We start from the raw sequence: 53835 nt of genomic DNA on the forward strand, positions 1-53835 counted from the left end.
CGCATCTGGTTTGGGACCAGAGGGTCGGGGGTTCGAATCCCTCTTCACCGACCACCTTAAGAAGCCCTAGTCGAAAGACTAGGGCTTTTTTACATCTGAAACTTAGATAACTTGAACAGAGTGGGGTTCGTCTGATGTTCAAAGAATGTCTCTTCACTGATCACTTAAGAAGCCTCAACTAGCCGTCCGCGTCAGAAATGACGGGGCTTCTTACATCTATCTCCCCTTCTTATATAAGACAGATTCCTAACGATCTGCTTGATAATGGTGCTGCTACAGAGTTGCTTTCTTTATCAAATGTACAGTTCTATATCTAATTTCATATAAATGGAGTGCTCAATAATTCGACATATTAATGGGTTTGGTCTAAAGACTTTTATGAAAAGTGAAACCTGACCCTAAATTTGCTCACTAAGGCCTGAATTTGACAGCTTTGTACGCATTTGGTCGTTCAAAAACTCCTCTGATTTATTAGGCCTTTCGTTTGTCTGTTTTGTATTTACCAAAATAATACAGATGGTTAAATGTATGGCTAATTAACGTTTATCTGGTTGTTTTATTTGTTCAAATTAACAAAATTAGCGTTTGTTTCTATAGTGTTAATTGTTTTTTGGAATAATTATTTGTTTTTAGTGGCTGGTAGTGAGATCTGCTTTGAAGCACGGCTTTAACTCTACAAGTAAGTAGTGGTAAGGAGTTTGTGAGTATTTCTTGCCGATAATATAATGTTGATTTTTCTTACTATATGCTCTTTTGGTGAATAGTTATGTGGCACTTTTGCTTGCTAAGCGTTTAATGTCGACTTTTTATCCTATTTTTGTTGCTTTTCTGTGAATTATTTGCCAAATTGTCAACCGTATAAAATATCAGAACAATATTCTGGTAAGAATGGATTCAATTTTGCAGACAGGGCAGAAAGCTGCCAAAGCAGTAGAGGTCTGGTAATGTCACTTTTAGAAGTAAAAAATCTTCGTATCGAATACCCATCTCGTCATGGAGTTCACGCCGCAGTTAAATCACTTTCGTTCAACATTGAACGTGGTGAGATTGTTGGTGTTGTAGGCGAGTCTGGTGCAGGTAAATCAACAGTAGGTAATGCTGTGATCGATTTGCTGAGCCCTCCTGGCCGCATTGCTAGCGGCGAGGTATTTCTGGATGGCGAAAAAGTCTCTGGTTTATCTCCTGAACAGATGCGTTCTGTTCGCGGCTCAAAGATTGGTTTTATCTTCCAAGACCCAATGACTTCTCTTAACCCTCTATTCACAGTAGAACAGCAGTTAAAAGAGACGATTCATGCCAACATGAAGGTTTCGGATCAAGAAGCCTACCAGCGCTCATTAGACTTGATGAACCAAGTGGGTATCCCACAACCAGAAAACCGTTTAAAGCAGTACCCTCACCAATTCTCTGGCGGTATGCGTCAGCGTGTGGTTATCGCGATCGCATTGGCAGGTGAACCTGACCTAATCATCGCAGATGAACCAACAACAGCACTGGATGTTTCTATCCAAGACCAGATCTTGGGTTTGATTCGCGACCTATGTATTAAGAAGAACGTAGGTTGCATGTTGGTCACGCACGACATGGGCGTGGTATCTAACGTTACCGACCGCGTAGCCGTTATGTATCGTGGTGACTTAGTTGAGTTTGGCCCAACAGCGAAAGTTCTGGGTACTCCTGAGCACCCATATACACACAGTCTTATCTCTGCGGTTCCTCGTTCGGATCGCAAACTCGATCGTTTCCCTCTTGTTAGCTACATCGAAGAAGCACAAGAGATGGAACCATTGGATGTGAAGAACCACTGGTTAGGTCAAAGCCAAGATCACCGTGATTACACTGGCCCTCTGTTGAACGTTGAGAACGTAAACTTACGCTTTACTACCAAAGATTCTTTCTTTGAGAGCCGTCGTGAGTACGTTCAAGCATCAAACAACGTGAGCTTTGAAGTGCATGAAGGTGAGACGTTTGGTTTAGTAGGTGAATCAGGTTCAGGTAAATCAACGATTGCTCGTGTGATTGCTGGCTTGTACGCACCAAACTCAGGCAAGGTAACGTTTGAAGGCGTTGATCTTACTGGTCTGAAATCTGAAAAAGAACGTCGCCCTATGCGTCGTCAAATGCAGATGGTTTTCCAAAACCCTTACACATCAATGAACCCTCGAATGAAGATATTCGACATCATTGCTGAACCTATCCGATTCCATAAGCTTACTCGCAACGAAAATGAAACTCGTCAGATCGTGAACGACCTGCTAGAGCACGTGGGTTTAGGCAAAATGGCTGGGGTGAAGTACCCACACGAATTCTCAGGTGGTCAACGTCAGCGTATTTCTATCGCTCGCGCCTTGGCAACTCGCCCTCGTCTTTTGATTTGTGATGAACCAACATCGGCACTGGACGTGTCGGTACAGGCTCAGATTCTTAACCTACTAAAAGACTTACAAGACGAGCTAAACCTAACCATGCTGTTCATCAGTCACGATCTACCGGTTATTCGCCAAATGTGTGACCGTGTTGGTGTGATGCAGATGGGGACATTATTGGAGGTTGCGCCAACGGAGCAGCTGTTCCAATCACCTCAGCATGAATACAGCAAACAACTGATTTCTTTAATGCCTGAATTTACAGGCTTAAGAGAAGAAAAAGCAGTGGCACAAGCCGCGGTATAAAAATCAGCAGGCTGGAGTTTAGCTTGCTAACAACAATAAACAGACGCAAATACAACAACTAGGGATCTGGATTCCCGCATGAAGGAGTTATGCAATGAAAACCATGAAAAGCAAATTAGCAGTAGCTTTAATGGCAGCTGGCCTAAGCTTTAGTGCAGCAGCAGCAGATATTACCGTTGGCTACGCAGCTGACCCAGTATCACTTGACCCGCACGAGCAGCTGTCTGGTGGCACACTGCAAATGTCTCACATGGTGTTTGACCCTCTAGTACGTTTCACTCAAGAGATGGATTTTGAAGGCCGCCTAGCATCTAGCTGGGAGCGTGTTGATGAAACGACTTTCCGCTTCAACCTACGTAAAGGTGTGAAATTCCACTCTGGTAACGAACTGACTGCTGATGATGTTGTGTGGACTTTTGAACGTCTACAAGCTTCTCCAGACTTTAAGTCTATCTTCACGCCATACGAAAAAATGGTAAAAGTGGATGACTACACAGTTGAGCTAGTATCAAAAGCGGCTTACCCACTAGTACTACAAACAGCAACTTACATCTTCCCAATGGACAGCAAGTTCTACTCTGGCCAAACAGCGGAAGGTAAAGACAAGTCTGAGCTAGTTAAGCACGGTAACTCGTTTGCTTCGACTAACGTTTCAGGTACTGGTCCATTTATCGTAACGCAGCGTGAGCAAGGCGTTAAAGTAACGTTCGAGCGTTTCAACGATTACTGGGACACAGAAACTGAAGGCAACGTAGACAAGCTAACACTTGTGCCAATCAAAGAAGACGCGACACGTGTTGCAGCACTTCTTTCTGGCGACGTTGATATGATTCACCCAGTAGCACCAAACGATCACAAGCGTGTTAAAAACGCTAAGAACATCGATCTAGTGACGCTACCTGGTACTCGTATCATCACGTTCCAAATGAACCAAAACAGCAACGAAGCACTTAAAGATGTTCGCGTTCGTCAGGCGATTGTTCACGCAATCAACAACGAAGGTATCGTTAAGAAGATCATGAAAGGCTTCGCAACAGCAGCTGGTCAGCAAAGCCCAACAGGCTACGCGGGTCACAACGAAGACCTAGTTCCTCGTTACGATCTGAAAAAAGCGAAAGAGCTGATGAAAGAAGCGGGCTACGAAGATGGCTTTACGCTAACTATGATGGCTCCAAACAACCGTTACGTGAACGATGCGAAAGTAGCGCAAGCGTCTGCGGCAATGCTGTCTAAGATTGGTATCAAAGTTGATCTTAAAACTATGCCTAAAGCACAGTACTGGCCTGAGTTTGACCTATGTTCAGCAGACATGATGATGATCGGCTGGCACTCAGATACAGAAGATTCAGCTAACTTCAACGAGTTCCTAACTATGACTCGTAACGAAGAGACTGGCCGTGGTCAATACAACTGTTCTGGCTACTCAAACCCAGAAATGGATGCGATCGTAGAAGCTTCTAACACTGAAACTGACCCAGTTAAGCGTGCTGAAATGCTGAAAGGCGTTGAAGCAACACTTTACAACGACGCAGCATTCGTACCGCTACACTGGCAAAGTGAAGCGTGGGGCGCGAAGTCTAACGTAGGTGCAGCAGACGTAGTAAACCCAATGGTTATGCCTTACTTCGGCGACCTAGTTGTAAAATAATCTAGCTTGCTAGAATCGAGAGCCTGAAGCTTTTCAGGCTCTCAAATTATTAAGATATAGATTTAAGTTTCGGTATTTGGTCTTCCTTCAGTCTGGCTAAATACCTTTTTTAAGACTGAATTTTGTTATCTAGTCGCGGATTTCGACTAGATAGTCATGGATAGATAAGGGGCAAGGAATGGTTACGTTTCTGGTCAAGCGCCTGTTTCAGGCACTGATAGTGATGTTTGTGATCAGTTTGGTGGCGTTTGCCATTCAGGATAACCTGGGCGACCCGTTGCGTGAGTTAGTCGGTCAATCTGTTTCAGAATCGGAGCGTCAAGCGCTGCGTGATGAACTCGGCTTAAATGATCCCTTCATTACAAAATACACTCGCTTTGTGGGCGCAGCTCTACAAGGTGATCTTGGTACTTCATATTTCTTTAAACGCCCAGCTGTGGACGTAATCTTAGATAAACTAGTCGCAACGCTTGAGCTTGTGTTCGGCGCTTCTCTGATCATTGTTTGTCTGTCGATTCCACTTGGCGTTTATTCTGCAATACACCCAAAAAGCTTCTTCACTAAACTGGTGATGGCGGGCAGTAGTATCGGCATTTCTGTGCCTGTTTTCTTAACCGCAATCATGTTGATGTATGTATTCTCTATTGAGTTAGGTTGGCTGCCGTCGTTTGGACGTGGTGAGACCGCAAACTGGTTTGGCTGGGAGTCTGGTTTCTTAACGATAGATGGCCTTGCACACTTAGTGCTGCCGAGTATTGCTCTAGCATCTATCATGCTGCCTCTGTTCATTCGTCTAGTACGCTCTGAAATGCTAGAGGTTCTTAGCTCTGAATATATCAAGTTTGGTAAAGCAAAAGGCCTAGCGCTGAACAAGATTTACTACCAACACGCTTTGAAAAACACAATGCTGCCAGTACTAACGGTAGGCGGTGTTCAAATCGGTACTATGGTGGCTTACACCATTCTTACTGAAACTGTATTCCAGTGGCCGGGTACCGGCTTCCTATTCCTTGAAGCGATTAACCGAGTGGATACACCACTGATTACCGCATACGTTATCTTCGTTGGCCTGATCTTCGTAGTAACTAACACCATTGTTGACCTGCTATACGGCATCATTAACCCAACAGTGAACATCACAGGGAAAGGAGCATAATCATGGAACAAACAACAACAGCTCCATCTCGTTGGGAGCGATTCAAGCAGTCAGACATTCTGTACTACTTCTTACGTGACAAAGTGGCAATGGTGAGCTTCGCTATCTTTGCAGCTTTCCTTGTTATGGCATTAGCGGCACCTATTCTAGCGCCAACAGACCCGTATGACGTGACGTCTATCGACATCATGGATTCTGAGTTGCCACCATCTTGGATGGAAGACGGCGAAGAACGCTTCCTACTGGGTACTGATGAGCAGGGTCGTGACATCTTATCTACGATGCTTTACGGCTCGCGTCTGTCATTGACGATCGGTTTCCTAGCGGTAGGTCTTCAGCTGACTCTCGGTATCATCATTGGCTTGTCTGCAGGTTACTTCGGTGGTCGTATTGATAGCTTCCTGATGCGTTTTGCCGATGTTCAGCTTTCGTTCTCAACCATGATGGTTGCGATCATTGTCTCGGCCATCTTTAAGGCGAGTTTCGGTAGTGACTTCTACGCGCAATATGCGGTTGTTATGCTGGTGGTGATCATCGGTATTGCTGAATGGCCGCAGTATGCTCGTACGATTCGTGCATCGGTATTGGCAGAGAAGAAGAAAGAGTACGTAGAAGCGGCACGTGTGATGGGCTTTAGAGCGCCTCGCATCATGTTCCGCCATATTCTGCCTAACTGTTTATCACCGATTTTGGTTATCTCTACGGTACAGGTGGCAAATGCCATCATGTCAGAAGCGGCACTTTCTTTCCTAGGTTTAGGTCTTCCGGTAGACCAACCATCACTCGGTGCCCTGATCAGTACTGGTTTTAACTACATTTTCTCAGGAGCATGGTGGATCACAGCATTCCCAGGTGTGCTTTTGGTAACATTGGTTCTCGTTATTAACCTATTAGGCGACTGGTTACGTGACGTGTTTAACCCGAAAATTTATAAAGGGTGATAGCCCGGTTTGATTTTTAGTAAAAAAAGTCACTAAATTAAGAGCCGTAAGCAATTACGGCTCTTTTTTTGCTTAATGGATCTGGAACTTAGTATTATTGACAGTGTCAATAATAGTTAAAATGGAATTCATGTTTTATCGACATAGATTCGGTAATAATTAGCCCGCAAGGGTTTAAGTGGTGGTTATGAAATTGACAATGAATGCTGTATGTCGTGCTGTGACGAGAAATTATCGTATGGGACTTATCGCTGCATCTCTTTTGGTATCGAGCCAAGTGAATGCAGAGTCGGTTCTATGTGATGCAACTCAGGCAAGCACCAACCAATTACCACAGCTAGAGCAATCATGTCCGATCGGTAAGGGCGTGTGGGGCAGTAAAGCACCAAAACGTCATTCAGATAACGAACTGTTTTGGGTTCAATGTGGCCTGCTGAACAAGCCTTTGTCACTGAGCCGAGCAAAGCCTCTGTATGAGAAGATCTCGACCAACGTTTGGATGAAGCCGGAAGGCGGAGACTACCGTTGCTTAATCGGACCTTATTCTACCTTCTCTGATGCGAGAAAAGACCTAGCTCAGGTGCGTAAGGTTTCTGGTTACGGTGAAGCCTTTATTCGTATGGTCGATAAGTCGAAAACCTCATCACAGCCTATTGTGGCAAAACCAGCAGAGCCAAAAATGGTTAAGCCTAAGGCTCCTGCAAAAGTAGAATCTAAGCCTGCACCGAAACCTGTGGCTGCTAAGCAAGCGGCGGCGGTAACGAGTACTGCTGCTATTCAGACATTACCAAGCGGCAACGTGAGCTCAGACGATGATCTAGAGATCGAGATTCGCGTGAAAGCAGACATTGCGGGTAGCCAATATGCTATTCCTTACCTTCTAGATCATCAACAACAGTTCTACATGGAGCAAGGTAAGCCTTGGAGTCGCCTAGATTACGCCAGTGCTGAGTTAGTGTGTAAGCAGCTCAACATGAAGCTGATGACTGAAAAGCAATGGCAGAGCATCTTAGGTTCGAAGGTAATGGAGAAACAGAACTGGCCAATGCACCTACCTTACTGGGGCGCAGATAAGAAAGGTCTGTTTACCAACGGTAACGTGAATCAACTAAAAGGGTCTTCACTTCTCAATGTGATGTGTGTGAAATAACTCCGACATGCAGCAATACCAAATAAGCCTCAGCCATCGCTGGGGCTTTGTTGTTTATACGCCTCTCTTTTTCAACATCGGTTCGACTTTTAGACACTCGTTCTTCAAGACGAATTTGATTAAAAATCGTTAAAAATTGTTCAAATAGCGCGGCTGATGCGTAGAAAACCATAACTCAAGCAATAAGGTGATTGAGATTATGAGTTTAAAAAAACGATTAGAAGACGTGGCTCCACGCTTTGAAGCCGGAGGGAAGTACGAAAAGCTCTACCCAGTGTATGAAGCTTTCGCGACAATATTCTATACACCCGGAAACGTAAACCGCGGTATAACCCATGTTCGTGACAGCATTGACCTAAAGCGCATCATGATTCTGGTATGGCTGGCGACTTTCCCGGCAATGTTCTGGGGGATGTATAACGTCGGACACCAAAGCGTCCTCGCATTAACCTCCAGCTATCAACTTAACGAACTTGCCTCGGTTATTGAAAGCAGCTGGCGTCTGTCGTGGGCATTTGGTGATGCGCAGTCATTGGTGGCAAGTGGCTGGGAAAGTCAGATGTTGCTTGGTGCACTCTATTTCCTACCCGTTTATGCCACGGTGTTTGTGGTAGGTGGCTTCTGGGAGGTTTTATTTGCCGTTGTACGAAAACATGAGGTGAATGAAGGTTTCTTTGTTAGCTCGGTACTATTCGCACTCATTCTTCCGCCAACCATCCCGCTTTGGCAAGCCGCTTTAGGTATCACCTTTGGTATCGTTGTCGCCAAAGAGCTGTTCGGTGGTACAGGACGAAACTTCTTGAACCCAGCCCTTGCAGGCCGCGCGTTTCTCTATTTCGCCTATCCAGCCAACATGTCGGGTGGGCTTGTGTGGGTTGCCGCTGACGGCTATTCAGGCGCGACACCGCTGAGTCAATGGTATGAAGGCGGCAGCACGTCACTCATCAATAACATGACTGGCGAGGCGATCACCTGGATGGATGCCTTTATCGGTAATATTCCAGGTTCGATGGGTGAGGTGTCGTCACTGCTGATCATGCTGACGGGGTTGATTTTGATTGTGATGAAGATAGCGTCTTGGCGCATTGTCGCCGGTGTGATTGTCGGCCTTGTCGTGACGTCGAGTTTACTGAACTGGATAGGGTCGGATACTAACTCGATGTTTTCGATGCCGTTTTACTGGCACTTTGTGTTGGGTGGTGTTGCCTTTGGTACCTTCTTCATGGCAACAGACCCTGTATCTGCCGCGTTTACCAATCAGAGTAAATGGGCCTATGGGATTTTGATCGGCGTGATGACGGTCGGTATTCGAGTGCTTAATCCAGCCTACCCAGAGGGCATTATGCTGGCTATCTTGTTCGCCAACCTGTTCGCTCCGCTATTCGACGTTGTAGTGAAAGAGCAGAACATTAAACGAAGACTTAAACGGACATCGCGCTAATCTAGGTGATTAAAAGTGAAAGTGACTCCCATAAGAAAGGCTTGCATTGATGCAAGCCTTTCAATTTTTATCGCGATTGATTTGAGGTTGATTTAACTCCACTTCAAATCAATCTCGAAAGGCTGTGTGCTACCACAGTGTTCACCACACATTTCGTCATAAGCACTGTTATGGATGAGGGTAGCCGAGGCTACGCCTTGATCACTGAAGTGGTCGCGTGCTTGATTAACACTCAAAAACTTCATTGGGTGCTGATGGTCGTCCTTAATTAACTGCTTTTGCTCGCCAACGATTTGGTAAGCCAAGTAAATCCCGCCTTCAAATGATTCAATTAATAGATTCATAACAAACTCCATTGCTGTTCTAGATAGGTGGATATTTGTGTTACGTCGAATCGAGAACCAGGGTTCAAAGCGGACATAAAAAAAGCAGGCACAAGGCCTGCTTCTAAAGAGTGCTCAACTAAGACGTTGATTATCTCATGGTAACAAACTCTTCGCTGCCCGTTGGGTGAATCGCCACAACAGAGTCGAAGTCTGCTTTGGTTGCGCCCATCTTCATTGCAACGCCGAAGCCTTGAATCATTTCATCAACCGTGAAGCCGATGCCGTGTAGGCCAACGACAGTCTCTTCTTCGCCAGCACATACTAGCTTCATCTTACAAGGTTGACGGTGCTTGGTTACTGCTGTGTACATCGCAGTGAAGCCCGATGTGTAAACCTTGATGTTGTCTTTGCCGTACTTCTCTTCAGCTTCTTGGGTCGTAAGACCGATCGTGCCGATAGGTGGGTGGCTGAATACAACAGTAGGCACTAGCTTGTAGTCCATTTTTGCGTTGGTTTGACCGTTGAATAGACGTTCAGAAAGCTGACGACCTGCTTTAACAGCAACAGGAGTTAGCTCGATACCGCCTTCCATGATGTCGCCAACACAGTAGATGCCAGGAACATTAGTCGCTTGGAACTCGTCTACCTTGATGTAGCCACGATCGTTCGTCTCAACGCCAGTTGATGCTAGGTTGATAGCGTCAGTTGCTGGATGGCGACCGATAGCCCAGATTAGGTGGTCAACGTTTTGAGTGTTGCCGTTCTCTAGGTGTAGAGTCAGTGTGCCATCCGCTTCTTTCACAACTTCTTTAGGCACTGAGTGCGTGTGAAGTGTTGGACCTTCTGCTTCCATTACTTCTACTAGCGTTTCGATGATCATTGGATCGAAGCTACGTAGTGGAGATTCTTTACGACAGAACAAGTGTGTTTCTGTGCCTAGTGCGCTTAGTACACCTGCGATCTCAACTGCGATGTAGCCAGCACCGATAACCGCAACGCGTTTTGGTTGCTCCATTAGGTCGAAGAAGCCATTTGAGTCGATGCCGTATTCTGCACCTGGGATGTTTGGAATTGTTGGACGACCACCTACCGCGATCAGGATGTGATCAGCGGTGTAGTGTTCACCGTTAACTTCAACGGTCTTTACGTCAACACCTTCCCCTGAAACAAAGCGCGCAAAGCCTTTGATTACGTTTACTTTGTTGTTACCTAGTACGCGGTCGTAAGATTGGTGGATACGACCAATGTACGCTTGGCGGTTTTCAATCAGCTTGCTCCAGTTAAAGCTTTTTACTTCAACGTCGAAGCCGTAATCTTCAGAGTATAGGTTGATCGCTTCAGCAACTTGAGCGCCGTGCCACATTACCTTTTTAGGAACACAACCAACGTTTACACAAGTACCACCAAGGTCTTGAGCTTCGATAAGTGCAACCTTTGCACCGTGCATTGCTGCGCGGTTTGCTGATGCGATGCCGCCTGAACCGCCGCCGATACAGATGTAATCAAAATGAGTCGCCATTACTTTCTCCATTTATTGAAGGCTGTGGGTACAGTGAGCGCACTGAACACCTACGTCCTATAGATTCTTAAATTGTATAATTATTATATTGAGGGCAGATCGGTTGAACTCAATCTCCCTGTTTAAAATTTATTCGTGTACGTCACAATCTGCTTAATATTTGTCAGAGCATGACGTTAAGTTCGAGATTACTCGGGTACGATCCACTCTACTTTGAAGTGACCGGTCGCCGGCGCAATTGCTTCCTTCAAGAATGGAAGAATCTCTTTCATTTGGCTTTCTAGCTTCCAAGGCGGGTTGATCACAATCATGCCTGATGCTGTCATGCCGCGCTCGTTGGTGTCTGGTGATACGCCAAGTTCGATTTGTAGAATCTTGTTGATGCCTAAGCCTTCGAGACCTTCGATCATATCTTCGATATCGCAGCGATTTACTACCGGGTACCAAATTGCGTAGATACCGGTTGCCCAGCGCTTGTGGCTTTGAGCGATTGCAGTCACGACATCACGGTACTCTTTTGCCAGCTCGTAAGGCGGGTCGATCAGTACTAAACCACGACGTTCTTTTGGTGGCAGGCTGCCCTTTAAGCGCTTAAAACCATCTTCTTTGTAGATAGATACCTGACGATCACGGTGGAACTCTTGCTCAAGCAGCGGGTGATCGGCTGGGTGAAGCTCAGTCAGTACCATGCGGTCTTGGTCACGCAGGTGTGCACGTGCAACACGTGGAGAGCCCGGGTAGTAACGCAGTTTCTCGCCATTATTGAGAATGGAAATAGACTCAAGGTAGCTTTGAATGTCTTCAGGAAGGTCTGTTTGCTCCCACACACGAGCAATACCTTGCTTGTATTCACCGGTTTTTTCAGACCATTCATGCGTTAAGTCGTAACGACCTACACCAGAGTGAGTGTCATGATAAACAAAAGGCTTATCCTTCTGTTTCAAAGAATTAAGAATAAGGCTCTGTACGATATGCTTTACTACGTCGGCATGGTTACCTGCGTGGAAGCTGTGGCGATAACTTAACAAATTAAACTCTCGTAACACTCTCGATTTAGAGTGTGGTTAGTGTAGGTGGGGTTAATCAGACCATTATAACCCTCAATGGACCATAAATTCTCGAACAATTCAGGGACAGTCGTTCGCAATATGTGGTTAGTTATTGGTTCTACTATTGAAATTTGCCTTATTGGGCACTATTTAATAACTATTCGCAGGTGATTTTTTTAGGGCGAACCTGAGCCTGATGACTGTAAGACGACCTCATTACAAAAAAGACGAAAGTCTCTAAAGCCAAAGGAATGTTTATATGTCTAATCCGCTATTAACCTTCACGGACTTACCTCCGTTTTCACAGATCAAGCCAGAGCACGTAAAGCCTGCAGTTGAGCAAGTGATTGAAGCGTGTCGCAACAAGATAGAACAAGTACTTGAAGGTAATACTTCACCAAGCTGGGACAACCTAGTTGCTCCAATTGAAGAAGTGGATGATCGTTTAGGTCGCATTTGGTCACCTGTAAGCCATATGAACTCTGTCGTGAACAGTGACGAACTGCGTGAAGCGTATGAGAGCTGCTTACCTGTGCTATCTGAATACGGCACTTGGGTTGGCCAACACAAAGGCTTGTTCGAAGCGTATAAAGCGATCAAGGCGAGTGAAGCATTCTCTGCACTGAACCGAGCTCAACAAAAAACTATTACCGACGCACTGCGCGACTTTGAATTGTCGGGCATTGGCTTACCTGCAGATGAACAGCATCGTTACGGCGAGATCAGCAAGCGCCAGTCTGAGTTAGGCTCTCAATTCTCAAATAACGTGCTTGATGCAACCATGGGTTGGAGCAAGCAGATCACAGACGTAGCTGAGCTGGCAGGTATGCCTGAATCAGCACTGGCGGCAGCTCAAGCGGCGGCTGAGTCTAAAGAGCAAGAAGGCTACCTACTGACTTTAGATATCCCATCATACCTACCTGTGATGACCTACTGTGATAACCAAGAACTGCGTAAAGAGCTTTATGAAGCGTACGTAACGCGCGCTTCAGATCGCGGTCCAAACGCAGGTAAGTGGGACAACACTGAGATCATCACCGAGCAGCTTAAACTGCGTCACGAGATCGCTCGCATGTTGGGTTTCAGCACTTACAGCGAGAAATCACTGTCGACCAAGATGGCTGAGACGCCAGATCAGGTTCTTGGCTTCCTGAACGACCTAGCAGTAAAAGCAAAACCACAAGGTGAGCGTGAAGTTGAAGAGCTACGCCAGTTTGCTGAGAAAGAATTTGGTGTCTCTGAGCTAAACCTGTGGGACATCGCTTACTACAGTGAGAAACAAAAACAGAAACTGTTCGAGATCTCTGATGAAGAGCTTCGTCCTTACTTCCCAGAATCTAATGTGGTTTCAGGTCTGTTTGAGGTACTGAACCGCGTGTTTGGTATGTCGGTAACAGAGCGTCAAGGCGTAGACACTTGGCATGAGTCAGTGCGTTTCTTTGATATCTTTGATGCGACTGGAACACTGCGTGGTAGCTTCTACCTAGATCTATACGCACGTGAACACAAACGTGGTGGCGCTTGGATGGATGACTGTCGTGGTCGTCGCATTACCGAATCCGGCGAGCTACAGACCCCGGTTGCTTACCTAACGTGTAACTTCAATAAGCCAGTTGGTGATAAGCCAGCACTGTTTACTCACGATGAAGTGGTGACCTTGTTCCACGAATTCGGTCACGGTATCCACCACATGCTGACGCAAGTAGAAGCGGGCGCAGTTGCGGGTATCAATGGCGTGCCTTGGGATGCGGTTGAATTACCAAGTCAGTTCCTAGAAAACTGGTGTTGGGAAGAAGAAGCGCTGTCGTTCATCTCTGGTCACTTCGAAACGGGTGAAGCGCTACCAAAAGAGATGCTAGAGAAGATGCTAGCGGCGAAGAACTTCCAATCTGCGATGTTTATCCTGCGTCAGCTAGAGCTTGGTTTGTTCGATTTCACGCTACACACAGAATACGACCCTGAAGTGGGTGCTCGCGTACTAGAAACGCTAGCGGATGTTAAGTCTAAGGTGTCGGTACTGCCAAGCCTAGATTGGAACCGTTTCTCACACAGCTTTGGTCACATCTTTGCTGGTGGTTACAGCGCGGGCTACTACAGCTACCTGTGGGCAGAAGTGCTATCGGCAGATGCGTTCTCAGCATTTGAAGAAGAGGGTATCTTCAACACTGAAACGGGTAATCGCTTCCTGAACAACATCCTTGAAATGGGTGGCAGTGAAGAGCCAATGGAGCTGTTCAAACGCTTCCGTGGTCGTGAGCCACAAATCGACGCAATGCTGCGCCACGCGGGAATCAACGCATAATCACGGTAACTATCTAGTTTATTGCGAAAAGAGCCTCTAGTTAGAGGCTCTTTTTTTGTCTGTGCGTTATGCCAAGCAAGGCGAATCAATGTTATGGATTCACATTGCGGTTGATAGGGTTCTGCAATGAAATCAGTGTCTCTGTCGACTGAACTTCATCGATCGCTTGCAGCTTATCGATCAATACAAACTGCAGCTCTTCTATCGACTTACACATCAGCTTTACAAAGATATTGTAAGCACCAGTGGTGTAGTACGCCTCAACCACTTCGTCTAAGGCATTCAGCTTAGCGATCGCCGAGTGGTAATCTTTGGCAGCATTAAGGTTGATGCCAATAAAGCAACACACGTCGTAACCCAGTTTTTTGGTGTTTACCACAACTTCCGTTCGCTCGATAATGTCTGCCGATCTCATCTTTTCGATGCGAACGTGAATCGTCGCAGGGCTGACATCGAACTGCTTTGCCATTTCAGCGTAAGGAGTTCGTGCATCTTCCATCAAGGTTTTGAGAATGGCACGGTCTAGATCATCTAGACGAGCTGTGGTTGTGGACATGCATAATCCTTAGGTTGAATGAAAAACATACCGGCTTGAGTACACATCATAGCCAAGGGTGATAATATTAGCAGTAACTATAGGGTTAGGGTGAATTCAGTGCGATTTTCGTTATTTTTTATTGTGATGTGTTGGAGTGTTTTTGCTTCAGCTCAGGCAAAAGATGTGTTGGTTATTCACTCTTATCATCAAGGCTTTTTCTGGACAGATGATTTCCATAAAGGACTATCTGATGAGCTCGATCGCGATGGGTTATCTTACCGGGTTGTTTATCTCGATACCAAGCGAACTCAAAACGCTGAATACTTAGAGCGAATTTATCAGCTATACCGCACTAAGCTGTCGCATGAAGAGTTTGCCGCTGTAGTCGTCAGTGATAATAACGCCCTCAATCTGATGAAACGCTTAGCGCCCGAACTCAATGGCACGCCCGTTATTTTTGGCGGCATCAACAATTTTTCTCCGCAAATGATTGAAGGCTTGCACGCAACCGGTATCACTGAAGATATTGATATGGCGAGCAATATTGAGCTGATCAATCGACTTCAATCGACGGTTAAAAAAGTTTACGTGGTTACCGATCACTCGGTAACGGGTGAAGCTATTCGCGCTCAAGTGGATTTATTTCTACAAAAACGCCCTGAGTTTTCTGGGATGGTGGAGCAATATACGCCTGATTCTTATCAAGAACTGATGACGTTCGCGCAACGCGCTGATCTAACTAAAAGCTTGTTGTTCTGGGCCTACTACCGCGACATCAATGGTCGGGTCAGCAGCAAAGAAGACTGGCGTCAGCTCAACAAAAAAACTCAGATGCCATTGTATGTTGTGCATGATTTAGGACTTGGGTTTGGTGCGATTGGTGGCGTGATCCACAGTGGAGAAACGCAAGGTCGAGACACGGGGCGCGTGCTGTTGAGCGTGCTGAACAATCCTAAGGCTCCATTGCCATTGGTGGTTGCTGGCGCGCCAGAAATCAAACTCGATTACCAACAGATCTCACGTTGGGATTTGGGTGCAGAGAATGAAGCCTCAGTAACCTTCCTCAATAAGCCGAAGTCATTCTTAATGCGCTATCGCGATGAAATTCGCACCATCGGTTTAATGTTCTTGAGCATGTCGTGTGTTATCGCGGTGTTGGTGTATTACCTTAACCGTCTGAAGAAGAGCGAACGTGCAAGTCGCCAAAGCCAACGACTGTTGGAGTCGATATTTGATCAGAGCCTGCAATTTATGGGCATCATTGATAAGGGTGGCGTGCTGCTGTCGAGTAACAGCAAGTTACATGAGCTGCTTTATAATCAAGGCTATAAACTGGGAACGCCGCTGCAACAACACCAACATTGGGAAAGTTCTGCGCGAGAAGTGCTAGCCGAATATTTCATCGCAAAAAGTGAGCACCCAGCCTTACGATTTGAAGCCGAGGTGTGGTGTCGAGATCGCGGTGCGATGGTGTTGGATATTTCATTGAAGCCGATGCCGGGCAGTGAAGACGAAGACATTCAGTTTCTCTTTGAGGCGCGCGACGTGACCTCACGTAAGCTTGCTGAGAATAAGCTGTTCCAACGTGAAGCAAACTTGAAGCTGTATTACGACAAACAGCCGGTGATGATGATTACGCTCGATGGCAATAATCGCATTCAACAAGTGAACCAGTTTGCCGAAGAGCTTTTGGGATACCCTCTCGATCAGTTGTTGGGCCATCGCCCTAGAGAATTCTATGTTGATGAGAACGCGATGATTCCTCGTCATATCTTGCTGCAACCTCAGCATAAGATTCGTGGTGTGTGGCGTCGTGATATCGAATATCGCCATGCCGACGGCAGCAAGAGCTGGATTCGTGAAAATATCCGCCCGTTGGTGGAGTCTGATCAGCTGTTGATTGTGGGTGAAGACATCACCGAAACGCACGAGCTTTCTGAAAAGCTAGAGTATCAGGCTCGCTATGACCTACTGACTGACACCTTTAACCGCAACCACTTTGAGCAAGAGCTGCAAAAGGCGCTGAAAGAGGTTGAGAGCCACATGCGAACTCACGCAATGTTGTTCCTAGATTTGGATCAGCTGAAAGTGCTGAACGATACCGCAGGACATGAAGCGGGTGATGCTGCGATCTTGTTTAGCGCCAAACTGCTAGAAGACGTACTGCCTTACAATGCGGTGTTAGCGCGAATGGGTGGTGATGAGTTTGCTGTGCTGATGAAAGACTGTACTGAACGAGATGCGGTGAATGTGTGTCGCAGTATTATCTCGATGATGAGTGAGAATCCATTCTTGTGGGATGATATTCGACTCAACCTGACGTGCTCTATCGGTATTCGATTGATCGACCATACAGCAGCTTCACCACAGATGGTGCACGCTCAGGCGGATGCAGCTTGTCATGCCGCTAAAGAAGAAGGTCGCAATCGCTATCATCTTTACCATCAAGATGATGAAGACCTGCGTCGTCGCCATCTTGAGATGGAGTGCGTTAACCTAGTGCATGAGGCCTTGGCTAACGATCGCTTAGAGTTGTTTGCGCAGCGAATTCTTGGCCTAGATGAAGACAGCGATAAAATGCACTTTGAAATCTTGGTCCGCATCAAGAACATCCAAGGGGAATACATCTCCCCGGGGATCTTCATGCCAGCCTCAGAGCGTTATAACATCGCGCATTTGATTGACCGCCAAGTCGTCAGTCAAACCTTGGGTTGGTTGGAGCAACGCCCTGAGGTTATTGAGGAACTGGGGATGTGTTCAATCAATCTTTCCGGTCACTCGATGGGTAACCGTGAGTTTGTCGAATTTTTGATAGATAGCCTGAGCGATTCATCGATACCGTGTCATAAGATTTGTTTAGAGATCACCGAAACAGCGGCCATGAGTAACATGAAGCAGGCGATCAAGTTCTTCACTCGAATCAAAGAGCTTGGCTGCATGATTGCATTGGATGATTTTGGCTCAGGGCTATCGTCATTTGGCTATCTGAAAAAGCTGCCTGTCGATATTGTGAAGATCGATGGCTTGTTTGTACGTGATATTGATGTGAATGAGATGGACCATGTGATGGTTCGCTCGATCAATGATCTTGCCAAGCAGATGGGCAAGCACACCGTGGCTGAGTTCGTTGAAAATACCCAGATTATCGACAAGCTTATCGAACTGGGTGTGAACTACGCGCAGGGCTACATCATAGGGCGACCTAAGCCACTCGCAGAGCTTGTTGAAGAGTTAAGACAAGAGCGAGAGACAGAGCCATTGGTTTAGGTAAGCCGACTTTAGCTGGGAATACTTTTCACCGCTAATATGTATTGTTGAGGCAATCAGGTAAACTGGTTGCCTCTTTTGTTTTGAATACTACTGTCTGTTGGAGACGACCTTGCAACTACAACTGATTTGCGAAGATGCTACCCAAATCGATCATTTGAATGACTTAGCGACCCGCTGGAACTTATCTCATGATGAAAGCAGTGATTTTGCTTTGGTACTGACTAGTGAGCGACTTGAGCTACGTAAAGTCGATGAGCCTAAGCTTGGCGCTATCTTTGTTGATTTAGTGGGAGGCGCTGTTGGTCACCGACGTAAGTTTGGCGGTGGTAAAGGTCAGGCGATTGCCAAAGCAGCTGGTTTAAACAAAGGCGCAACGCCAACTATTCTTGATGGTACTGCAGGCTTAGGGCGCGATGCGTTTGTGTTGGCTTCTCTAGGTTGTAAGGTGCAAATGGTCGAGCGTCATCCAGTTGTGGCTGCACTGCTTGATGATGGCTTGCAGCGAGCGCAACAAGACCCAGACATCGGTGGTTGGGTAAGTGAGCGTATGAAGCTGATTCACGCATCCAGTCACGATGCGTTGGATAAGCTCAGCAACGATCCTGACTTCGAACAGCCAGACGTGGTGTACCTCGACCCAATGTACCCACACCCAGAGAACAAAAAGAAATCGGCTTTGGTTAAAAAAGAGATGCGCGTATTCCAATCTTTGGTGGGTGCCGATCTGGATGCTGATGGTCTATTTGAGCCGGCGATGAAATTGGCATCGAAGCGAGTTGTGGTTAAAAGACCGGATTACGCTGCTTGGTTAGACGAACAAAAACCGAGCATGGCGATTGAAACCAAAAAGAACCGTTTTGACGTCTATGTGAAAGCATCAATGACTTAATTGAAGCATCAATAACTTAGATACACGCTAAGAAAATTTCCCGTCATAAATACGATAAATTGCCATTTAACACTTGCGATAGTCGCGTTACGGATGTATATCTAACTAAGAATCATTATTATTCTTAGCTGGAGTTGAAGCATGGCTAAACGCTTTTGTAAGTTAAACCGTCGAGATATTACCGAACACTTGGGCGAGATCCACAGCTTAGTGACTGAACCTAAGTTCGTGTGTCGTTCTTGCGCGCGTTCTTCGGCGGATCAAGCGAATCTATGCAAACCCACCGCAATTCCACCTCTTGGTTGTCAAAACAAACCCGTTGAAGAGAAAGTCGCATGCGGCCTGCTAGCGGAAACATTACCTGCACCAGAACTGTCGCTTGCGGAAATCAACGAGGCAATTGAACCGAGCGTACAAATGTTCGATCCAGCCGCCGCTGATATGGCCCCTGAGCTTGCCAAAAAAGAAGCCGCACAGAAAAAAGCCAAGCTGAAAAAACTGATGGCGAAGGCGAGCGGTGATGAGAAAGCTGAACTCAAACAAGCGAAGAAAGCGGCTAAGAAACAAGAGAAGTACAATAAGAAACTGGCGAAGATGATTAAGAAGCAGCAAAAGCTGTTTAAGAAAAGTCAGAAGCTGGAAAGTGAATTGGAACGAATCAACCTACAACTTGATGATGTTGCCTTCACTGAAACCAAGACTCAGGTAGTGAGCCACAATCAAATCCACTGAAGTTGATTTGAATGGTTTATTGCTACAGCGATGATTTAAAAAGAGCGACCTTAGGTCGCTCTTTTGCTTTTTGGGGTTATCCGAGCTGACTCATGTAGCTTGTTCAAATCAGCTAAGCGTTGCTTGCGGATCTTGCTACGCGCTTCTTCACCCACGTCTCATTGACGAATAAAGAGAATAAGATAACGGCGCCACCAATAGACAAGCGAACCAAATCGACATCTCTGTTCCAAATCAGGATATTCACCACCAGACCAGCAGGAACCAAGGCATTGTTCATCACTGCCAGCGCGCCAGCATTCACCATGCACGCGCCTTTATTCCACATAAAGTAACCCAGCCCCGACGCAATCAAGCCAAGGTAGATCAGGATTCCCCATTGAAGTGTGGTGGTGGGCAGTTTCTCTGGGTTGCCTAGTAGCATGAAAGCCACTGACGCGACACATAGCGCCCCTAAGTAGAAGTAACCAAATACGGTTCGCTGAGGCAACTCGGTCGATTCCTTCTCCATCACCACCTTGTAGCCCACCTGACCAATAGCAAAGCACAGGTTCGCGCCTTGCACGACGAGGAAGCCGACTAAAAAGTTTTCGTTAATACCTGCGAACTTAATGAATACCGCGCCCAATACCGCAATTGCCGCTGTCACTAGGTACCACGGAGAGAATTGCCCTTTGAGAAAGTCATAAATAAGCGTGACGTAAATTGGGGTAAAGACAGTAAACAAAAGGACTTCAGGAACGGATAGCAGTAAGAAAGACTGATAGTAGAAGCAGTACATCAGGCCAAGCTGGATACCACCAATTGCCATCAATTTAGCGATCAGCTTACGCGATACGCCGCGAAACTTTAGGAAAGGAAGAAATACGACGCCAGCAAGGGCAACACGCATTAAAACAGAGAACCAAGAATCAACCTGACCCGCAAGGTAAACGCCGATCAGGCTAAAGGAGAAGGCCCATAGGAGGGTAACACCAGCTAAATAGCTCATAGTAAAACTTCGTTAATAAGATATGAGCTGTATGTTACCTAACCTTAAATCATTAGTCTTCTGAATCTCTTAGAGGCACGACCAGCATATCAACCGGAGAGGCGTTGATCAGTTGGCGTGTTGAAGAGAGCAGCTTGCTCCAAAAGTCTTGATGGTGACCGCAAACCACGAGATCAACATTGAACTCGTTGATGGTGTCACACAGCTCATGACTCAAATCACCACTGCCTACTAGGGTATGGGTGATCGGGTATTGGGCGTGCTCCGCAAAATTTTGCAGCTGAATACGAGACGCTTCCATCGCGTTGTGCTGGGTTTCGGCCATGTTGATATCAATCAGGCCGGTATACAGCTCTGCGTAGTTAATATCGATATGGATAAAAGAGACTTTGGCTTCCAATGGCTTAGCCAATGCTACCGCTTTATCCACAATTAATTTGCTGTCTTCTGATAAATCTACCGCGACCAAAATATGTTTGTAACTCATATCGCTACCTCCTTTATTCATTGTCTGATTTAAGATTAGCACTATGCGATGGCTTTTTTTGCTGAAGTGATCTCATATCCACTGTCTTGCGTAATGACAGCTCGAAATATTGGTTAACTAATGGCCTGCGAGATATTCATTAAATAGTGATATAGTAGAGAAAATTGAGGATGTAATTAGGAGTCTTAAATGCTGTCAAAAACTATGGTTGAGCAACTGAATGATCAAATTAACCTAGAATTTTTCTCATCCAATCTATACTTACAAATGAGTGCTTGGTGTGAAGACAAAGGATTTGAAGGTGCAGCAGAGTTTCTGCGTGTTCATGCAGTAGAAGAAATGGAACATATGCAGCGTCTTTTCACTTACGTAAGCGAAACAGGTGCAATGCCAATTCTGGGTGCGATTGAAGCACCGAAACACGAATTCGAAAGCCTTGGTGCAGTGTTCCGTGAAACTTATGAACATGAGCAGATGATTACTGAAAAGATCAACAAACTGGCTCACGTTGCTTTCAGCACACAAGACTACTCAACCTTTAACTTCCTGCAATGGTACGTTGCAGAGCAACACGAAGAAGAGAAGTTGTTTAAAGGTGTATTGGATAAGCTAGAGCTTGTTGGTGAAGACGGTAAAGCACTGTTCTTTATTGATAAAGACCTAGCGCAATTGGCAAAAGATGGTTCATCTTCAATTATGGAAGCTCCTGCCGTTTAGGTAGTACGAGAAAGACACTGATTATCTTTTTCTTTTGAGTTTTCTTATGAAGATGTAGGGAGGAAAGGATGATCAGCGGCGACACTATTCTATTTGCACTAATGGTTGTGACTTGCGTGAACTGGGCGCGTTATTTTACTGCGCTAAGAACGCTCATTTATATTATGCGAGAAGCGCATCCTCTACTTTATCAACAAGTAGACGGAGGCGGTTTTTTCACAACCCATGGCAATATGACCAAACAGGTTCGCCTGTTCAGTTACATCAAAAGCAAAGAGTATCACCATCATCATGACGAAGTTTTTACTTCGAAGTGCGATCGCGTAAGACAGTTATTCATACTCTCTTCCGCTCTGCTAGGTGTAACCTTGCTGTCTTCTTTCATCGTCTGAGTTTTTAGTACGTGTGAAGTAGAGCTTAGGTTCTGGTGTGAAGCTTCGGTTGTTGGTTCGCTAAGTTAAGTAGTGGTTTTGCTGCTGTCTGCTAATTGTACAATTGAACATCAATTGCAAAGTTTAAAATTGCCGCTAAAATAGCGAGCAATTAGTAAGGATGTGCTGTTTATGCACATCCTTTTTTATTGATGGCATTTCGAGAACAGGGTGTACTCGGGCTGCAAAAGTGAAGAAAAGCAGAACCACATGAGTGAAAAATTTGATGTAATCGTAATTGGTGCGGGCGCCGCAGGCTTAATGTGTGCTGCGGAAGCGGGTAAACGCGGCCGACGAGTGCTGGTGGTTGATCATGCAAAGAAACCAGGCAGAAAAATTTTAATCTCAGGTGGCGGTCGTTGTAACTTCACTAACTATGATGTTTCAGCCAACAACTTCCTGTGTAACAACCCTCATTTCGTGAAGTCAGCTTTATCTCAATACACCAACTGGGATTTTATCTCGATGGTGAGCAAGTACGGTATTGAGTTCGAAGAGCGAGACCACGGCCAATTGTTCTGTGTAAATGACCACACTGCAAAAGACATCGTGAGCATGCTGCTTGACGAGTGTAAGCAGGCGAAAGTTGAACAACGCTACCGTTGTGATGTTCACTCCATCGAAAAAACAGACGCTGGCTTTAAGATGCACCTTAATACCGACGAAGTTGAGTGTGACTCACTGGTTGTGGCGACGGGCGGTTTATCGATGCCGAAACTAGGTGCGACGCCATTTGGCTATAAGATTGCCGAGCAGTTTGGCTTGTCTGTGATGCCGACTACAGCCGGTTTGGTGCCATTTACTCTGCATAAAGAAGACAAAGAAGCCTTTGCTGAGCTTTCAGGAATCGCTATTCCTGCCGAGATCACCGCGCAAGATGGAACCTTGTTCAAAGAAGCGTTGCTGTTTACTCACCGCGGCCTATCGGGTCCTTCAGTTCTGCAAATTTCTTCGTTCTGGAAAGCGGGTCAGTCGGTTTCGATTAATCTAGTACCTGAAGTCGATGTAGCTGAGCTGCTGGCTAACTCTCGCGAGAAGCACCCAAATCAGAGCCTGAAAAACACCTTGGCGAAAGCACTGCCGAAGCGTTTTGTGGAAGTGTTGATTGATCGTAAAGAGCTGGAAGACAAGCCGCTTAAGCAGTTCAACGAAAAGCAGCTGAATGACATTGTAGAGCATCTAGAGAACTGGAAAATTGCACCAAACGGCACGGAAGGTTACCGAACAGCGGAAGTGACTCTAGGTGGCGTGGACACCAATCACCTATCTTCAAAAACCATGGAATGTAAGAGCGTGTCTGGCCTCTATTTCATTGGTGAAGTGATGGACGTAACCGGTTGGTTAGGCGGCTATAATTTCCAATGGTGTTGGAGTTCTGGCTTTGCAGCAGGTCAGTGGGTTTAAGCTTTTAGCTTACTCACTAGATTTTAAATTATATAAAAATGGCGAGTCATACGACTCGCCATTTTTGTATCTAATATTTTGTTCTAGCTCTAGACTCGACTTTATCGATAGCTTTTCGTGCTCAATCGAATCTTTTAGCTCTTATTTACGCAGCTTTTTTTTTGAAAACTTGATCTGTTGAATCACCAAGCCAGCAATGATCAGTACCAAACCAAACAGTGTTGCAGGGTGAATCTCTTCGCCAATGATGGTTGAAAGTAGCATCAGTGAGATAAACGGTGACGCAAAAATCAGGTTGCTGATACGCGCCGTATTGTTGGTTAGCTTGAGTGCTGATAGCCACAACACAAAGGTAATGCCCATCTCGAACAGACCAACGTAAGTCACCGCCATCCAACCCTTCGCTGTGATTTGGCTAAAGCTTTCACCTTCGTAAAGGGTTAAACCGATCGCAAATGGTAATGCCACTAAGAAACCAAGCAGCACGCCAACCACTGGGTCAGCCTTGTTTTTGGTGTTGAGAATCCAATATCCCGCCCAAAGCAGAGTAGAAAGCAGCGCTAGCGCCACACCGAGTGGGCTGTCGAACTGCATTCCTAACACGTCGCCTTTGGTGGCAATAACTACCACACCCGCATAGCTGAAGGTACACGCAATCCAATCTTGCTTACGAATCTTTTGCCCCAGAAAAACCGCCGCCATTAAGGTTAGCGTGATAGCCCAGCTGTAGTTGATGGCTTGAGCTTGAGAAGCGGGCAGCAGGTCGTAGGCTTTGAATAGAATCAGGTAATAGGCCAATGGGTTAACCAAGCCGAGCAGCAGGTAATACCAAGGGTTTGAAAGGAACGTTGTACTCAGCTGAGAAAGCTTGCCTTGAAAAGCGCAGACTGCGATCAGTGCAATCGACGACACAATGCTAGCGATGGTCAGCATTTGAATAGGTGAAAACTCAGCAAGGGTCAGCTTAAAAGCGGTAGCGACCGTTGACCACAGCAGTACTGCGGAAAGGCCAAAGCCCAAGGCACGACGTTCGTTCATGGCAACTCATTCTAATTTGATGGGACAGAATACGGAGCGCCTAGTCTATCTGTCGAATTTTAATACGGCAAACTGGACATTTATCCAGTATCAAAATACCATTTAATGAGTTATTTCCAATTAGGCTAAATCATTATCATGCAATGGATTATCGAACATCAGGCAACGCTTATTGCTGCAATTTCTGGCGCGCTCGTCAGCGGCGGTGTCGTGGGTTGGTGGATTAAACAGAAGCTCTCTTTTCAGCAGCGATTGCTCGAGCAGCAGCTAGAGTCCGATCGTTTGTTGCATGAATCTCAGCAAGCTCAGCTCAAAGCATCACTCGCAGAGGCGCAACAAGAGCTCGATGAGTTAGATGATGACCGAGACAAAGCGGCATTCGAGCTCAAGCAGGCGCACGGTAAGGTGATGGCTGCAATGGAAAAACTGCGCTACTTTGAGGCGGTAAAGCAAGAGCGCCAGCAGTACGCTGATGAGATCAATGTGCTTAAAGATCATAAGTCTGAATTAGAAGCCGAGCTGCGCGAGCAAGAAGCAAGGCATGACCAAGAAAACCTCGCCAATAGCGAAAAGCTGCAGTTGCTAGAGCAAGCTGAATCACGACTTAAGCAGCAGTTTGAATTGTTAGCGAACCAACTGTTTGAAACCAAAACCGCCAAGGTCGATCAGCAGAATAAGCAGAGCCTAGAAGGTTTGTTGTCTCCACTAAGAGAGCAGTTGGAAGGCTTTAAGAAACAAGTGAACGACAGCTTCAGCCAAGAAGCCAAAGAGCGTCATACTTTGGTGCATGAGCTTAAAAACCTGCAGCGTCTTAATGAGAGTATGACGCGTGAAGCGGTGAACCTGACTCAAGCGCTAAAGGGTGACAACAAACAACAAGGTAACTGGGGCGAGGTGGTGCTGGCTCGCGTGCTTGCTGAATCAGGACTGCGCGAAGGCCACGAATACCAAACGCAAGTGAACCTGCAAAACGATGCGGGCAAGCGTTACCAGCCAGATGTGATTGTGCATCTGCCACAAGACAAGCAAGTGGTGGTGGATTCAAAAATGGCTTTGGTGGCGTTTGAGCGTTACTTCAATGCTGAAACTGATCAACAACGTGATGCCGCATTACGTGATCACTTGGCTTCATTGCGCGCGCATATTAAAGGCTTGAGCCAGAAGGATTATCATCAACTCAAAGGCATACAGAGCTTGGATTATGTGTTGATGTTTATTCCGGTAGAACCTGCGTTTCAGGTGGCGATTCAAGCCGACCCTAGCTTAGTTAAAGATGCGATGGAGCAAAACATTATCTTGGTTAGCCCAACCACCTTGCTGGTGGCACTGCGTACCATTGATAACCTGTGGCGTAACGACAGACAGAACCAGAACGCACAGGTTATCGCAGAACGTGCGAGCAAGCTTTACGACAAGCTGCGCCTGTTTGTTGATGATATGGAAGGCCTTGGCAGCTCACTTGATAGAGCAAACCAAAGTTATCAAGGGGCGATGAATAAGCTAGTCACAGGGCGAGGCAACGTGATTCGTCAGGCCGAAAGCTTCAAGCAATTGGGTGTTGAAGTGAAGAAACCGATCTCGATTGGTTTGGCCGAAATGGCGCAAAATGAGGCTTTTTCAGAAAATGCCTCCTTAGTAGAAAGACAACCCGCTGAGGATAAAGTAAACTAATCGGCCGCAGCGCCTCTAAACACGGAGCGTGCTGTCGATGAGAACTTACCATGGTAGATAACAGCATTATGGACACAAGCGTGCAGACAAATTCAGCAGTAGAGTCAGAAACCACACACTTTGGTTTCGAAACAGTCGCGAAAGACGAAAAAGTCGCGAAAGTAGCAGAGGTATTTCACTCTGTAGCCGCTAAATACGACATCATGAATGACTTAATGTCGGGTGGTGTTCACCGTTTGTGGAAACGATTCACGATTGATTGCAGTGGCGTTCGCCCTGGTCAGCGTATTCTAGACCTTGGTGGTGGTACTGGTGACCTGACGGCGAAATTCTCGCGCATCGTTGGTGAAAAAGGCCACGTAGTTCTTGCTGATATCAACAATTCAATGCTGAATGTTGGCCGCGATAAGCTGCGTGATAGCGGTATTGTTGGCAACGTACATTACGTACAAGCGAATGCTGAAGAGTTGCCTTTCCCAGACAACTACTTCGATTGCATTACTATCAGCTTCTGTCTGCGTAACGTAACCGATAAAGATAAAGCACTTCGTTCTATGTACCGCGTGCTTAAGCCGGGCGGTCGTCTATTGGTTCTAGAGTTTTCTAAGCCAGTGCTTGAGCCTCTTTCTAAAGTGTACGATGCATACTCATTCCACCTATTGCCAAAAATGGGTGAGTTGATTGCTAACGATGCAGACAGTTACCGCTACCTTGCAGAATCTATCCGCATGCACCCAGACCAAGAAACACTGGAAGGCATGATGCAAGAAGCCGGCTTTGAGAATACGAAATACTACAACCTAACGGGTGGCATTGTTGCGCTGCACCGAGGTTACAAGTTCTAGTTGAACTTGGTAGCAAGCGCTTTGAGCGTGTTAGATCGAAAATAAGAATAAAGATAGAACGGATAGGTTAAGGCTTATCCGTTTTCAAAGGTAAGGACAGTCATGCCATTTGATCCATTGGTAACCGCGGTTATTGAAACCTCTTTGAATACGCTAGTAAACGATGACCCAGCACTGGTTCGTCGTTTGTCTCGTTTAAAAGGGCAGATCATTCAAGTCAATTTGAAAGAGTTGAATAAAACACTTACGTTCGTTTTCAGCCAACAAATTGATGTGTTGTCAGAGTACGAAGGGCAACCTGATTGCTACTTATCTTTGAACCTATCCGTATTGCCAGAACTGCGTGAGCAATCGAATATCACTAAGCTTATCAAGCAAGATAAGTTGATTTTGGAAGGTGATATTCAGTTGGCACAGAAGTTTTCTCAGCTGATGACAGACTGCAAACCTGACTTGGAAGAGTGGTTGTCTCGCGTGACAGGTGATGTGGTGGCTCATACCTTGGTCCAAGGCGTTAAGAATGTTGGTGGCCTTGTGGCTAAGCAAGCGACCAAACATCAAAACCACTTCGCTCAGGTTCTGACTGAAGAGTGGAAGATCGCTCCAGCGCCATTAGAGGTGGCACATTTTTGCGATCAGGTTGACGACGTGAAAAGCTCAGCTGCACGCCTTGAAGCTAAGTTGAACGCTCTGTTGGAGAAAGCATGACCCCAACAGAACTGAAACGTCTTTATCATATTATCAAGGTACAGTTGGAATACGGCCTTGATGAGTTGATGCCGGAACACCAACTGACTAAAGCCCCTTTGTTGGCGCGAAAGTCACTGTTTTGGCTCAAGAACAAGCATCAAGATAAAGAGTTGGGTCATCGCTTGCGCCTTGCGCTGCAAGAACTTGGTCCAGTGTGGATCAAGTTTGGACAGATGATGTCGACACGTCGTGATCTGTTCCCTCCTCATATCGCCGATCAGTTGGCGTTGTTGCAAGACCAAGTTGCGCCGTTTGATGGTCAACTGGCGAAGCAAGATATGGAAAAGGCGTTGGGTGGCAGTTTAGACAACTGGTTTACCGACTTTGATATCGAGCCACTGGCTTCTGCTTCTATCGCTCAGGTGCATACCGCAAAGCTTAAAGAGAGCGGTCGTGAGATTGTTCTGAAGGTAATTCGACCTGATATTCGCCCGGTGATTGACGCAGATCTAAAACTGATGCACCGAATGGCGCGTATAGTCGCTAAGTCGCTTCCTGAAGCACGTCGTTTGAAACCGGTTGAAGTGGTTCACGAGTACGAGAAAACGTTACTTGATGAACTCGACCTGCGCCGTGAGGCGGCCAATGCCATTCAACTGCGACGTAATTTTGAAGGCAGTGAAGAGCTGTATGTTCCAGAGGTTATCCCTGATCTAAGCAGCGAAACCCTGATGGTGTCAGAGCGAATCTATGGTATTCAAGTCTCCGATATTGAGACGCTAGAAGCCAACGGCACCAACATGAAATTGCTCGCGGAACGCGGTGTGACGGTATTCTTCACCCAAGTATTCCGAGATAGCTTTTTCCATGCAGACATGCACCCGGGCAACGTATTTGTTAACCCAGAGAATCCAGATAACCCTCAGTGGATTGGTTTGGATTGTGGCATTGTTGGTACGCTCAATAGCGAAGATAAGCGCTATTTAGCAGAGAACTTGTTGGCTTTCTTCAATCGAGATTACCGTAAAGTTGCTGAGCTACACGTTGATTCGGGGTGGGTGCCACACGACACTAACGTCAATGATTTTGAGTTCGCGATCCGTATGGTGTGTGAGCCAATCTTTGCAAAACCACTTGGCGAGATCTCATTTGGCCATGTGTTGCTAAACTTATTTAATACAGCAAGACGTTTCAACATGGAGGTTCAACCTCAGTTGGTGCTTCTGCAAAAGACCTTGTTGTATGTCGAAGGCCTAGGCCGTCAGCTGTATCCGCAACTTGATTTGTGGGCAACGGCGAAGCCTTTCCTTGAAACCTGGATGATGAATCAGGTGGGGCCGCAAGCTGTGATCAACGCAGTAAAAGAGCGTGCGCCATTCTGGGCAGAAAAACTGCCAGAGCTGCCAGAGCTACTTTATGACAGCTTGCGCCAAGGTAAAGCGATGAACCACAGAATGGATCAGCTTTATCAAGGTTACCGAGATAGTAAGCGTCAGCAAGCAACTGGAAAGTTTTTGTTTGGCGTTGGAGCCACTTTAGTCGTATGCTCCGCAATATTAGTTTCAAGCCCTTATGAGCAGCTATCTATGGGCTGTGGCATCGCAGGTGTCACATTTTGGTTGCTTAGTTGGCGAGCTTACCGTCGTTAGACAGTAGACTCTCTTAATATTTTTATGTGTAGACAGACCCGAGGACAATGACAATGGGTGGTATCAGTATTTGGCAACTTCTAATCATTGCTGTAATTGTAATTTTGCTATTCGGAACAAAGAAACTGCGCGGTATGGGTGGTGACTTAGGTTCAGCGGTTAAAGGCTTCAAAAAAGCGATGAGCGATGAAGACAAGCCTGCAGATAAGAAAGATGCAGACTTCGAACCAAAGAATATTGAACAGCAGAAGACAGAAGCTCACGCTGAAACAACTGCTGAAACAAAGAAAGACAAAGAGCAGGCGTAAATCGTGTTTGATATCGGTTTTTGGGAACTGGTATTAATATCTGTCGTTGGGTTAGTGGTTTTAGGGCCTGAGCGTTTGCCCGTGGCGATTCGCAGTATTTCCAAGTTTGTTGGACAAGCGAAAAGCATGGCAAACAGTGTGAAAGATGAACTTTCTCATGAGCTTAAGGTGCAAGAGCTGCAAGAAAACCTACGCAAGGCGGAAAAAATGGGTATGGAAGATTTATCTCCAGACCTTAAAGCGTCAGTCGATGAACTCAAGCAGGCCGCTGCTGAGGTTCAACGTCCGTATGCTAAGCCTGAGTCTGATAAGCCAAGTGAGACTAAACCTAGTGTCATGGAAACTGTGGAATCTGAAACCATTCAGGTCAACAGCGAAGCTTCAGCACCGTCAGATAAGAAAGCCGAATAGTCTCGCAAGGAGGAGTCGCCAGATACTTATGTAGTTATTTAAGTAGACAGCTATTTAAGTAAATAACTATTCAAGTGGATACCAATTCAACTGGATAGATACACGCGCGGCTCCTTTTCGATCTTCCTGTTTAAGAGGTTTGACATGTCTTCGACTGAGCAGACACAGCCTTTAATTAGCCACCTTCTAGAACTACGTAATCGCCTACTACGTGCGATTGTCGCGGTGCTAGTGATATTTGTCGGGCTAATTTATTTTGCTAATGATATTTATGAATTCGTATCAGCACCTTTGGTAGATCGTCTACCGGAAGGGGCGACGATGATCGCAACCGATGTTGCATCGCCATTTTTCACACCGCTGAAATTAACCTTGATCGCGTCTATATTCCTCGCGGTTCCGTTTATTTTGTATCAGGTGTGGGCTTTTGTTGCTCCGGGTTTATACAAGCATGAAAAACGCTTGATCATGCCGCTATTGGCTTCAAGTTCATTGCTGTTTTACTGTGGTGTGGCGTTCGCTTACTTTATTGTATTCCCGTTGGTATTTGGCTTTTTTACGGCCATATCATTAGGGGGAGTAGAGTTCGCAACCGACATCTCAAGCTATCTTGATTTTGTACTCGCGCTGTTCTTTGCTTTTGGTATTGCCTTTGAAGTGCCTGTTGCGATTATCTTGTTGTGTTGGACGGGGGCAACAACGCCTCAATCTCTGTCTGAAAAGCGTCCTTACATTGTGGTGGGTGCTTTCATCATCGGTATGATGCTGACACCACCAGATATGATCTCGCAAACACTGTTGGCGATTCCAATGTGTATTCTGTTTGAGATTGGTCTGTTTTTCGCACGCTTTTATACGCGTAAGCCAGATGCGGATGAAGAGGAAGAAGCTGAATCTTGATTCGGAATGCTTCAGTAAAAATCACATAATAAAAAAGCGGCCTAGGGCCGCTTTTTTATTATGTCTGTTTATCGAATCTTTAACTGATAGCCACAGTTCTGACATATATAGAGCTCTTTGATGCCCAAAATTTTATGCCATAGGGTTCGATGTTGACGTTGTAAGTGTTGTGAATGGTCACACATAATCAACTACCTCTATATGCAGGTGGTTGATACTATACATGTCACTTAGCTTTCTCAAATAAATTCAGGAAAAATCCGTAATAATTACTTATTAATAGATTTGTCATAAATTAAACAATGCCTTAGCATTTTTTGTGGTTATGTTTTCGACTTCTTCAAGGGTAATTCCGCGTAATTCGGCGATGCGTTTTGCTACTAATTCTGTGTAGGCTGGTTCATTGCGTTTACCGCGATTCGGTGTTGGTGCCAAGTATGGGCAATCTGTCTCTAGAATGACGTAATCCATATCGAGATGTGGGATCACCTTGTCCATCCCAGAGTTCTTAAAGGTCGAAACGCCGCCTAAACCTAAATGAAAGCCTAGCTCGTTGATCGCTTGAGCTTCCTCTAAGCTGCTACCAAAGCAGTGGAATACCCCGCGTAAGCTGCCATCTTGTTCTTTACGAAGTAGGGCAAGTGTCTCTTCAATGGAATCACGAGTGTGGATCACCACAGGTAAATCAAGCTCTTTTGCCCACTGCAGTTGAGTCACAAACGCCATCTCTTGTTCAGCCTTGAAGGTTTTATCCCAGTACAAGTCGATACCAATCTCACCCACGGCGATAAAGTCATGCTTATCAAACCAAGCTCGAATGGTTTTTAGGGTTTGCTCGATATTCGCATCCACATAACAAGGGTGTAAGCCCATCATTGAACGGCACACATCAGGAAACTGAGCTTCCGTCGCTAACATTGGCTCGATAGATTCTAAATCGATGTTCGGCAATAGAATGGTATCAATCCCTTGAGCCAGTGCGCGCTGCACGACTTGTTCGCGGTCTTCATCGAATTCACTAGCGTAAATATGAGCATGGGTGTCGATCATTGTTTTGTCCTGAAAGCGGTCTTTACTGAGTTGTCATGAGTATACGGCAGTGTGAGGAGAAGGTCATTTTTTGCCATTTATCCCTATTTTTGAGTGGGTTTCATATTTTACTGCTAGCGTCCTGAGCCATCAGTGATATGCTTTTGCCTGTATTTAGCACTTTTCATATCTAAGTATTTCGGTGCTTAGACTAGGCAAGGAGAATCTAGTGTCTGTTTCAATTCAAGGTCAATTCCCAGGTCGCCGTATGCGCCGTATGCGTAAGCACGACTTTAGCCGTCGCCTAATGGCAGAAAATCAATTGTCTGTGGATGATCTAATCTACCCAATGTTTATCCTGATGGGTAAAGACCGCCGCGAGCCTGTCGAGTCAATGCCAGGTGTTGAACGCTTGTCGATCGACTACATGCTCGAGGAAGCAGATTACCTGTCAAAGCTGGGTGTTCCTGCGATTGCTCTATTTCCAGTCGTGAACCAAGATGCTAAAAGTTTATGTGCAGCTGAAGCTCATAACTCAGAAGGTTTGGTGCAGCGCGCTGTACGTTTACTAAAAGAGCATGTGCCAAACATTGGCGTTATTACTGACGTAGCACTAGACCCGTTCACCACTCACGGCCAAGACGGCATCATCGATGAAGATGGTTACGTGATGAATGACGAGACGACTGAAGTCTTGATCAAGCAAGCATTATCACACGCTGAAGCGGGTGCGGATGTGGTTGCACCGTCAGATATGATGGATGGTCGCATTGGTAAGATCCGTGAAGCGTTAGAAGAAGCGGGCCATATTCATACTCAGATTATGGCGTACTCTGCAAAATATGCATCGTGCTACTACGGCCCATTCCGTGATGCAGTTGGCAGTGCTTCGAACCTGAAAGGTGGTAACAAGAAGAACTACCAGATGGATCCAGCCAACAGCGATGAAGCGATTCATGAAGTCGCGATGGATCTTAATGAAGGTGCGGACATGGTGATGGTGAAACCAGGCATGCCTTACCTTGATATTGTTCGTCGTGTTAAGCACGAACTGCAAGCGCCTACGTTTGCTTACCAAGTATCTGGTGAATACGCGATGCACAAAGCGGCGATTCAAAACGGCTGGCTGAAAGAGCGCGAAACCGTCATGGAATCACTGTTGTGCTTTAAGCGTGCTGGCGCTGATGGCATTCTTACTTACTTCGCTAAAGATGTCGCAGAGTGGCTTGCTGAAGATAACGCACAAGCTGCTGAGCATTTAAAAGAAAAGTAACCGTGTAGATCTCACTTAAGTGATCAGTAAAGGGTTGGCCATTGTGCCAGCCCTTTCGTTTATAAGGATGAATAAGATGTCAGTTGTCGTACGTGAAGGTTCTTTAGAAGAAGTGGTGTCTGTGGTCGAGCAGATCTCTGAGTTCGCTAAAAAAGAGAGTGTCGCTTCTCTGTCAGAGCGGCTGGCAGGGAAAAAGAGCCTTATCTTAGTGGCTGAAGAAGCTGGCGTGTTGCTTGGCTTTAAGATCGGCTATGAATTGGATCAAGATACTTTTTACAGCTGGTTTGGTGGCGTGTCACCGCTCGCGAGGAACAAAGGCGTTGCACAGGCGCAATTAGACGTTCAGGAACAGTGGGCGAAAGAGCAGGGCTACAGACAGTTAAAGGTTAAGTCTCGTAACCAGTTCCCTGCAATGTTGCGCCTGTTATTGAGAAACGGTTACCTAATCGAAAGATTTGAAGAAAAAGAAGACATTAATGACCATAGAATCCATTTTTTGAAGCAAATTTAAGCACTGCTGTTAACGGTTTATAAATCAAATGAGATTTATTATCATTTAATTGTTGACTATTAAATGAGAATCATTATTATTAACTTCGTCTTAGGGAATGAGGAAATGTTCACAAGGATGTTAAGTACTCAAGTATCTACTTGGTTACCCAACAGAATTCTCGCGAACTTGTACTAAGTTCTTTTTGACACGACATTGCTCACATTGCTTCCAGTGTAATTTATAGCTTTTAGGTAAAGCTGTGGTATTCAATTTGAATGGCTTTACCGGTTTTTGCTAGGCGACATCTTCGGGTGTCGCTTTTTTTATACCTACCATTTCAACAAGATGCATATTTAGTGGCACGTGTTTTTATGAATAAAACGCCATCAGCATTCTTTTCCACAACGCAAGATCGAGAAAAGATCGTTGATCATCTGTTCGATCTGTAAAATTATTCTTTATTTTCATTTGTTTATTGGTGTTTTTTGAGTTGTTCACCTTAGTTCTCAACAGGGTGGATAAATAATATAAACAGAGTTATCCACAGAACGCTTGCGTCTAAGAACAAAAAATAACAACAAATCGATTATAACGAACACAACCGAGTGAACGGATACAGATCGACAACGTGGAATCCAACCAACAGACGTGGCATTCTTAACAGATAATTTCTGTACTTACTGGATACACAAACATTATGGCTCGTATTCCTGATAATCCATTGATTCTGATCGATGGCTCTTCTTACCTATATCGCGCGTTCCATGCTTACCCTGGCACAATGAGCAATGGTGATATCCCAACTAACGCTGTTTACGGTGTAGTTAACATGCTGCGCAGCATGATGCGTCAATTTGCTTCTGATCGTATTGCGGTAATTTTTGATGCGAAAGGAAAGACGTTCCGTGATGACATGTACCCAGAGTACAAGGCAAATCGTCCACCTATGCCTGATGATCTTCGTTGCCAGATTGAGCCTTTGCACAATGTGATTCGTGCAATGGGTTTGCCACTTATCTCTATTCCCGGAGTTGAAGCGGATGATGTGATTGGTACGCTAGCTTCTCAAGCATCTAAAGCGGGCATGCCGGTTTTGATCAGTACTGGCGATAAAGATATGGCGCAGCTGGTTGATGACAACGTTACTTTGATCAACACCATGACCAACGTGGTTATGGATCGCGAAGGCGTGATAGAGAAGTTTGGCATCCCACCTGAGCTGATTATCGACTACCTTGCACTGATGGGCGATAAAGTGGATAACATTCCTGGCGTTCCAGGTGTTGGTGACAAAACAGCAACTGCTCTACTACAAGGCATTGGTAGCATCGAAAAGCTGTATCAAAACCTGGATGATATTGCCGCTCTTGGCTTCCGTGGTTCAAAAACCATGGCTAAGAAGCTGATTGATAATAAAGACAACGCTGAGATGTCTTACGAGCTTGCAACGATCAAACTGGACGTCGAGTTAGAAGAGACACCTGAGTCGCTTGTAAAAGCACAACCAAATACGGATGAGCTGATTAAGCTATACGGTCAACTGGTCTTCAAATCTTGGTTGAACGAGCTACTTGAAGGCGGCAGCGGTGTGGTTGAGGCGGATGAGAAGTCGGGTGCAGTGCGCAGCAGCACGGCATCAACCACTTCTACCGTAGAAATGAACACCTCTGCCGTGACCATTGATCGCAGCAACTACGAAACCATCTTAGATGAAGCCTCTTTTAATGCGTGGCTAGAGAAACTGAAAGCGTCAGAGGTGTTTGCCTTTGATACTGAAACAGATAGCTTGGACTACATGGTGGCTAACCTTGTTGGTCTATCATTCGCAACCGAAGAAGGCGTTGCCGCTTACGTACCGGTTGCCCATGATTACCTAGATGCACCTCAACAACTCGACCGTGATTGGGTACTTGAACAGCTTAAGCCGATTCTTGAAGATGACGCACAGGCTAAAGTCGGTCAAAACCTGAAGTACGATATGAGCGTTTTAGCGCGCTACGGTATCGAGATGAAAGGCATCAAGCACGACACCATGCTAGCGTCTTATGTTTTTAATAGCGTTGGCGGCAAGCATGATATGGATAGCCTAGCGCTGCGTTTCCTTCAGCACAGCTGCATCTCATTTGAGCAAATCGCAGGTAAAGGTAAGAAGCAGCTTACTTTCAACCAGATTGAGCTGGGTGAAGCGTCTCCATACGCAGCAGAAGATGCTGACGTGACTTTACGTCTTCATAACCGTTTGATGGAAAACATTGAGCAAGATGAAAAGCTAAAAGCCATCTATGAAGAGATCGAAGTACCACTGATTCCAGTGATGTCTCGTATTGAACGCACAGGTGTATTCATCGACGACATGTTGCTAGGCGCTCAATCGCAAGAGATTGCGGTTCGTCTTGATGAGCTAGAGCAGAAAGCTTACGAGATTGCAGAGCAAGAGTTCAACATGAACTCACCAAAACAGCTGCAAGCGATCCTTTTTGAAAAAATGGGCTTGCCTGTTATCAAGAAAACGCCATCAGGCGCACCTTCAACCAATGAAGAAGTGCTGCAAGAACTTGCGCTGGATTACCCGCTACCTAAGCTGATCATTGAGTATCGTGGTCTTGCGAAGCTGAAATCAACTTACACCGATAAGCTGCCGAAGATGATCAACGCTGAAACTGGTCGTGTTCATACGTCTTACCACCAAGCGGTAACGGCGACGGGTCGTTTGTCTTCTACTGATCCAAACCTACAGAACATCCCAATTCGTAATGAAGAAGGCCGTCGTATCCGCCAAGCATTCGTTGCACAACATGGTTGGAAGATTCTAGCGGTCGATTACTCTCAAATTGAATTGCGTATCATGGCGCACCTTTCGGGTGATAAAGCGCTTCTGGAAGCATTCCAACAAGGCAAAGATATCCACGCGGCAACGGCTGCTGAGATCATTGGTGTTGATATTGAGAGTGTGACCACTGAACAACGTCGTCGTGCTAAAGCCGTTAACTTCGGTCTTATCTACGGTATGAGTGCCTTTGGCTTGGCTAAGCAACTGGGTATTCCTCGTGGCGAAGCACAGCACTACATGGACACTTACTTCGAGCGTTACCCTGGCGTAATGCAGTATATGGAAGACACGCGCAGTGCTGCTTCAGAGCAAGGCTTCGTTGAAACCATTTACGGTCGTCGACTGCACCTTCCTGAGATTCAATCTCGTAATGGCATGCGTCGTAAAGCTGCTGAACGCGCGGCGATCAATGCGCCAATGCAAGGCACAGCAGCGGACATCATTAAGAAAGCGATGTTGTTGGTGGATGAGTGGATTCAAGCGGAAGGCGATGGTCGTGTAAAACTGCTTATGCAGGTACACGATGAATTGGTGTTTGAAGTGGAAGAGTCATCTTTAGCCGAAATTGAAAGTAAAGTACAAGAATTGATGGAATCCGCTGCAGAGCTAGAAGTGCCGCTTGTCGCGGAAGCTGGCCACGGTGACAACTGGGATCAAGCCCACTAATCAGTTTTTGACCTTAATAAGCAAATTAGTATGAGCCAGTGCACAAACACTGGCTTTTTTTTGTCTCAAATAAAGTTAAGTCGTAATAAGAATTTAGGTGTTTTAATAAAACATTCATGAAAAAAAACTACAAAAGTTGTTTTCATTTCTGAGCAATTGTTGTACATTAAATCTCGTAGGGTACAGAGGTAAGATGTTCTATCTTTCAGACCTTTTGTTTCACGTTATTGGATTAGGCTGATTCAGCCGCCCCAGTCAGTATTTGACTGGGGCGTTTTTTCTTGTGCGAAAGAAAAATATTTCCACCCTGCAATTACCCCGTAAAACCTCTCATTTTTAGTGCCTTTTATTACACTTTCTCAAGCACAGTGATAAACCCCTGATTTGCCTTAGATCTGGAATTCGATCAGATTTTGGTAATTTAAATCCGTCTCTAAGTCGATTGTTTTATCACTTGAAATAACTTTTATTTTACAAGTTATCGATAAAGGATTGATGGATCACGCCTTATTTATCAGTGTATTGAGTCGGTGAATGCTCAATGTAATCCATGATTTTCTGTTGTTTCTCGGTGCTGTATTTCAGTGCTTCGGCGGTGATCTGGATGGATTGTGCCATCGAAGAGATATTGTTGGTCGCTTTAACTCACGAATTTACAGAAAAAAATACCCCGCCTATATAAGGAGGGGCATTGATAAGGTGCGAACACTTGATAGTGGCGAGCTAGTCCCCCTCTATATAGAGACTACTCTGAATCGTTGTGTTCTTCGTCTGCTAACTCATCGATCAGTTGGTCTGCAAGCGCAGGCGCAAACCACTCATCCATCTTGGCACGCAGTTGGTCAACGCCGATGCCCTTCATTGATGAGAAGACATCAACCGCAACATCACCACCGAAAGATTTTGCATCGTTACGGATTTTCAGTAGCTGTGCTTTACGCGCACCACTTTTCAGTTTGTCTGCTTTTGTTAACAAAACCTGTACTGGGATGCGGCTATCGATAGCCCAGTAGATCATTTGTTGGTCAAGGTCTTTCATTGGGTGACGGATATCCATCAATACCACTAAACCTTTCAGGCTTTCACGTCGTTGTAGGTATTCACCTAGCGACTTCTGCCATTTTTTCTTCATCTCAAGTGGTACTTGAGCAAAGCCATATCCAGGTAAATCGACGATATGACAACCGTCCGTTACCTTAAATAGGTTGATTAGCTGAGTTCGACCGGGTGTTTTACTGGTTTTCGCCAAGCTTTTTTGGTTTGTAACGCGATTTAGCGCGCTAGATTTACCAGCATTGGAGCGTCCTGCAAACGCAATTTCGATCCCTTCGTCTTCTGGTAAATGACGAATATCAGGTGCACTGGTAATGAAATGCGTGTTTTGATAATGAATTTTTACGCTCACTGTTAACTCCATCTCGACTTTGTGTAGTCGATTGATTACTTTTTTGTGAATTTGTGTAAAATAACCGTGCTCGGCATAAGGTCGCCTATTGTACCATGAGTGGCAACATAGAGTGGTACTGGAAGCTTGATAATTATAATGGAATGTCATGAAGAAATTAGCGCTAATTTTGAGTCTTTTAGCCAGCTGCTCAGTATGGGCTCAAGGTAGTATTGAAGCTGGTAAAGCCAAATCACAAACATGTGTTGCCTGCCACGGTGCTGACGGCAACAGCCTGATCACTCAGTACCCTAAGCTGGCTGGTCAACATGAGAAGTATCTAGAGAAGCAGTTAAAAGAGCTTAAGCTAGGTATGACAAGTGGTGGTAAGCAAGGTCGTTACGAACCTGTAATGGGTGCAATGGCGATGCCTTTATCTGAAGAAGATATGGCTGACCTAGCGGCATACTACGCCTCTCTACCTATCTCTAGTAACTCTACTCCTGAAAATGTAGTAGATGAAGGTAAGGTTCTTTACACAGCGGGTAACGCAGAACGCGGGGTAACGGCGTGTATTGCTTGTCATGGCCCTCGTGGTAATGGTACCGAACTTTCTGGTTTCCCTAAGATTTCAGGTCAGCACGCAGATTACATCAAGGCTCAACTTGAAAAATTCCGCGATGGTGATCGTAATAACGACATGAATGCGATGATGCGTGATGTAGCTAAAAAGTTAACAGACGCTGATATTGATACCTTATCGAAGTACGTTGGTGGTTTACACTAATTTGTCGGTTTCTTGCTCTTAGCCAGAGTAAAGGAATGTACGTTCGAGCGAGATTGAAGAGACGCCCCGATCAGTAATGGTCGGGGCGTTTTCTTTTGTATTGGTTTTATTAATGCGTTTTGTGTTTATGTCTGATTTATCAATGTGTGATCGATTTGTGTACAAAAGTGTGAAGTCGCACTCTTGTAGTCTTTTTGTAACACGGTAAAGTAACCGCCATCAGCTAGGAGCTGACTTAGATATGGATGATCATCTAGTCTAACGGTATAGACAGAAATGGATCAGGCTAGGACAGCCCAGCAACAAGGTGTTAGAAAAGGATAGCCAAAACTCATCAGGACGATGAACAACAAACAAATTTGGCATGGAAAGCACCAATAACAAATGGAGATTTGTGTACCAAGTTGAGTATGCAAATTTTGGCCGATATAGGCAGATTTAGAGAGCGATAGGTTTTCCTATCGCTTTTTTTATTGATTTGATGAAAAAACACCCAATACCTCTCCACTATAAACTCAGTTTCTGGTATGTTTCGCATCCCTGTTTAAGGATGTGCTATGTATACTTGTCCCTTATGCCATCACCAAGGCGTGAATCACTATTTTGAAGACAAACGCAGAGCCTATCTGCAGTGTCAGCAATGTGAACTGGTATTTGTTAAACCTGAACAAAGGTTAGAAGCAAAAGAAGAAAAAGCACACTATGATCTCCATGAGAACGATCCTAGTGATGCAGGCTATCGCCGCTTTTTATCTCGCATCGCGGATCCACTAACAGACAAAATTTCATCTAACTCACAAGGGTTGGATTTTGGTTGTGGCCCAGGCCCTACGCTATCTATTATGTTAGAAGAAGCCGGACACACCATGGAGTTGTACGATATCTATTACCACCCAGAACCCTCTGTGTTGGAAAAAACGTATGACTTTATGACTGCCACGGAGGTGATAGAGCATCTTTATCACCCAGACAAAGTGTGGCAGCAATGGTTGAATTTAGTTAAACCCAAGGGCTGGATTGGTCTTATGACTAAACTAGTAATAGACGTAGACGCGTTTGCTGGTTGGCACTACAAGAATGACCCGACACATGTCGTCTTCTTTAGTCGTCAAACATTCCAGTTTTTGGCAGAGCGGGATAAGCTCGAACTAGAATTTTTTGGAAATGATGTAATTTTACTGAGGAAAGTGCAGTAATGGGTCGTAGTAAGAAATCAAGAAAGCCGGGAGCACTTGGCGCTCCGGAGCCTATGGTTACTCGTAACCGTAGTGAATCTGATGTTGAAGGTCGTGAACGTAAGCGTGTTAAAAAGCGTAAAGGCCTTAAGTCTGGCAGCCGTCACTCAGATGGTAGCGAAGCAAAACAGCGTAAAGCTGCACAAGCTCGTGATCCACGTTTAGGCAGCAAGAAAAAAATTCCGCTGATCGTTGAACCAGCGAAGAAGCCGACTAAACAAGAGCGCAAGCTATCTAACGAACAAGAGTTAGAGATGCTTGAGAATGACGCTCAACTGAACACACTGCTAGATCGTATCGAAAATGGTGAAAACCTAGGTGCTGGTCTACAGAAGTTTGTTGATGAGAAACTTGATCGTATCGAACACCTAATGGGCCGCTTAGGTCTACTAGAGCCAGAAGACGATGAAGAAGAGATCTTCGAAGAAGCACCGGTTGCCTCTAAGAAGAAAGCGAGCTCTGACGAAGACTTGCTATCTCAATTCGAAGATTTCGATTTAGACAGCTTTAAAGGTTAATAGCCAGTGAACGTAACCTTATTAGCAATTGCTGGTGGAATTATCATTCTCGGCTTGGGCTCTTACGCAGGTTACCTTCTACTTCAAGTGAAGAAGCAGACGGAGTTGCAAAAGCAGCATCAAGCACTAGCCATTGAAAAACGCAACGCGACGATTTACGAAAACGTAAATACTTTGTGCTTAGCGGGCATTCAAGGGCAATGTGACTTACCTGAGATCAGTATCCGAGTGTGTATCATTATGGATAATGTTCAGGGTGATGAGCGTGTCGATTTTGATTCTGAGTATCCTGCTCTTTCTGAGCTGTACCATATCGTAAAAGATATGGCTCGCGGAGACGGAAGGCAGGAACTGACGAAGAAAGAGCGCATGCAGCAGAATCTCACACGCCATAAGGCGGAGACTCGCTTGAATGATGCGGTCATTGAAGATTTGAAAAGGTTGCAAGAGAAGGTTAAACCTCTCAACAACCAAATCAACATTCAGATGATCTAGTCGCTAAGACTATTTAAAATAGAGGCTTGTTTAATACAGGGTGTTCTTGAGACACCTTATCTTTATAGATAGTGTTAAATGAGCCTTCTTACCTTTTGCGTCTCGTTAATCCCGACGCTTTGTTAGTGATCAAGCTAGCAGTTCTGAGTTTTTGTCTGAAAAATTGATTTTGTCTTGGAACGACCTTACTGGTCGTGTGGCAAAATAACCCGTCTATATTTTAATGTATGTAAAATGATTTGAGAGACCTTAGGTTCTCGCGGATCTAAATTGGAATTACCGCTATGTCGAGCAAGCCAGTAACAACGAATCAGCAAATCGTTTGGGATCAAGAGATCTTAAACAAGTACAACTATTCGGGACCTCGTTACACTTCATATCCAACAGCGTTGGAGTTTCATGAAGCGTTTACCGTCGCTGATTACGACATGGCGTGTACTCAGTACCCTGAGCGTCCACTCTCTCTTTACGTGCATATCCCGTTCTGTCATAAGCTTTGTTACTACTGTGGTTGTAATAAAGTCATTACTCGTCACTCGCATAAAGCGGATGAGTACCTTGATGTGATTGAACATGAAATCCGCCAGCGCGCCTCTTTGTTGAATGGCCGTGAAGTGACGCAATTGCACTTCGGTGGTGGTACGCCAACGTTCTTGACCAAAACACAAATTACTCGCTTGATGATGATTCTGCGTGAGGAATTTAATTTCACTGCTGACGCTGAAATCAGTATTGAAGTTGACCCGCGTGAGATTGAGCTAGACGTACTTGACCACCTGCGTAACGAAGGCTTCAACCGCCTGAGCATTGGCGTGCAAGACTTCAATAAAGAAGTGCAGAAACTGGTTAACCGTGAGCAAGATGAAGATTTCATCATTGCGATGGTTAAACGAGCGAAAGAGCTAGGCTTCCGTTCAACTAACCTGGATTTGATCTACGGCCTACCAAAGCAGACTCAAGCTTTGTTCGCTGAAACATTGAAGCAAGTGTTAGAAATGAAGCCGGGCCGTTTATCGGTATTTAACTACGCACACATGCCTCAGCTGTTTGCGGCGCAGCGTAAGATTAAAGACGAAGATCTACCTGAAGCGAAAGAGAAAATGGCTATCTTGCAAGATACCATCGAGACGCTAACGGGAGCGGGTTACCAGTTCATTGGTATGGATCACTTCGCACTACCTGAAGATGAGCTAGCCGTAGCACAGCGTGAAGGTATTCTGCATCGTAACTTCCAAGGCTACACCACCCAAGGTGAAGCTGACTTAATTGGTTTCGGTGTTTCTGCGATTTCTATGGTTGGTGATGCTTACGCACAAAATCAGAAAGAGCTGAAGAAGTACTACGCTCAGGTGAATGACCTGCGTCATGCACTTTGGAAAGGTGTTGCTCTAGACAGTGACGACCTTCTACGTCGTGAAGTGATCAAGCAGCTGATTTGTAACTTCAAGCTTGATAAAACAATGATCGAATCTGAGTTCTCGGTTAACTTTAATCGCTACTTCAAAGAAGATTTAGAGCTTCTACAAACTTTTATCAACGATGAGTTGGTTGAAGTCGATGATAAAGAAATCCGCGTTACTCTGCGTGGCCGCTTGCTGATCCGTAACATCTGTATGTGTTTTGATAAATACTTACGTGCAAAGGCTCGCCAACAGCAATTCTCTCGCGTTATCTAATCGCTCGATAGAGAATAGAACAATAAAAAATGCCAGCATCATGCTGGCATTTTTGTATCTGACTCATTCGATTTCTGCCTGGTTTAGGTGAGACTCTCAGTGGTATTTTGTTTGACCTTGGCACTTTGCTTGGAGTTGATGAGGTCGGTAGGCCATTGGTCAAACGGAACTGGGCGACTGTATAAGAAGCCTTGAGCAAGCGGGCACTGCAGCTGCTTGAGAAGTTCAGCCTGTTGCTGTGTTTCAACGCCCTCTGCCACCAAGCTTACTTTGAAGCCCTTAGTGATGTTAACGATGGCCGCGACGATGGAGCTATCTAGGTTCTCTTTATCAAGTTTGCTGACAAAGCTGCGATCGATCTTTAAGCAATCAAATGGCAGTTTGTGTAAATAAGCCAGTGACGAATAGCCGGTACCAAAGTCATCAATCGCAATTGATATCCCTAGTGCTTTTAGAGTCAGCATGTTATCGATGATGGTCGGGTCGTTGTCGACGATGCGTGATTCGGTGATCTCTAGTGTCAGGTTGCTTGCTGGCAGATTTGTGTCTCGCAACGTGCCTTTTACTTGTTCCACAAAGCCACTTTCGCTTAGCTGAACGACCGACAGGTTGACGTGAATCGAGAAGTCCTTGCTCCATTTTCCTGACTCAATCGCGATGGCTGTATCTCGACACGACTTATGCAGAATTTGTTTTCCGATATCGTCAATGAGCCCGCTCTCTTCCGCGAGAGGAATGAACTCGAGTGGCGAGATCACCCCTTCATCCGTTATCCAGCGAGCTAAAGCTTCTGCTCCTATGGTCGAGCCAGATTCCAGATCAATAATAGGCTGATAAAACGGTTCGAACTGTTGAAGCTCAATCGCTCGGTTCATCCGCGCTAACATCTTGGTGCGATGTCTCGATGCTTTGCCCATTTCAAGGCTATAAATACAGACACTGGTTTTGTCTTGTTTCGCATTGCTCAATGCAATGCTGCTGCTGCGTAGCAGGAGTGTAATGTCGTGAAGATTCGAGACATTCACTATCCCCATCGATACCTTAATCACCACGCTTTCCGATTCCATTGAAAATGGGGAAGCGAAGGTTTGAAGTAAGCGGTTAGTCAGCAGCTGAACATCATCGCTTTGCGTTACGTTTGGCGCGTAGATGGCAAACTCATCACCACCAGTGCGAGCTAGTAGGTATTCGGATGGCAGTGTGCCTCTTAAACGAGCGGCCGCAATGATAAGTAGCTGGTCGCCATTGTAATGACCTAGGCTGTCATTGATGTCTCGGAAGCGATCAATACCAATCAAATACAGTGTGCCTTTTTCGTTGTCGGGGTGTTTCTTGGCAGCGTCAATAAAGCCTTCACGGCTGTATAGCTTGGTTAATGAGTCATAGGTAAGTTGAGACTGTAATGCATGAAACGAAGCCTTTAAGTTGTTGGTCATTTCATTGAATGACTCGACCAACATGCTGGTTTCATATATATGCCCTGTTTTTGGCATGCTCGCGTCCCAATCGCCCTTAGCAAGGCGTTTTGCCGCATCCGCTGTCGAGGTGATGGGTTGGGTTGCGCGATTAAAGGCAATTAATCCTGCAATGACCCCAATGCAGCTCAGTGCTAGCCCAAGCAACCAACTGTTTCTTTGATTTTCTGGCAATTCACCGAGCAGATTGCTTTCAGGGATCGACACCCCAATAAACCACGTGAGCCCGTGCTCATCTTCGTATGGGGTGATTTGGTTGAAGTAGCGTTCGTTGTCTAGGCTAAAACTAAAGCGCTGCTCGCCCAAATTCTCGATTAGGTGGAATTGCTCTACGTAGCTAGCACTCTCACGTATGACTGGATTAGCACTCTCTGTTGCTAGTTTGCGTTGCCCTTTGTTGGTTTGTCCTGTGCCCCATGAAACGACACTGCCTCCGCCTGAGTGCGCGACCAAGCGTTGCTGCTTATCGATGATGTAAACAGAGGCATCCGTTCTATCTTTGAGCTTTCTGAGAAACGCATTGAAGGTATTGATTTTGATGTCGCTGACTACGACGGCTTTGAATTCATTATCATCATAGATAGGCGCTAGAGCAGATAAGGTGATTTCTTGACGTTCGTCAGCATTGGCATAAATTGGTGACCATAACGGTTTTTTCTGTGTCGCAATGGGTGTGTACCAAGGACGGATTCTAGGATCGTAACCTGAAATCACCGATCGAATGTCTTCACTAATTTTGCTGCCACGGTAAATGACCAGCTGATCATTGGTGCGTTCGTCTTGCACCATCAAGGTGTAGCCTTTGTTGGCTTCTTTGCGGAAACCGACGTAGTTACCATCTTCAGAACCAAAGCCGATCGCATCGAGTTGAGGTACAGCAGTGTAATGGTCTGAAAACGTATAAAAAATATAGTCTTGGACCTTACTAAGATTGCCTGCTTGATAAAGATGGTGGTAGCCGATGTTATGGCTGAGCGAGAGGTTGGCGTGAAATGGCTTTTCTAAAAAATTAGACAGGCTTTGATGAACATTGTCAGTCAGTGATGTCAGCTGGCGTGCACTAACATCACTCACCATCTCTTTGTAGCTTAGCTTTTGAGTGAAAACCATTACACCCATAGTGAACAGAAAAATCATCACGAATGGCAGAACCACTGCGGTTCTCAAAGTAATTTGTGTTTTCAAAGACATCTTTAGCTACAACTTTGGTGAATAGTGTACTGTAATTGTACCGACACTATTCAAACCAAGCGACACTTTTTGGGTTAAAAAGTAGCTGCATCGAGAATCATATAAGGTCTAGTACAGTTCTTTTAGTTTACGAGTTAGGGTGTTTCTTCCCCAACCTAAAACCTTGGCTGCATCCTGTTTATGACCATTGGTATGGTTGAGTGCAGCCTCTAGCAGTATACGTTCAAACTCTGGCAGCGCATAAGTTAGTAGCTCTTTTTCTCCTGAATCAAGCGCACACTTTGCCCAATTAGCGAGCAGTTGTTGCCAGTTGTCTCCAGTTCCTGAGGTGGTCACGACTTTTTCTTCCAACAATTCCGGTGGTAGATCGGAAGGCAGTATCTCGCTGCCGCTAGCCATCACCGTTAACCAACGACAAATATTCTCAAGCTGACGTACGTTACCCGGCCAATTGAGCTGGTTGAGCTTCAAAATGGTCTCAGGATGCAGTGTCTTCACTTCAACACCGAGCTCTTCGGCGGCGGATGCTAGGAAGTGATGAGTCAGCTTTTCAATGTCTTGTTTACGTTCGCGAAGTGCCGGGATATGGATTCGGATAACGTTGAGTCGGTGGAAAAGGTCTTCACGGAAGTCGCCTTCATGCACTAAGCGCTCAAGATCTTGGTGGGTTGCGGCAACGATACGAACGTCTACCTTAACTGCAGAGTGACCGCCGACACGATAGAACTGACCATCAGAAAGTACACGCAACAAGCGAGTTTGGATATCGAGTGGCATGTCACCGATCTCATCCAGAAATAGGGTGCCGCCGTTGGCTTGTTCAAAGCGTCCTTGGCGAACGCTGTTAGCACCGGTAAAGGCACCTTTTTCGTGGCCAAACAGTTCAGACTCGATCAGATCTTTGGGGATTGCTGCCATGTTCAAGGCAATGAAGGGCTTCTTAGCTCTTGGGCTGTGACGATGCAGAGCGTGAGCGACCAATTCTTTACCGGTACCCGATTCACCATTGATCAGCACGGATATGGATGAGCGAGACAAACGGCCAATCGCTCGGAAAACCTCCTGCATTGCCGGTGCTTCACCGATGATTTCTGGTGCGTTGGTGTCTTCAGCGACCTCACTGGCTTGTTCGCGTTTCTGCTCTTGGCTGTGCGCGATCGCTCGTTCGACTAGAGTCAGTGTTTCATCAATATCGAACGGCTTTGGAAGATATTCAAAGGCGCCTTTTTGATAAGCATTCACCGCCGCATCAAGGTCTGAGTGCGCGGTCATAATGATCACGGGCAGGTCGGGAGAGCGTTGATGAACCTGATGCAACAGCTCAATCCCGTCAATGCCGGGCATGCGAATGTCAGACACCAATACGTCCGGTGTCTCGCGCTCAAGCGCAAGCAACACGCTCTCAGCATCAGCAAATGTTTCACACTTAATATCCGCAGATGAAAGTGTTTTCTCTACTACCCAGCGGATAGAGCTGTCGTCATCGACGACCCAAACGTATCCCTTACTCATAATTCAATTCCTTTGCAGCCAAATCTATTGTGATAATCATTGTTGTTTTTATGATGTCTTAATCTTTGTGTTACCGAGCTAAGCCTTTCATCTCGCTGTCCAATAGCGAGGTTCTTATGACCTAAATCGGTAGATAAATCGTGAATGTGGTGTTGCCTGGCCAGCTTTCAACATCAATTTTCCCATTGTGTTGATCGATCAGGTTTTGAGAAATCGATAGCCCCAGCCCTGTTCCACCTTCTCGTCCGCTGACCATTGGGTAAAACAGCGTGTCTTTTAAATCATCGGGGATGCCCGGACCGTTATCGCTGATCTCAATACGAGCTGCGAGTTTGTGTCGCTGCCCGTGAATATTTGCTTGATGCACCGTTCTGGTGCGAATGGTGATTTTGCCAGAATCTTGAGTCTTTAGAATCTGCGCTGCATTGCTCACGATATTGAGCATCGCTTGTTCAACCTGTGCCGAATCCATCAAGATGTCCGGTAGGCTCGGGTCGTAATCCCTTTCGATGGCGAGCGTTGAACCCGATTCGAGCTCTACGAGCTGCCTGACTTTCTCAAGTATCTGGTGAAGGTTCTCTTCTGATTTAGTCCCCGGCTTCTGTGGGCCAAGCAGACGGTCGACTAATGCTCTTAAGCGGTCGGCTTGCTCAATAATGATCTGCGTATATTCATTAAGAGACTGATCAGGAAGCATTTTCCCAAGTAACTGCGCCGCACCTCTTAAGCCACCGAGTGGATTTTTGATCTCATGTGCTAACCCGCGTACCAGCAACTTAGCCGCTTGTTGTTGTGCATGTTGGTTGAGCTCTTGGCTAAGGCGTCTTTGCTGGTCTATCTTGCGCATCTCAACCAATAACAGCGTCTCTCGCTGCCAAGATATTGGGCTAACCGTGACTTCAAGCATCAGTGGGCGGTTATCAACAACGAAGGTAACGTCACTGTCGGTAATGCTCTGGCCACTTTGTAGCGGTTGCGTCAGAAGCGCCAAATCAAGTGAAGCGTGTTGGATAAGTTGGCTCAGTGGATGATCAACGATGCGTCGTGCGCTCTGTGAAAAGAGCTGCTCAGCGGCCGGATTGGCGTATCGGACATACAATTGCTCATCGAGCATCAATGTCGAAGTCACCATATTGTCGAGAATGGCGCTGGAAAGATGATGTGTATCTATGCTGTCGCTTTTGGCTGATCGATTCACTATTTCGTCCTTGAACTGGTGTTTTTCTCACTGCACCAAATTGGTGCGTGGCTAAGTTCAAGTATGGCGCATATCAACCAGAAGCTAAAGATAATTCATTAGAGTCGCTGAAAGCTGCTTCGATTAGGTGAAAAGTAGAGGTTATTTGGCCTCTTTTAACACATTGGCCTACTTGAGCGTCGCTCGATGTAAATACACGGTGACTGGACTAGTAGATGCAATAAGCTTGCCGCTTCTATGTGCTTGAATTGCAATGGTGTGAGTACCTCGATCGATACCTTTTAATTCCCAAATAGGCTGGGTCTGTGGGGCGCCATATCGACGGCCATCAAGCATCAATTGTAATTGCTCCCCAATACCAAGTTTTCGGTTGAGCTCTATCTGAATCGGGATTAAGCCGCGGTTGTTGCGAATGGTTTGATCATGAACTGGAGTCAACATGGTGAGGGCTAATTGAGTAGGAACCTCGCGCTTTGTGGTTTCGGTTTCTGCCTGAGTTTTGGCTGGCGTTGCCGTTTTAGTTGTAGAGGAAGCAGCAGCGTCAACCGGAGTTGAGGCCTCAAATTTAGGGGCGGGTGCTGAAGCTTGCACATCTGGCAGGCGAAGAGCCTCGGCATCTTGAGCGCTAGGGTTATCACTAAAGTGGAGCACGCCATCTTCATCTATCCAGGTATACACCGTTTGAGCAGAGCACGAGAGCGCGACTGTTAACCCGATTAGGAACAGTATGTTTTTCATATCTTTAGCCTCTTTTCACCGCTAGGTGATTTCACGTTTGGCGTTGGTTTTATTGTATTTAGCGCGACAGCCTCTGAGGGCTTTTGTCTAAGGTATGGTACGAGGAAGCGGGGGGAGGGAGAATATAAAAAAGGCCCGCCTGCGAGGCGAGCCTAATATTTAGTCAGCGATTCTTACAAGGTTGCAGTAAGAAATGGCTTATCTCTACAGGAGATTAAACTGAGTAGTACAGTTCAAACTCAAGTGGGTGTGTAGCCATGTTCACGCGTTGTACGTCGTCAGATTTCAGAGTGATGTAAGAATCGATGAAATCGTCAGAGAATACGCCGCCAGCTGTTAGGAACTCACGGTCTTCGCTAAGCGCTGCTAGAGCTTCTTGTAGAGATTCTGCAACTGTTGGGATTTCAGCTGCTTCTTCTGCAGGAAGGTCGTATAGATCTTTATCCATAGCTTCGCCTGGGTGAATCTTGTTTTTGATGCCGTCAAGGCCAGCCATAAGCATTGCTGAGTAGCATAGGTATGGGTTAGCTGCTGGGTCACCAAAACGTAGCTCGATACGACGTGCTTTAGGGCTTGGTACTACTGGGATACGGATAGAAGCAGAACGGTTACGTGCTGAGTAAGCAAGCATTACAGGTGCTTCGAAACCAGGTACAAGACGCTTGTACGAGTTAGTTGATGGGTTAGCAAACGCGTTGATTGCACGAGCGTGCTTGATTACACCACCGATGTAGTAAAGAGCCATTTCAGATAGGCCGCCGTACTTATCACCAGCAAACAGGTTAACGCCGTCTTTTGCTAGAGATTGGTGAACGTGCATACCAGAACCGTTGTCACCAACTAGTGGCTTAGGCATGAATGTCGCTGTTTTACCAAATGCGTGAGCAACGTTGTGTACAACGTACTTGTAGATTTGAGTTTCATCAGCTTTCGCTGTTAGCGTGTTGAAGCGAGTAGCGATTTCGTTTTGACCCGCAGTTGCTACTTCATGGTGGTGAGCTTCAACAACTAGGCCCATCTCTTCCATTACTAGACACATTGCTGAACGGATGTCTTGAGATGAATCTACTGGAGCTACTGGGAAGTAACCGCCTTTAACGCCAGGACGGTGACCTTTGTTACCGCCTTCGAAGTCAGAACCTGTGTTCCAAGCTGCTTCTACGTCATCGATCTTGAAGAAAGAACCAGACATGTCGTTTGAGAACTTAACGTCGTCAAATAGGAAGAATTCTGGCTCTGGACCAACTAGAACTGTGTCTGCGATACCTGTAGAACGTAGGTACTCTTCAGAACGTTTAGCGATAGAGCGTGGGTCACGGTCGTAGCCTTGCATTGTTGCAGGCTCAAGGATGTCACAACGGATGTTTAGTGTTGCGTCTTCTGTGAATGGGTCCAGTACAGCAGATGCTGCGTCTGGCATCATTACCATGTCAGATTCGTTAATGCCTTTCCAACCAGCTACTGAAGAGCCGTCAAACATTTTGCCTTCTTCGAAGAAGTCTGCATCAACTTGGTGAGAAGGAATAGAGATATGCTGCTCTTTACCTTTTGTATCAGTAAAACGTAAGTCGATAAATTTAACTTCGTTCTCTTGGATCAGGGATAGTACATTTTCTACTGACATCTTGGATAACCTCCAGTGTTATTAATTCGGTATTAGCTCGATTCGGTTGAAACTAGCATTGATTAATGTCTATAAGTGCATTAATCGATGCTGATTTATCTATAGCCAAAAACGTGCCAAAAAAATTATTCCATTAATTTCAATGATTTACTTGTTTTTCGGTTTTGCTTAATTTGGTTTTTGCACCAAAATGATCTCCGTGCGCACCTTATTGGTGCAATTGTTTGTCTGTGCACCAATATGAGACATAAGCGAGCACCATTCAGCAATGAATTGCCTAAGTTGTCAATCCACTTTTGTTATTTTGCGGGAGATTTGGTTCGCCACTCGCAGGTGATACTTTTTTAGAGTCCTACGAATTGGGCTGTTCAACACTGTACTGAATCAAAGTTAAGCGGATATGAATCGCTAATAAAGAAAAAAGCCCCGGTTCAGATCACATATTTCTGGGTTTTTGTCTAGAATCTGGTATATTATTGACCGTTTTTTAAATCAAGCTAGCGGTTATTATCCAAACTTTTGAGATAAGTGACGGCTACTTTTATGAGTGAATCGAGAATCCATGTCTACTCCACAGATTGATAAGTTAAGAAATATCGCGATCATCGCGCACGTTGACCACGGTAAAACGACTTTGGTTGATAAACTGCTACAACAGTCAGGCACTCTTGAGTCTCGTGGTGAAGCTGAAGAGCGTGTCATGGATTCGAATGACATCGAAAAAGAGCGTGGCATTACCATTCTTGCTAAGAACACAGCAATCAACTGGAATGATTACCGCATCAACATCGTAGATACTCCGGGACACGCGGACTTCGGTGGTGAAGTTGAGCGTATCATGTCTATGGTTGACTCTGTTCTGCTTATCGTTGACGCAGTTGATGGCCCAATGCCTCAAACTCGTTTCGTAACGCAAAAAGCATTCGCACACGGTCTTAAGCCAATCGTTGTAATCAACAAGATTGACCGCCCAGGCGCTCGTCCTGATTGGGTTATGGATCAAGTATTCGACCTTTTCGACAACCTAGGTGCTACTGATGAGCAACTAGACTTCACAGTTGTTTACGCTTCAGCTCTAAACGGCTGGGCAACAATGACTGAAGGCGAAACTGGCGAGAACATGGAACCATTGTTCCAAGCTGTTGTTGATACAGTAGACGCGCCTGCAGTTGACCTTGACGGTCCACTACAAATGCAAATTTCGCAACTTGATTACAGCTCTTACGTAGGTGTTATCGGTGTTGCTCGTGTTACTCGTGGTTCTGTTAAACCAAACCAACAAGTAACTATCGTCAATGCAGAAGGCAAAAAACGTAACGGTAAAGTAGGTACAGTTCTTGGTTACCTAGGTCTTGACCGTCACGAAGTTGAGCAAGCTAACGCTGGCGACATCATTGCAATCACTGGTCTTGGTGAGCTGAAAATTTCAGACACTATCTGTGACGTAAACAATGTTGAAGCAATGACTCCGCTTTCTGTTGATGAACCAACAGTAACAATGACGTTCCAAGTAAACACTTCTCCGTTCGCGGGTAAAGAAGGTAAGTTCGTTACTTCACGTAACATCCTTGAGCGTCTAGAGAAAGAACTAGTACACAACGTTGCACTACGTGTTGAAGAAACTGATAACCCAGATCGTTTCCGTGTTTCAGGTCGTGGTGAACTTCACCTATCTATCCTGATCGAAAACATGCGTCGTGAAGGTTTCGAGCTAGCTGTATCTCGTCCAGAAGTTATCATCAAGAAAGACGAAGATGGCAACCTAACTGAACCGTTTGAAACTGTGACTATCGACGTGCTTGAAGAGCACCAAGGTGGCATCATGGAAAACATCGGTCTACGTAAAGGTGAGCTAACTGATATGTCTCCAGATGGCAAAGGCCGTGTTCGCATGGACTTCATGATGCCTTCTCGTGGTCTTATCGGTTTCCAAACTGAGTTCCTAACTCTAACGTCTGGTTCTGGTCTTCTTTACCACTCATTTGATCACTACGGTCCTCACAAAGGCGGCGTAATCGGTCAACGTAACAACGGTGTTCTAATCTCGAACGCAACTGGTAAAGCTCTGACTTACGCACTATTCAACCTACAAGAACGTGGTCGTCTATTTGCTGAGCACGCGGATGAAGTATACGAAGGTCAAATCATCGGTATTCACAACCGTTCAAACGACCTAACAGTAAACTGTCTGAAAGGTAAGCAGCTAACGAACGTTCGTGCATCTGGTACTGATGAAGCACAGGTTCTTTCGCCACCTATCCGTCACACTCTAGAGCAAGCTCTTGAGTTCATCGACGAAGACGAACTAGTAGAAGTAACGCCAGTAAGCATTCGTATCCGTAAGAAACTTCTTACTGAAAACGAACGTAAGCGTGCAGCACGTCCAGCTAAGGCTTAATTGCCAGCTGACTAGCTTCTAGCTAACAAGCAATACGTTTTAGAATAAGTAAGAAAGCCCCGAGTAGCCTAGCTGCTCGGGGCTTTTGTTGTGCGCCGAGCATGGCGTTGATCTAGGAGGTGAAAGTCCTCTACGGGC

The 53835-nt window shown here is 45.7% G+C and carries 43 protein-coding genes and 1 pseudogene; 29 read left to right on the forward strand and 15 right to left on the reverse strand.

Annotated elements, in window-relative coordinates; all coding sequences use genetic code 11:
* Positions 1–944: 944 nt before the first annotated feature.
* The 6 genes from AB6E30_RS16820 to AB6E30_RS16845 all read left to right on the forward strand — a co-directional run bounded on the left by AB6E30_RS16820 (position 945) and on the right by AB6E30_RS16845 (position 9008).
* Entirely contained in the window at positions 945–2672 is a 1728-nt protein-coding gene (locus AB6E30_RS16820) for an ABC transporter ATP-binding protein (RefSeq protein ID WP_017060132.1), read from the forward strand.
* Between the two features lie 94 nt (positions 2673–2766).
* Positions 2767–4320: an ABC transporter substrate-binding protein gene (locus AB6E30_RS16825; RefSeq protein ID WP_017060133.1), complete on the forward strand. Its 1554-nt coding sequence runs from the start codon at positions 2767–2769 to the stop codon at positions 4318–4320.
* Positions 4321–4498: 178 nt separating this feature from the next.
* Complete coding sequence (locus tag AB6E30_RS16830; RefSeq protein ID WP_008218600.1) at positions 4499–5476, forward strand: ABC transporter permease; 978 nt, start codon at positions 4499–4501, stop codon at positions 5474–5476.
* Positions 5477–5478: 2 nt separating this feature from the next.
* Positions 5479–6417 carry an ABC transporter permease gene (locus AB6E30_RS16835; protein ID WP_017060135.1) on the forward strand — a complete coding sequence of 313 codons (939 nt, stop codon included), beginning with the start codon at positions 5479–5481 and terminating at the stop codon, positions 6415–6417.
* Positions 6418–6604: 187 nt separating this feature from the next.
* Positions 6605–7567 (forward strand): SPOR domain-containing protein, encoded by a 963-nt coding sequence (locus AB6E30_RS16840; RefSeq protein ID WP_372104528.1) that lies wholly within the window; start codon positions 6605–6607, stop codon positions 7565–7567.
* A 199-nt stretch (positions 7568–7766) separates the two neighbouring features.
* The gene (locus AB6E30_RS16845) at positions 7767–9008 is read left to right on the forward strand and encodes an NADH:ubiquinone reductase (Na(+)-transporting) subunit B (protein WP_372104531.1); all 1242 of its coding nucleotides are present in this window, start codon (positions 7767–7769) and stop codon (positions 9006–9008) included.
* 92 nt (positions 9009–9100) lie between these two features.
* Here AB6E30_RS16845 and AB6E30_RS16850 read toward each other — a convergent pair whose 3' ends face one another.
* From AB6E30_RS16850 to AB6E30_RS16860, 3 genes are all read right to left on the reverse strand, one after another.
* Positions 9101–9352: a DUF6482 family protein gene (locus AB6E30_RS16850; protein WP_017631990.1), complete on the reverse strand. Its 252-nt coding sequence runs from the start codon at positions 9350–9352 to the stop codon at positions 9101–9103.
* Positions 9353–9482: 130 nt separating this feature from the next.
* On the reverse strand, positions 9483–10853 hold the full coding sequence (gorA, locus tag AB6E30_RS16855) for a glutathione-disulfide reductase (RefSeq protein ID WP_372104533.1): 1371 nt from the start codon (positions 10851–10853) through the stop codon (positions 9483–9485).
* A gap of 188 nt (positions 10854–11041) precedes the next feature.
* Positions 11042–11881, reverse strand: a complete 840-nt coding sequence (locus AB6E30_RS16860; RefSeq protein WP_017060143.1) for a 23S rRNA (adenine(2030)-N(6))-methyltransferase RlmJ — start codon at positions 11879–11881, stop codon at positions 11042–11044.
* A gap of 280 nt (positions 11882–12161) precedes the next feature.
* Between AB6E30_RS16860 and prlC the strand changes: the two genes are divergently transcribed.
* Entirely contained in the window at positions 12162–14204 is a 2043-nt protein-coding gene (prlC, locus tag AB6E30_RS16865) for an oligopeptidase A (RefSeq protein WP_017071475.1), read from the forward strand.
* A 91-nt stretch (positions 14205–14295) separates the two neighbouring features.
* Here prlC and asnC read toward each other — a convergent pair whose 3' ends face one another.
* Positions 14296–14760, reverse strand: a complete 465-nt coding sequence (gene asnC, locus AB6E30_RS16870; RefSeq protein WP_008218581.1) for a transcriptional regulator AsnC — start codon at positions 14758–14760, stop codon at positions 14296–14298.
* 126 nt (positions 14761–14886) lie between these two features.
* Here asnC and AB6E30_RS16875 point away from each other — a divergent pair, with 126 nt between their 5' ends.
* From AB6E30_RS16875 to AB6E30_RS16885, 3 genes are all read left to right on the forward strand, one after another.
* Positions 14887–18009, forward strand: coding sequence for an EAL domain-containing protein (locus AB6E30_RS16875; protein ID WP_372104544.1), 3123 nt, complete (start codon positions 14887–14889; stop codon positions 18007–18009).
* Positions 18010–18121: 112 nt separating this feature from the next.
* Complete coding sequence (locus AB6E30_RS16880; RefSeq protein ID WP_017060146.1) at positions 18122–18901, forward strand: class I SAM-dependent methyltransferase; 780 nt, start codon at positions 18122–18124, stop codon at positions 18899–18901.
* A gap of 141 nt (positions 18902–19042) precedes the next feature.
* A complete protein-coding gene (locus AB6E30_RS16885; protein ID WP_017060147.1) occupies positions 19043–19633 on the forward strand; it encodes a hypothetical protein in 591 nt (196 codons plus the stop codon).
* A 112-nt stretch (positions 19634–19745) separates the two neighbouring features.
* Here the strand turns inward: AB6E30_RS16885 and AB6E30_RS16890 are convergent, their stop codons facing one another.
* Both AB6E30_RS16890 and uspA read right to left on the reverse strand, forming a co-directional pair.
* Positions 19746–20624 carry a carboxylate/amino acid/amine transporter gene (locus tag AB6E30_RS16890; RefSeq protein ID WP_017060148.1) on the reverse strand — a complete coding sequence of 293 codons (879 nt, stop codon included), beginning with the start codon at positions 20622–20624 and terminating at the stop codon, positions 19746–19748.
* Positions 20625–20676: 52 nt separating this feature from the next.
* Positions 20677–21111 (reverse strand): universal stress protein UspA, encoded by a 435-nt coding sequence (gene uspA, locus AB6E30_RS16895; protein ID WP_017060149.1) that lies wholly within the window; start codon positions 21109–21111, stop codon positions 20677–20679.
* Positions 21112–21300: 189 nt separating this feature from the next.
* Between uspA and ftnA the strand changes: the two genes are divergently transcribed.
* The 3 genes from ftnA (at position 21301) to AB6E30_RS16910 (ending at position 23663) form a co-directional block, all read left to right on the forward strand.
* Entirely contained in the window at positions 21301–21828 is a 528-nt protein-coding gene (gene ftnA, locus AB6E30_RS16900) for a non-heme ferritin (protein WP_017066029.1), read from the forward strand.
* 68 nt (positions 21829–21896) lie between these two features.
* A complete protein-coding gene (uspB, locus tag AB6E30_RS16905) occupies positions 21897–22220 on the forward strand; it encodes a universal stress protein UspB (RefSeq protein WP_009848060.1) in 324 nt (107 codons plus the stop codon).
* Between the two features lie 249 nt (positions 22221–22469).
* Positions 22470–23663 (forward strand): NAD(P)/FAD-dependent oxidoreductase, encoded by a 1194-nt coding sequence (locus tag AB6E30_RS16910; RefSeq protein WP_050053166.1) that lies wholly within the window; start codon positions 22470–22472, stop codon positions 23661–23663.
* Between the two features lie 141 nt (positions 23664–23804).
* Here AB6E30_RS16910 and AB6E30_RS16915 read toward each other — a convergent pair whose 3' ends face one another.
* Complete coding sequence (locus AB6E30_RS16915; RefSeq protein ID WP_372104536.1) at positions 23805–24701, reverse strand: DMT family transporter; 897 nt, start codon at positions 24699–24701, stop codon at positions 23805–23807.
* 138 nt (positions 24702–24839) lie between these two features.
* Between AB6E30_RS16915 and rmuC the strand changes: the two genes are divergently transcribed.
* From rmuC to tatC, 7 genes are all read left to right on the forward strand, one after another.
* Positions 24840–26372: a DNA recombination protein RmuC gene (gene rmuC / locus AB6E30_RS16920; protein WP_017070099.1), complete on the forward strand. Its 1533-nt coding sequence runs from the start codon at positions 24840–24842 to the stop codon at positions 26370–26372.
* Positions 26373–26437: 65 nt separating this feature from the next.
* Complete coding sequence (ubiE, locus tag AB6E30_RS16925) at positions 26438–27217, forward strand: bifunctional demethylmenaquinone methyltransferase/2-methoxy-6-polyprenyl-1,4-benzoquinol methylase UbiE (RefSeq protein ID WP_032554326.1); 780 nt, start codon at positions 26438–26440, stop codon at positions 27215–27217.
* Positions 27218–27319: 102 nt separating this feature from the next.
* Positions 27320–27925 carry an SCP2 domain-containing protein gene (locus tag AB6E30_RS16930; RefSeq protein WP_004740977.1) on the forward strand — a complete coding sequence of 202 codons (606 nt, stop codon included), beginning with the start codon at positions 27320–27322 and terminating at the stop codon, positions 27923–27925.
* Positions 27922–29556 carry a ubiquinone biosynthesis regulatory protein kinase UbiB gene (gene ubiB, locus AB6E30_RS16935; RefSeq protein ID WP_052880270.1) on the forward strand — a complete coding sequence of 545 codons (1635 nt, stop codon included), beginning with the start codon at positions 27922–27924 and terminating at the stop codon, positions 29554–29556. Before AB6E30_RS16930 ends, ubiB begins: the two co-directional genes overlap by 4 nt.
* A 53-nt stretch (positions 29557–29609) precedes the next feature.
* A complete protein-coding gene (gene tatA, locus AB6E30_RS16940) occupies positions 29610–29864 on the forward strand; it encodes a Sec-independent protein translocase subunit TatA (RefSeq protein ID WP_017060154.1) in 255 nt (84 codons plus the stop codon).
* Positions 29865–29867: 3 nt separating this feature from the next.
* Positions 29868–30275 carry a Sec-independent protein translocase protein TatB gene (gene tatB / locus AB6E30_RS16945; RefSeq protein WP_017060155.1) on the forward strand — a complete coding sequence of 136 codons (408 nt, stop codon included), beginning with the start codon at positions 29868–29870 and terminating at the stop codon, positions 30273–30275.
* A 144-nt stretch (positions 30276–30419) separates the two neighbouring features.
* A complete protein-coding gene (gene tatC, locus AB6E30_RS16950; RefSeq protein WP_017060156.1) occupies positions 30420–31175 on the forward strand; it encodes a twin-arginine translocase subunit TatC in 756 nt (251 codons plus the stop codon).
* A gap of 288 nt (positions 31176–31463) precedes the next feature.
* Here the strand turns inward: tatC and AB6E30_RS16955 are convergent, their stop codons facing one another.
* Complete coding sequence (locus AB6E30_RS16955) at positions 31464–32225, reverse strand: TatD family hydrolase (protein ID WP_017063053.1); 762 nt, start codon at positions 32223–32225, stop codon at positions 31464–31466.
* Positions 32226–32433: 208 nt separating this feature from the next.
* Between AB6E30_RS16955 and hemB the strand changes: the two genes are divergently transcribed.
* From hemB to polA, 3 genes are all read left to right on the forward strand, one after another.
* A complete protein-coding gene (gene hemB / locus AB6E30_RS16960; RefSeq protein ID WP_017060158.1) occupies positions 32434–33477 on the forward strand; it encodes a porphobilinogen synthase in 1044 nt (347 codons plus the stop codon).
* 76 nt (positions 33478–33553) lie between these two features.
* Complete coding sequence (locus AB6E30_RS16965; protein WP_017063054.1) at positions 33554–33988, forward strand: GNAT family N-acetyltransferase; 435 nt, start codon at positions 33554–33556, stop codon at positions 33986–33988.
* Positions 33989–34667: 679 nt separating this feature from the next.
* A complete protein-coding gene (gene polA, locus AB6E30_RS16970; protein WP_017063055.1) occupies positions 34668–37466 on the forward strand; it encodes a DNA polymerase I in 2799 nt (932 codons plus the stop codon).
* A gap of 507 nt (positions 37467–37973) precedes the next feature.
* Here the strand turns inward: polA and AB6E30_RS16975 are convergent.
* Positions 37974–38111 (reverse strand): annotated as a pseudogene (locus tag AB6E30_RS16975) (GTP-binding protein); the annotation flags it as partial.
* A gap of 100 nt (positions 38112–38211) precedes the next feature.
* Entirely contained in the window at positions 38212–38871 is a 660-nt protein-coding gene (yihA, locus tag AB6E30_RS16980; protein ID WP_017631972.1) for a ribosome biogenesis GTP-binding protein YihA/YsxC, read from the reverse strand.
* Positions 38872–39019: 148 nt separating this feature from the next.
* Between yihA and AB6E30_RS16985 the strand changes: the two genes are divergently transcribed.
* The 5 genes from AB6E30_RS16985 (at position 39020) to hemN (ending at position 43561) form a co-directional block, all read left to right on the forward strand.
* Positions 39020–39637 carry a cytochrome c gene (locus AB6E30_RS16985; protein ID WP_012602993.1) on the forward strand — a complete coding sequence of 206 codons (618 nt, stop codon included), beginning with the start codon at positions 39020–39022 and terminating at the stop codon, positions 39635–39637.
* A gap of 557 nt (positions 39638–40194) precedes the next feature.
* The gene (locus AB6E30_RS16990) at positions 40195–40833 is read left to right on the forward strand and encodes a class I SAM-dependent methyltransferase (RefSeq protein WP_019826511.1); all 639 of its coding nucleotides are present in this window, start codon (positions 40195–40197) and stop codon (positions 40831–40833) included.
* Positions 40833–41390, forward strand: coding sequence for a Der GTPase-activating protein YihI (gene yihI / locus AB6E30_RS16995; protein WP_017060163.1), 558 nt, complete (start codon positions 40833–40835; stop codon positions 41388–41390). The genes AB6E30_RS16990 and yihI overlap by 1 nt, the downstream gene beginning before the upstream one ends.
* A gap of 6 nt (positions 41391–41396) precedes the next feature.
* Positions 41397–41885: a DUF2489 domain-containing protein gene (locus tag AB6E30_RS17000; RefSeq protein WP_017079341.1), complete on the forward strand. Its 489-nt coding sequence runs from the start codon at positions 41397–41399 to the stop codon at positions 41883–41885.
* 284 nt (positions 41886–42169) lie between these two features.
* A complete protein-coding gene (gene hemN, locus AB6E30_RS17005) occupies positions 42170–43561 on the forward strand; it encodes an oxygen-independent coproporphyrinogen III oxidase (protein ID WP_372104539.1) in 1392 nt (463 codons plus the stop codon).
* Positions 43562–43644: 83 nt separating this feature from the next.
* Here hemN and AB6E30_RS17010 read toward each other — a convergent pair whose 3' ends face one another.
* The 5 genes from AB6E30_RS17010 to glnA all read right to left on the reverse strand — a co-directional run bounded on the left by AB6E30_RS17010 (position 43645) and on the right by glnA (position 51299).
* Positions 43645–46227, reverse strand: coding sequence for a GGDEF and EAL domain-containing protein (locus tag AB6E30_RS17010; RefSeq protein ID WP_017059225.1), 2583 nt, complete (start codon positions 46225–46227; stop codon positions 43645–43647).
* Between the two features lie 108 nt (positions 46228–46335).
* Positions 46336–47739, reverse strand: a complete 1404-nt coding sequence (gene glnG / locus AB6E30_RS17015; protein ID WP_048661285.1) for a nitrogen regulation protein NR(I) — start codon at positions 47737–47739, stop codon at positions 46336–46338.
* A 121-nt stretch (positions 47740–47860) separates the two neighbouring features.
* Positions 47861–48937 (reverse strand): nitrogen regulation protein NR(II), encoded by a 1077-nt coding sequence (glnL, locus tag AB6E30_RS17020; RefSeq protein ID WP_019826501.1) that lies wholly within the window; start codon positions 48935–48937, stop codon positions 47861–47863.
* A 168-nt stretch (positions 48938–49105) separates the two neighbouring features.
* Positions 49106–49675: a DUF4124 domain-containing protein gene (locus AB6E30_RS17025; RefSeq protein ID WP_372104542.1), complete on the reverse strand. Its 570-nt coding sequence runs from the start codon at positions 49673–49675 to the stop codon at positions 49106–49108.
* Between the two features lie 214 nt (positions 49676–49889).
* A complete protein-coding gene (gene glnA, locus AB6E30_RS17030; protein WP_017059221.1) occupies positions 49890–51299 on the reverse strand; it encodes a glutamate--ammonia ligase in 1410 nt (469 codons plus the stop codon).
* 562 nt (positions 51300–51861) lie between these two features.
* Between glnA and typA the strand changes: the two genes are divergently transcribed.
* The gene (gene typA, locus AB6E30_RS17035; protein ID WP_017059220.1) at positions 51862–53697 is read left to right on the forward strand and encodes a translational GTPase TypA; all 1836 of its coding nucleotides are present in this window, start codon (positions 51862–51864) and stop codon (positions 53695–53697) included.
* Positions 53698–53835: the final 138 nt, after the last annotated feature.

The organism is Vibrio sp. 10N.247.311.12 (assembly GCF_041467515.1).
In the GTDB taxonomy this organism is placed as follows: Bacteria; Pseudomonadota; Gammaproteobacteria; order Enterobacterales; family Vibrionaceae; genus Vibrio; species Vibrio crassostreae_C.

What these genes read in the sequence shown, in the direction of transcription:
- AB6E30_RS16820 (WP_017060132.1), top strand. Translation starts at nt 945, where the DNA reads ATGTCACTTTTAGAAGTAAAAAATCTTCGTATCGAATACCCATCTCGT.
- AB6E30_RS16825 (WP_017060133.1), top strand. Translation starts at nt 2,767, where the DNA reads ATGAAAACCATGAAAAGCAAATTAGCAGTAGCTTTAATGGCAGCTGGC.
- AB6E30_RS16830 (WP_008218600.1), top strand. Translation starts at nt 4,499, where the DNA reads ATGGTTACGTTTCTGGTCAAGCGCCTGTTTCAGGCACTGATAGTGATG.
- AB6E30_RS16835 (WP_017060135.1), top strand. Translation starts at nt 5,479, where the DNA reads ATGGAACAAACAACAACAGCTCCATCTCGTTGGGAGCGATTCAAGCAG.
- AB6E30_RS16840 (WP_372104528.1), top strand. Translation starts at nt 6,605, where the DNA reads ATGAAATTGACAATGAATGCTGTATGTCGTGCTGTGACGAGAAATTAT.
- AB6E30_RS16845 (WP_372104531.1), top strand. Translation starts at nt 7,767, where the DNA reads ATGAGTTTAAAAAAACGATTAGAAGACGTGGCTCCACGCTTTGAAGCC.
- AB6E30_RS16850 (WP_017631990.1), bottom strand. Translation starts at nt 9,352, where the DNA reads ATGAATCTATTAATTGAATCATTTGAAGGCGGGATTTACTTGGCTTAC.
- gorA (WP_372104533.1), bottom strand. Translation starts at nt 10,853, where the DNA reads ATGGCGACTCATTTTGATTACATCTGTATCGGCGGCGGTTCAGGCGGC.
- prlC (WP_017071475.1), top strand. Translation starts at nt 12,162, where the DNA reads ATGTCTAATCCGCTATTAACCTTCACGGACTTACCTCCGTTTTCACAG.
- asnC (WP_008218581.1), bottom strand. Translation starts at nt 14,760, where the DNA reads ATGTCCACAACCACAGCTCGTCTAGATGATCTAGACCGTGCCATTCTC.
- AB6E30_RS16875 (WP_372104544.1), top strand. Translation starts at nt 14,887, where the DNA reads ATGTGTTGGAGTGTTTTTGCTTCAGCTCAGGCAAAAGATGTGTTGGTT.
- AB6E30_RS16885 (WP_017060147.1), top strand. Translation starts at nt 19,043, where the DNA reads ATGGCTAAACGCTTTTGTAAGTTAAACCGTCGAGATATTACCGAACAC.
- AB6E30_RS16890 (WP_017060148.1), bottom strand. Translation starts at nt 20,624, where the DNA reads ATGAGCTATTTAGCTGGTGTTACCCTCCTATGGGCCTTCTCCTTTAGC.
- uspA (WP_017060149.1), bottom strand. Translation starts at nt 21,111, where the DNA reads ATGAGTTACAAACATATTTTGGTCGCGGTAGATTTATCAGAAGACAGC.
- ftnA (WP_017066029.1), top strand. Translation starts at nt 21,301, where the DNA reads ATGCTGTCAAAAACTATGGTTGAGCAACTGAATGATCAAATTAACCTA.
- uspB (WP_009848060.1), top strand. Translation starts at nt 21,897, where the DNA reads ATGATCAGCGGCGACACTATTCTATTTGCACTAATGGTTGTGACTTGC.
- AB6E30_RS16910 (WP_050053166.1), top strand. Translation starts at nt 22,470, where the DNA reads ATGAGTGAAAAATTTGATGTAATCGTAATTGGTGCGGGCGCCGCAGGC.
- AB6E30_RS16915 (WP_372104536.1), bottom strand. Translation starts at nt 24,701, where the DNA reads ATGAACGAACGTCGTGCCTTGGGCTTTGGCCTTTCCGCAGTACTGCTG.
- rmuC (WP_017070099.1), top strand. Translation starts at nt 24,840, where the DNA reads ATGCAATGGATTATCGAACATCAGGCAACGCTTATTGCTGCAATTTCT.
- AB6E30_RS16930 (WP_004740977.1), top strand. Translation starts at nt 27,320, where the DNA reads ATGCCATTTGATCCATTGGTAACCGCGGTTATTGAAACCTCTTTGAAT.
- ubiB (WP_052880270.1), top strand. Translation starts at nt 27,922, where the DNA reads ATGACCCCAACAGAACTGAAACGTCTTTATCATATTATCAAGGTACAG.
- tatA (WP_017060154.1), top strand. Translation starts at nt 29,610, where the DNA reads ATGGGTGGTATCAGTATTTGGCAACTTCTAATCATTGCTGTAATTGTA.
- tatC (WP_017060156.1), top strand. Translation starts at nt 30,420, where the DNA reads ATGTCTTCGACTGAGCAGACACAGCCTTTAATTAGCCACCTTCTAGAA.
- AB6E30_RS16955 (WP_017063053.1), bottom strand. Translation starts at nt 32,225, where the DNA reads ATGATCGACACCCATGCTCATATTTACGCTAGTGAATTCGATGAAGAC.
- AB6E30_RS16965 (WP_017063054.1), top strand. Translation starts at nt 33,554, where the DNA reads ATGTCAGTTGTCGTACGTGAAGGTTCTTTAGAAGAAGTGGTGTCTGTG.
- polA (WP_017063055.1), top strand. Translation starts at nt 34,668, where the DNA reads ATGGCTCGTATTCCTGATAATCCATTGATTCTGATCGATGGCTCTTCT.
- AB6E30_RS16985 (WP_012602993.1), top strand. Translation starts at nt 39,020, where the DNA reads ATGAAGAAATTAGCGCTAATTTTGAGTCTTTTAGCCAGCTGCTCAGTA.
- AB6E30_RS16990 (WP_019826511.1), top strand. Translation starts at nt 40,195, where the DNA reads ATGTATACTTGTCCCTTATGCCATCACCAAGGCGTGAATCACTATTTT.
- yihI (WP_017060163.1), top strand. Translation starts at nt 40,833, where the DNA reads ATGGGTCGTAGTAAGAAATCAAGAAAGCCGGGAGCACTTGGCGCTCCG.
- hemN (WP_372104539.1), top strand. Translation starts at nt 42,170, where the DNA reads ATGTCGAGCAAGCCAGTAACAACGAATCAGCAAATCGTTTGGGATCAA.
- AB6E30_RS17010 (WP_017059225.1), bottom strand. Translation starts at nt 46,227, where the DNA reads ATGTCTTTGAAAACACAAATTACTTTGAGAACCGCAGTGGTTCTGCCA.
- glnG (WP_048661285.1), bottom strand. Translation starts at nt 47,739, where the DNA reads ATGAGTAAGGGATACGTTTGGGTCGTCGATGACGACAGCTCTATCCGC.
- AB6E30_RS17025 (WP_372104542.1), bottom strand. Translation starts at nt 49,675, where the DNA reads ATGAAAAACATACTGTTCCTAATCGGGTTAACAGTCGCGCTCTCGTGC.
- glnA (WP_017059221.1), bottom strand. Translation starts at nt 51,299, where the DNA reads ATGTCAGTAGAAAATGTACTATCCCTGATCCAAGAGAACGAAGTTAAA.
- typA (WP_017059220.1), top strand. Translation starts at nt 51,862, where the DNA reads ATGTCTACTCCACAGATTGATAAGTTAAGAAATATCGCGATCATCGCG.